The following is a 57,671-nucleotide window of genomic DNA, read 5'->3' on the forward strand; positions in this document are numbered from 1 at the left end:
TGATTCCCCTCCCAGCGCTGCCGCACGACGCGGCCCCAGCCGGCCCGCGCGGCCCCCCCCCGCGCGCGGCCGCCCCCACGCCCGTGCTCGCTCCGCGCGTCCGCGCACTCGCGTGCGCGACGTGCGGGCGGCGACCGCCTACTTCGCGGCGTTGAGGATCTCGCGCGCCAGCTTCGCGGTCTCGGTCGGCGTCTTGCCGACCTTGACGCCCGCGGCTTCGAGGGCTTCCTTCTTGGCCTGTGCGGTGCCGGAAGAACCCGAGACGATGGCGCCGGCGTGGCCCATGGTCTTGCCCTCGGGGGCGGTGAAGCCCGCGACGTAACCGACGACCGGCTTGGTGACGTTCTTCGCGATGAAGTCCGCCGCACGCTCCTCGGCGTCGCCGCCGATCTCACCGATCATGACGATCAGCTCGGTGTCCGGGTCGGCCTCGAAGGCCTCCAGGGCGTCGATGTGCGTGGTGCCGATGACCGGGTCGCCACCGATGCCGACGGCGGAGGTGAAGCCGATGTCGCGCAGCTCGTACATCATCTGGTAGGTCAGCGTGCCCGACTTGGACACGAGACCGATCTTGCCGGGCTTGGTGATGTCGCCCGGGATGATGCCGGCGTTGGACTGGCCGGGGGTGATCAGACCCGGGCAGTTCGGGCCGATGATGCGGGTCTTGTTGCCCTTGGCGGTCGCGTACGCCCAGAAGGCGGCGGAGTCGTGCACCGCGATGCCCTCGGTGATGACGACGGCCAGCGGGATCTCGGCGTCGATGGCCTCGACGACGGCGGCCTTGGCGAAGGCCGGCGGGACGAAGAGGACGGAGACGTTGGCGCCCGTCTTCTCGATCGCCTCGGCGACGGAACCGAAGACCGGGACCTCGGTGCCGTCGAAGTCGACGGTGGTGCCGGCCTTGCGCGGGTTCACGCCGCCGACGATGTTGGTGCCGTCAGCCAGCATCAGCTTGGTGTGCTTCATGCCCGTGGCACCGGTCATGCCCTGGACGATGACCTTGCTGTCCTTGTTGAGGAAGATAGCCATGTGAGTCTTTGACCTCTGCCCTTACTTCGCAGCCGCGAGCTCGGCGGCCTTGTCGGCCGCGCCGTCCATGGTGTCCACGCGCTGAACCAGCGGGTGGTTGGCGTCCGACAGGATCTTGCGACCCAGCTCGGCGTTGTTGCCGTCGAGACGGACGACCAGCGGCTTGGTGACCGCCTCGCCCTTGTCCTCGAGCAGCTGCAGCGCCTGGACGATGCCGTTGGCGACCTCGTCGCACGCGGTGATGCCACCGAAGACGTTGACGAAGACGGACTTGACGTCCGGGTCGCCGAGGATGATCTCCAGGCCGTTCGCCATGACGGCGGCGGAGGCGCCACCACCGATGTCGAGGAAGTTGGCCGGCTTGACGCCGCCACCGTTCACCGACTGGTAGGCCTCGCCGGCGTAGGCGACGACGTCGAGGGTGCTCATGACGAGACCCGCGCCGTTGCCGATGATGCCGACCTCACCGTCGAGCTTGACGTAGTTGAGGTTCTTCGCCTTGGCGGCGGCCTCCAGCGGGTTCGCGGCCGCGTGGTCCACGAACTCCACGTGGCCCGGCTGGCGGAACTCGGCGTTCTCGTCGAGCGAGACCTTGCCGTCGAGCGCGATGATGTCGCCGTTGGCGACCTTCGCGAGCGGGTTGACCTCGACGAGGAGCGCGTCCTCGGCGATGAAGGTCGCCCACAGGGTCACGAGGACCTCGGCGACCTTCTCGGCGACCTCGGCCGGGAACTTCGCCAGCCCGACGATCTCGCGGGCCTTCTCGATCGTGACGCCCTCGTTGGCGTTGACCGGGACCTTCGCGAGGGCCTCGGGGGTCTTCTCCGCGACCTCCTCGATGTCCATGCCGCCCTGCACCGAGGCCATGGCCAGGAAGGTGCGGTTGGTGCGGTCGAGGAGGTACGAGACGTAGTACTCCTCGAGGATCTCGGGAGCGGTCTCGGCGATCATCACCTTGTGGACCGTGTGGCCCTTGATGTCCATGCCCAGGATGTCCGTCGCACGGGCGACGGCCTCGTCCGGGGTGGCGGCCAGCTTGACGCCGCCGGCCTTGCCGCGGCCGCCGACCTTCACCTGCGCCTTGACTACCGACTTGCCGCCCAGCTTCTCGGTGGCCTCGCGAGCCGCCTCAGGCGTGTCGATGACTTCACCGGCCAGCACCGGTACACCGTGCTTGGCGAAGAGGTCCCTCGCCTGGTACTCGAACAGGTCCACGCGCGTCCGTCCCTTGTCTTCAAAGATTCGCAGTGATTCGCGGTTGTCTGCTATCTGCGTGGGCGTGCCGCGGAGGGCAACGTGACGGCGCTGTCACAAGGAAGGCGCACACGGTGACCGTGGACGCGGCATGTCCGTCCCGCAGGTTATCCCCGTGGGCCGTGGGTCCCTAAATCGCAGATCACACCTGAGCGGTGATACCTGTCACAGATCCCCTGACGGTTGAACTGCGTGTTCGTGTGATCTGCCGATTTACGACCGCACGGTGCGCGCCCGCGCACGACCCCCGTCAGGGGACCGGCAGGGGGCGCTTCTCCAGCGCCGCCGCCATCACGTCCGGGAACAGATCGGGGGTGCAGGCGAACGCGGGCGTCCCGAGGGCGGCGAGGGCCGCCGCGTGTTCGCGATCGTAGGCGGGGGCGCCTTCGTCGGAGAGCGCGAGCAGGGTCACGAACTCCACCCCGGCGCCCTTCATCGCGGCGACCCGCTTGAGCATCTCGTCGCGTATGCCGCCCTCGTAGAGGTCACTGATCAGGACGACCACCGTGTCGGCGGGCCGGGTGATCTTCGACTGGCAGTAGGCCAGCGCCCGGTTGATGTCGGTGCCGCCGCCCAACTGCGTACCGAAGAGGACGTCGACGGGGTCGTCGAGCTGGTCGGTCAGGTCGACGACCGCCGTGTCGAAGACGACCAGTCGGGTCGCGATCGAGCGCATGGAGGCGAGGACCGCGCCGAAGACGGAGGCGTGGACGACGGACGCCGCCATCGAGCCCGACTGGTCGATGCAGAGGATGACCTCCTTCTTCACCGACTGCGAGGCCCGGCCGTAACCGATGAGCCGCTCTGGGACGACCGTGCGGTACTCGGGCAGGTAGTTCTTGAGGTTGGCCCGGATCGTCCGGTTCCAGTCGATGTCGTGGTGCCGGGGCCGGTTGATCCGCGCGGACCGGTCCAGGGCGCCCGTGAGCGTGGCCCGGGTACGGGTCGCCAGCCGCTTCTCCAGCTGCTCCACCACCTTGCGGACGACGGCCCGGGCCGTCTCCTTCGTGGTGTCCGGCATGGCCTTGTTGAGCGAGAGCAGGGTGCCGACGAGGTGGACGTCCGGCTCGACGGCCTCCAGCATCTCCGGCTCCAGCAGCAGCGAGGCCAGCCCGAGCCGCTCGATCGCGTCCCGCTGCATGACCTGCACCACCGAGGCCGGGAAGTACGTACGGATGTCCCCGAGCCAGCGCGCCACGTTCGGCGCGCTGCCGCCCAGTCCGGCCGACCGCTCCCCCGAGGCCCGGCGGGAGCCGCCGGCGCGCGCGCCGCCGTACAGCGCGCCCAGTGCGGCGTCCATCGCCGCGTCCCGCCCGGTCAGCGTGCGGCCGGTGCCGTCGGCCTCGCCGCCGCCGAGCACCAGCCGCCACCGCCGCAGCCGCTCCGCGTCGCCGCCGGTGTCCCCGCCCGCGGCGCTCTCCGCCGGGTTCTGCGCTGCCCTCATGTCCCCGTCCCCTCCAGTCGTTTCCCACGCGTTCCGTACTCCGCCTCCACAGGCGTACGGGCCACCCGGTGCTGGGACCGGAAAGGTCCACCGGGTCGCGGCGCCCGGCACGGCACCTCGCCGCGTTGTCGGACCACGGAAGTACGTCCAGTACGAGCCGCGGCCCTCCGCCTCGCGACGCACCGCACCGAACACCGCGACCCGGCAAACCCTTCCGGCCACAGCACTAGGCCGGCGCCGCGGACAGCAGCAGCCGGACCAGCCCTTCCGCCGCGTCCGCCCGGACCGGGTCCGGTTCGGCGGCGAAACCCGCCCGGGCGCCGCCCGGCGCAGCGGCCGCGGCCCGCCCCCCGGGTCCGCGCCGGACCAGTTCGCCCAAGGCCCGCTTCACCCCCGGTTCGTACCCCCCGAACGTCCGCCGCAGCAGCGGCAGTACGTCGATGAAGGCGCCCTCCGGCACCGACACCAACCAGGCGTCGATCAGGCCCAGCAGCCGCTCGTCGTGGACCAGCAGCGTGCCGCCGCCCGCGCTCCCGCCGGCGAACCCCTCGATCCAGCCCGCCGCGTCGGCCGGCGCGGACGCCGGGGACAGGGCGAGGCCCATCAGTCGGGCCGTCTCCTCGGGCGGGAGCCGGCCGTCGTCCAGCAGCAGCCGCGCGGCCCGGCCGCGGATCAACCCGGGCACGCTGTCCCGCTCGGCCAGCGCCCGCAGGACCGCCGACCAGCGCTCGCGCAGCCCGCCGGCCTCCCGGGCGTCCGCCAGCAGGGCCAGCGCCCCGTGCACGCCGTCCACATGGGTGCGCAGTTCGGCCGCCCCGTCGGCGTCCAGTCCGGCCGCGCACGCGGGCGGCAGCGCCACGCAGATCCGCTCGGCGAGCCCGGCGGCGACCGCGCCGAGCGCCGCCGCGTCCGTCCCCCGGACGTCCCCGTACCGAAGCGAACGGGCCAGCGCCGGCAGCGCCTTGGCCAGGCCCGCCACATCGGTGTCGAGCGCCGCCCGGTCGGCGAGCGCCCGCAGCACGGCCGGCAGCGCCTGCGACAGCCCGGCCAGCAGGCACCGTTCGGCGAGCGCCGTGACGGCCCCCAGGTCATCGGCCCCGGCCGCGTCGGCCTCGGCCCTGGCGGTGGCCGCCCCCAGGACGGTGGTGCCCCAGATCCCGGCCTCGGCGACCCGGACCGACAGCTCCGGCTCCCAGCGCAGCCGCCAGGTCTCCCGGAAGGTCCCGGTGCTGCCCCGGGAGGCGACGGGCACGCCCCAGTCGATCCCGAGCAGCCTCAGCCGGTGCAGCAGCAGGGACTTGGCCGTGTCGGTGTCCTTGCGCAGGTCCAGTTCCAGCTCGCGCTCCTGCGCCTCCGCCTTGAGCCGCAGCGAGCGCAGACTGCGGGTGAGGTCCCGCTGGAGCGGTACGACGGGTGCCTCGTCCGGGACCTCGCCGAGGACGTCCCCGACGACGAGCCGGTCCTCGATCAGCGCGAGCGGCACGTCGGAGCCGTCGCACATGACGGCCCGGACCGCCTCCAGGGTCTCGGTGAGCCCCGGCAGCGGCCGGCCGCGCACCGCGGCCAGGGTCGAGGCCAGCCGGACCGCCTCGATGACGTGGGCGGAGGAAACCTGGAAGTCCTCCTCGCGCAGCAGACCGGCGACCTTGGTCAGCCACCGCTCGACGGGTCGGTCGCGGGCCGCGAACAGGTGGGCGTACCAGCCGGGCGAGGTGATGCCCGCCCCGTACCCGCCGGCCCGCGCGAGCCTGCGGTGGGTCCAGGGCACCCAGGTGGTCTCCACCTTGACCTTGGGCAGGCCGGTAAGCAGCGCCTTGTCGGCGCTCGCCGTCGCCTTGGCGGCCAGCGCCGGGACGTGCCAGGCCCCGCAGACCACGGCGTAGTCGTCGCCGAACTCCCGCCGGGCGGCCCGCATCCGCTGCCGCATGTGGGCCTCGCGGACCGGATCACGCGGGTGGCCGCCGTCCCCGTACGCCTCGCGCAGGGCCCCCATGGCCTCCGCGAGGGCCTCGAAGGCGGCGAGCGGATCGCCCGCGGCGCCGCTGCCGCGGTGCTCGACGACGTCCTCCCACCAACGTTCGGGGTCGTCGTACCCGGCGGCCTCGGCCAACACCCCGAGCGGGTCCAGCCGGACGTCGCCGGCCCCCTCCCCGTCGCCGGCGCCCGTCTCCCCCTCGGGCGCCGGCGCGGCGAGGGAGTGCGCGGCCGGCAGGTCGATGAAGCGCACCGGCACGTCCCGCGCCTGCGCCCAGCGGATGGCGACCCACTCCGGGGAGAACCCGGCCAGCGGCCAGAACGCGGCCCGGCCCGGATCGTCGGCGGCGTGCGCGAGCAGGGCGACGGGCGGACGCATCCCGGGCTCGGCCGCCAGCGGCAGCAGAGCGTCCCCCTCGGGCGGGCCCTCGATCAGCACGGCCCGGGGCTGCGCCGCGTCCAGGGCGGCCCGCACCGCCCGCGCGGAGCCCGGCCCGTGGTGGCGCACGCCCAGCAGCAGCGGCCCTTTGGCGGCCGGGCTCATGCCGAGACCTCCCGGCAGGCGCGGTAGAAGTCCTTCCAGCCGTCCCGCTCGCGGACCACGGCCTCCAGGTACTCCTGCCATACGACCCGGTCGGCGGCCGGGTCGCGGATGACGGCGCCCATGATCCCGGCGGCCACGTCGGAGGGGCGCAGGACGCCGTCCCCGAAGTGCGCGGCGAGCGCGAGCCCGCCGGTGACGACGGAGATGGCCTCGGCCGTGGACAGGGTCCCGCTGGGCGACTTCACCTTCGTCCGGCCGTCGCCGGTGACCCCGTCGCGCAGCTCGCGGAAGACGGTGACGACCCGACGGATCTCCTCCAGGCCCTCGGGTGCGGCGGGCAGGTCGAGCGAGCGGCCCATCTGGTCGACGCGGCGGGCGACGATGTCGACCTCGGCGTCGGCGGTGGCGGGCAGCGGCAGGACCACGGTGTTGAAGCGCCGGCGCAGCGCGCTGGACAGCTCGTTGACCCCGCGGTCGCGGTCGTTGGCGGTGGCGATGAGGTTGAACCCGCGAACGGCCTGCACCTCTTGGCCCAGCTCCGGTATCGGGAGCGTCTTCTCGGACAGGACGGTGATGAGCGTGTCCTGGACGTCGGCGGGGATGCGGGTGAGTTCCTCGACGCGGGCGGTCATGCCCTCGGCCATGGCCCGCATGACGGGGCTGGGGACGAGGGCTTCGCGGCTCGGTCCGTGGGCGAGGAGGCGGGCGTAGTTCCAGCCGTAGCGGATGGCTTCCTCGGGGGTGCCGGCGGTGCCTTGGACGAGGAGCGTGGAGTCCCCGCTGACGGCGGCGGCGAGGTGTTCGGAGACCCAGGTCTTGGCGGTGCCCGGGACGCCGAGGAGGAGCAGGGCGCGATCGGTGGCAAGGGTGGTGACGGCCACTTCGACGATGCGGCGCGGGCCGACGTACTTGGGCGTGATGACGGTGCCGTCGTCGAGCGTGCCGCCGAGCAGGTAGGTCGCCACGGCCCACGGGGAGAGCTTCCAACGGGTGGGCCGGGGACGGTCGTCGGCGGCGGCCAGGGCTTTCAGTTCGTGCGCGAAGGCGTCCTCGGCGTGCGGTCGCAGGGCTTCTGCGGGGCTCTCGTTCTCGATCGTGGTCATGGTCCCCCTCCAAGGCTCTCCAGCCGCTTCCGGCTGCTGCACCCAAGGTGCACCATGCCACTGACAACACCCGTCGTTCGAGCCGTTGTTGCAGGTCAGAGCGATTGTCAGTGGGGGTCCCTACGGTGGTTCCCATGACTGAGCAGGGGGTTCGTTGGACGACGGAACAGGTACTGGCCCTGGCTCCTGACGAGGCGTCGCGCAAGGCGGGGGGCAGGCTGGGCGGGGCGGGTCCGTGGTCGCAGACCGGAGGTTCCGCTTCCGGTGCGGTGTGGGGGTGGTGCAAGGGCAGCGGCAGCACGCCGTACCGGACGGTCGTGGACCTGACGGGGCCGGCGTACAAGTGCTCCTGCCCGAGCCGGAAGTTCCCGTGCAAGCACGCGCTGGGACTGCTGCTGCTGTGGGCGGCGGAAGGGGTGGGGGATCCGGTCGACGCACCGGACTGGGCGGGGGAATGGCTGACGGAGCGGGCGGCGAAGACCGCCCGGCCGGTGGCCGGACCGGTGGACGAGGAGGGGGCCAGGCGCCGCGCCCTGCGGCGGGCGGAACGGATCGGCGCGGGGGTCACCGAGCTGGAACAGCGGCTCGTGGACCTGGTGCGCGCGGGCCTGGCCGGCCAGGAGCAGGCGGGGTACGCGCCGTGGGAGGAGACGGCGGCCCGGATGGTCGACGCGCAGGCTCCGGGATTGGCCTCCCGGGTAAGGGAGTTGGGGACAATACCCGGTTGCGGCCCGGGCTGGCCCGCGCGGATGCTTGAGGAGTTCGCGCTGCTGCACCTGCTGGACAGGGCCTGGCTGGGGGCGTCCGGGCTGCCGGAACCGCTGGCCGCGACCGTCCGGAGCCGGGTGGGGCTGCCGTCCTCGGGGGAGGGCGAAACCGTACGGGACCACTGGCTCGTCCTGGCCCAGTACGACTCGGCGTCCCCGGACGGCCGGCTCATCACCCGCCGGATCTGGCTGCACGGGCTGGGGAGCGGGCGCCCGGCCCTGGTGCTGGACTTCGGACCGCCCGGGCGGCCGCCGGGGTCGGCCCTGCCGGTCGGCCTGGTGCTGGAGGCGGAAGCCCGCTTCCGTCCCGGTTCGGCGGGGCTGCGGGCGGACCTGGGAGAACGGTTCGCGGCAGCGGCGGCGGACACCCGGGTTCCGGCCGGGGTGGGCACGCAGGAGGCACTGGCCGCGTACGGCGACGCGCTGCGGGAGGACCCGTGGCTGGAGTCGTGGCCGGTGGTACTGGGCCCGGTGATCCCGATACCGGGGGAATCGGGCGACGGCGGCTGGCAACTCGCGGACGCCCAAGGGGAGTTCGCACTGCCGGTGCACCTCGCCGGAGGCCGTCCACGGTCGGGCCTGTGGCAGCTGGCCGCCCTCTCGGGCGGCGGCCCCGTCACGGTGTTCGGCGAGTGCGGTCACCGCGGGTTCACCCCGCTGACGGCATGGCATCCGCAGGGGGCGGAGCCGGTCGCCCTCGGGTGACGTCGGGCGGGGAGCAGGAAGCGACGGCGCGGGGGCGCCGTCGTGAGGAAACGAGTAAGCCGGGGGGCTTTGATGAACGACAACCACGCGAGCTGAGGCACTGACCGATCCGACACGGACGCTCCGGTCCCGCGGAGGGGGCGGGACCGGAGCACGGAACGACAAGAGGGAGGGGTCCGATGAACGGCACGGCCGAGGCGAACGAGAAGAGCGCGGCACCGCAGGACTGGGAGGAACTGGTCGCCGTCGCGCTGCTGGGAACCGAGCGACGGGGCGGCGCACCGCAGGCCCTGCTCGACGCGGCGGCCGTGCAGACCCTGCGCCGCCGCGCCGGGCTCCGGCCGGCCCCGGCCGGCCCGTTGCCGCCACCCGCACCACGGGATCCGCGTCCGGCGCCGCCGGACGCGGCCCGGCGGCGGCTCGCGCAACTCCTGGCGGGCCGCACGGGCGCGGGCAGCGCCGGCGGCCGGCGCGGAGCCTCACCCGACCTGACGGAACTGCTGCCGCAGTGGCTCGCCACCGCGGCGCGGCACGGCTACCGGGCCCCGTCGGCGCTGGTCCCGGCGCTGCTGGACGCGGCCCGGGCCCGGACCGACCTGCGCCCCCAGGCCCTCGCCCTGGCCGGGGCGCGGGGCCTGTGGCTGGCCCGGTTCAACCCGGACTGGCGGTTCGCGCTGCGCGGCGGGACGGGCGGCGCCGGCGAACTGCCCGACCCCGCCGACCAGGAGGCGGTGAACCGGCTCTGGGAGGAGGGGCTGTTCGCCGAACGGGTCGCCCTGCTGGGCGCCGTCCGGGCACACGAGGCGGCGGCCGCGCCCCGTCTGCTGGCCACCACCTGGTCCACCGAACGGGCCGAGGACCGGCTGATGTTCCTGGACTCCCTCAGGGAAGGCCTGTCCCCCACGGACGAGCCGTTCCTGGAATCCGCGCTCGGGGACCGCAGCCGCAACGTACGGGCGACCGCCGCCGAACTGCTGTCGGCCCTGCCGGGCTCCGCCCTGGCCGGTCGGATGGCGGAGCGGGCCCTGGCCTGCGTCGGCCCGCGATCGGTGACCCCGCCCGCCGAGTGCGACGCGGGCATGCTCCGCGACGGCGTGGTCAAGCGCCCCCCGGCGGGACGCGGCGAACGGGCCTGGTGGCTCGGCCAACTCGTGGAGGCGGCGCCGTTGGCCTGCTGGCGGGACCGGTTCGGCGGGCTCGGCCCGGCGGAGATCGTGGCCCTGACGGTGGCCGAGGGCTGGGCGGAGGAACTGCACGCGGCGTGGTGCCGGGCGGCCGTCCGCCAAGGCGACGCGGAGTGGTCGAAGGCCCTCCTCGGCGCACCCTCGGCACCACCGGCGGCGGGCCCGGGCACCGCGTCCCTGGCCGAACGCGCGAAGCTGTTGGAAACCCTCGCGGAGGACGAACGGGCTTCCTGGGTAGCGGAGTTCATACGGGCCCACGGCCTCTCGGAGGCCTTCCAGCTACTCGGCGTCTGCCTGGTCCCGTGGTCCGGGGCCTTGGGCCGGGCCGTGGTCGAAGCCCTCGACTCCGCCCGAGAGGCGGGTAGCTACCCGTGGAGCTTCAGCGGGGTGATGGGCCTGGCCGAACGCTGCCTCGACCCCACGGAAGCCGCCCACCTGGAGGCCCTCACCGCCGGCGCCCAGGACCCGCCGGACGCCTCCCCGGGCGCGGCCGCCTACTGGTCGGAAGCCTTCCAACGCCTGGTGGCCACCCTCCGCCTCCGCGCAACGATGCTCACCGAGCTCACCCCACCGACCCCTTGAGAACGATGCCCCGCCGCCCCCCCACAGGGCGGGCCCACACAGGTCGGGGCCACCACAACGACCCGGCGCCGACCCGAACCGGCCCCGGCCCCGACGGGGCCGGGGCCGACAGGGCCGGGGCCGACGGCAACTACTGCCGCACGTTCCCGTTGACCCAGTCCACGATCGCCGTGGTGGTCGCCCCCGGCGTGAAGATCTCCGCGACCCCCTTCGCCTTGAGCGGAGCGATGTCGTCCTCGGGGATGATCCCGCCGCCGAACACCTTGATGTCCGCCGCGTCCCGCTCCTTCAGGAGCTCCAGCACGCGCGCGAACAGCGTGTTGTGGGCGCCGGACAGGATCGAGAGACCGATCGCGTCGGCGTCCTCCTGAATGGCGGTGTCCACGATCTGTTCGGGGGTCTGGTGGAGGCCGGTGTAAATGACCTCCATGCCGGCGTCGCGCAGCGCACGTGCGATCACCTTGGCACCCCGGTCGTGGCCGTCGAGACCCGGCTTGGCCACCACCACACGGATCGGACCGGTCACACCCATCGCACTGCCTCCCGAGTGAACGAACGTTAAGTACAGCATCGCGCACCGCACCGTTTCGCGGTCAACCGGGAGGGGGAAATCACACGTGGGACACAGCGGATCCTTCACCGCCGAGTCGCCCCGCCACCGCGCCGACAGCCGCCCGGCACGGTGGCGGGGTCGCTTCGGCGGTGCGGCCGTGTCCCCGAGAGGTCCAGGGGAGGGCCGTCCATGGGGCTGTCGATCACACCGCTGCCGCTGTCGATGACCGGAGCGGCCCTGCGCGCCGCCGTCCTGGAGGCCGTCGTCCTGGCCGGCCACCTCCTCCTCTATCCCACCGGACTCCTCGAAGAGCGCCCGGCGCCGGCAACCACGCACACCGACCCCGACGACGCCGTCGCCGACCCGGACGCCACCGCCGAACCCGCCCACCCCGGACAGCGTCCCCCCGTACTGCTCCTGCACGGGTTCACCGACAACCGTTCGGTCTTCGTCCTGCTGCGGCGCGCCCTCGGCGCGGACGGTCTGCGCCGGGTGGAGACGTACAACTACTCCCCCTTCACCCGCGATCTGCGCGTCACGGCCCGCCATCTCGCCCGGCGGATCGAGGAACTGTGCGAGCGCAGCGGGCAGGACCGGGTGGACCTCGTCGGGCACAGTCTCGGTGGCCTCGTCGCCCGTTACTACGTGCAGCGGCTCGGCGGGGACGCGCGGGTGCGGACGCTCGTCACGCTCGGCACCCCTCACGCCGGCACCCGGGTGGCGCCCTTCATGGACGCGCACCCGCTGGTCCGGCAGATGCGTCCGGAGTCCGAGGTGCTGACGGAACTGCGTGCCCCGTCGCCCGGCTGCCGGACCCGGTGCGTCGCCTTCTGGAGCGAGTTCGACACCCTGATGGCGCCGACGGGGACGGCCAGGATCGAGCACCCGGACCTGGACGCGACGAACGTGCAGGTCACCGGCATCGGTCACCTGGCCCTGCCGGTCCATCCCGCCGTGATCGCCGCCGTTCGCCGCGCCCTGGACGGCCCGGTCACCGACGCGACGGCGCCCGCCAGGACATCGAGCGCGCCGACGGCGCCGACCGCTCCCGCCACCGGCCTCACCGCTTCCACGGGAACCGAGGGCCAAAGCCTGGCCATGTGAGCGCCCCGGAGACACGAACACACCGGAGGCGCGCTCGCGCTCCCTCCCAACCCCAGTCGAACTAATTTCGAACTCAAGGCCAAGGCTCGGTGTTCGGAGGACCGAAAGGGCGCCGAATGCCCCGATCCCGTAAGAACGGAACCCGCCGAAGATTGTCGTCCCCAGTAACCGACGGGTACAGTCACGCCACTGCTCTCCTCCGGTGAACCTTGAGTTCCCCGGCCACCCAGGCCCCCCACTGCCGAGGCGAAAGAGAAGTTGGTGAACGACCGCCCGACGTCGGGCCAGTACCCCGAAACCGGGTACGACGGCCTTTCCACCACCACTTTCGCTGGTGACCAGGCCTACGTTTCCTATGAAACGCAGAGCCAAGGCTACCAATACCCTGCGGATTACACGGCTTCCGGCACCTACGACGCCTACGGCTCGTACCCGTCGACCGGTTCGTACGACACCACCGCGTGGTCCGCGCCGGAGACCTACCTGCCGACCGTGCCCAGCCAGGGCGTGCCCGACGACGGCACCGGGCAGTGGGACGCGAGCGCGTGGAACGGGACCGGAACCGGAATCGGCTGGGACTCGGCGTCCTTCGGCCACGACCCCACCGCCTCGGAGCAGACGGGTCACTGGACCCTCCCGGGATACGGGCAGGAGACCGGCACCTACGACGCCACCGCCTGGAACGGCGGCGGGATCACCGAACCGGTCACCGACACCGGCCCCCGGACCTACGTCGACGTCAACTCCCAGTCGGCCTCCTACGGTTACGAGGCCACGACCGTCGTCCCGGTCGTCCCGGCCGCCGAGAGCGCAGGCCCGTACGGCGACGGCTACGCGGACTCCTACGCCGATCCGTACACCGAGTCCTACGCCGGCACCTCCCCGGAGCCCTACGCCGATCCGTACGTCGAAGGCCGGGCCGAGGCCGACCTGCACACCGCCGAGACCTCCGTCTTCGAGGCGGTGACCGCTCCGTCCGCGAACGAACCGGTCTTCATCGACGGCGTGCACGACCTGCCCACCCAGGCCATGCCGGTCACCCCGAGCGAGCCGCGCCCGTCCCGGCGGGCCGGGGCCAAGGGGTCGGCGAAGACGAAGGCGAAGGCAACGCCCGCGCCCACGCCCACATCCGGGTCCACGTCCACGCCCACGTCCAAGGGCGGCGCCAGGACCACCCCCGTCAAGACCGGTGGCGCCGGCGGCAACACCCGCCGCCGCACCCCGGCCAAGCGTTCCGCCCTGCTGACCGTCGCGGTGCCGTCCGCCTGCGTCATGGGCGTCGCAGGAGTGGCCGCGGCCTCGGTCGGCGGACTCGCCGGGAGCACCGAGAAGCCGTCCGAGGAGACCACCACGATGGCGGCGCCCGATCCCGCCTCGGTGCAGCCGGTCGCCGCGAACAACAAGCTCGACACCCAACTGGCCGCGCTCAGCGCCGACGCCGGTGACTTCGCGGACCGCGCGAGCCGCACACAGGAACGCATCGACCTGCGCCAGCGCCAGGAGGACGAGAAGAAGAAGCGGGCCGAGGAGGCCGCCGCCAAGGAGGCGGCCCGGCCCAAGTTCGCGGTGCCCGTCACCCAGAACGGGCTCTCCGCCAGCTTCGGGCAGGCCGGCGGCATGTGGATGTCCGTGCACACCGGCATCGACTTCCCGGTCTCCTACGGCACCCCGGTCATGGCCGCCACCGACGGCACCGTGCGCACCCAGTGGAACAGCGCCTACGGGAACATGGCCATAGTGACCTCGCCCGACGGCACCGAGACCTGGTACTGCCACCTCGGCAGCACCAAGATCCGCTCCGGCAAGGTCAAGGCCGGCGACGTCATCGCCTACTCCGGCAACTCCGGCAACTCCACGGGCCCGCACCTGCACTTCGAGGTGCGACCGGGCGGCGGCTCCGCGATCGACCCGCTGGCCTGGCTGCGCAGCCACGGCCTGGACCCGCGGTAACGCACCCGCCCGGCCCGAGGTGTGGGACCTCGGGCCGTCGGACCGTGGGGCGACGGGGCGATGACGCCCGGCGGGCCTACAGCTTCTGCACCGGCGCGTAGCGCAGCAACAGCCGCTTCGGCTTGTCGTCACCGAAGTCGATCGTGGCCTGCGCGTCGGCACCGGCTCCCCGGACCTCCATGACGGTGCCCAGGCCGAACTGGTCGTGCGTGACCCGGTCCCCGACGGCCAGCGCGATCACCGGTTTGTCGGAGGCCCGGCGCGTGGCGAACCCCGACGGGCCGGTCTTCGTACGCGACGAGGACAGGAACGCCTCGGGCGAGGTCCCGAAGGTCGCCTTGCCGGAGCTCGAACCGGATCCGTACCCGGAGCCGCGCATCGGGCCGGCCGGCTTCTGGGTGGCTCCCGTCCGCTTCCACTGGAGGTACTCGGTGGGGATCTCCTCCAGGAACCGGGACGGCGGGTTGTACGAGGGGGTGCCCCAGGCGCTCCGCATGCCGGAGCGGGTCAGGTACAGCCGCTCGCGCGCCCGGGTGATGCCGACGTAGGCGAGCCGGCGCTCCTCCTCCAGCTCCTTGGTCTGGCCGAGGGCGCGCATGTGCGGGAAGACGCCGTCCTCCATGCCCGTCAGGAAGACCACGGGGAATTCCAGGCCCTTGGCGGTGTGCAGGGTCATCAGGGTGATGACGCCGCTGCCGTCCTCGTCCTCGTCCGGGATCTGGTCGGAGTCGGCGACGAGCGCGACCTGCTCCAGGAACTCGGAGAGGGTGCCCGGACCGGCCGCGACGACCGCGCCATCGGCCGTACCGTCGGCGGTCGCGCCGTCGGCGGGCTCGCCGTCCGTCGCCGGGGCGTCCGCTCCGGCGCGCGCCTGCTCGAATTCCAGGGCGACGGCCGCCAGCTCCTGGAGGTTCTCGATCCGCGTCTCGTCCTGCGGGTCGGTGGACGCCTGGAGTTCGGCGAGGTAGCCCGTCCGCTCCAGGACCGCTTCCAGCACGACCGCCGGACCGGCGCCGGATTCGACGATGGTGCGGAGCTCCTCCATCAGCACGTTGAACCGCTTGACGGCGTTGGTGGAGCGCGCGGCCATCCCGAAGGCCTCGTCGACGCGCTTCAGCGCCTGCGGGAAGGTGATCTTCTCGCGCATCGCGAGGGCGTCGATCATCGCCTCGGCCCGCTCGCCGATGCCGCGCTTGGGCACGTTCAGGATCCGTCGCAGCGGGACGTTGTCCTCGGGGTTCGCCAGGACGCGCAGGTAGGCCAGGACGTCCCGGACCTCCTTGCGCTCGTAGAAGCGGACCCCGCCGACGACCTTGTAGGGCAGCCCGACGCGGATGAAGATCTCCTCGAACACGCGCGACTGCGCGTTGGTCCGGTAGAAGATCGCGACGTCGCCGGCCTTGGCCTCCTTGGCGTCGGTCAGGCGGTCGATCTCGTCGGCGACGAACTGCGCCTCGTCGTGCTCGGTGTCCGCGACGTAGCCGGTGATGACGGAACCGGTGCCGGCCTGGGTCCACAGGTTCTTGGCGCGGCGGTTCTGGTTGCGCTCGATGACCGCGTTGGCGGCGGACAGGATCGTCTGCGTGGAACGGTAGTTCTGCTCCAGCAGGATCGTGGTCGCGTCCGCGTAGTCCTCCTCGAACTGGAGGATGTTGCGGATGGTCGCGCCGCGGAAGGCGTAGATCGACTGGTCGGCGTCACCCACGACGCACAGCTCGGCGGGCGGCAGGTCCGGGTATCCGGTGCCGACCAGCTCGCGCACGAGCGTGTACTGGGCGTGGTTGGTGTCCTGGTACTCGTCGACCAGGACGTGCCGGAACCGCCGGCGGTAGTGCTCGGCGACGTCCGGGTGGGACTGGAGCAGATGGACCGTCGTCATGATGATGTCGTCGAAGTCGAGGGCGTTGGCCTCGCGCAGCCGGCCCTGGTACATGGCGTACGCCTGGGCCACCGTCTTCTCGAAGCCGTCGACGGCCTGGGCCGCGAAGGCCTCGTCGTCGATCAGCTCGTTCTTCAGGTTGGAGATCTTGGCGTTGAAGGACTTCGGCGGGAACTTCTTCGGGTCCAGGTCCAGGTCGCGGCAGACGAGCGCCATGAGGCGCTTCGAGTCGGCGGCGTCGTAGATCGAGAACGACGAGGTGAAGCCGAGGAGCTTGGACTCGCGGCGCAGGATGCGGACGCAGGCGCTGTGGAAGGTGGACACCCACATGGCGTTCGCGCGCGGGCCGACGAGGTTCTCGACGCGCTCCTTCATCTCGCCGGCGGCCTTGTTGGTGAACGTGATCGCCAGGATCTGGCCGGGGTGGACGTGCCGCGCGGACAACAGGTGGCCGATCCGGTGGGTGAGCACCCGGGTCTTGCCGGAACCGGCGCCGGCCACGATGAGCAGCGGGGAGCCCGCGTGCACCACGGCGGCGGCCTGCTCCTCGTTCAGCCCGTCGAGGAGCGTCGCCGGGTCGATGACGGGCCTGGGGGCGCCGTCCCGGTAGTACGCGTCCCCGCTCAGGGGTGCGTCGAACCGACCGCCGAAGAGGTCGTCCGCGTCCCGCTCCGGGGCAGCGTGTTCCTCGGGGGGCGGCGGGACCTCGTCGGAGGGGGTCAGGTCCGCCAGGAAACTGTCGTCAAAGAGGCTACTCATCGCCTTCCGAGTCTAGGGGGCGGGACCGACAGCCCGTTCCGTCCCCCGGGAATCGGCCGGATCCGCGGGACCCGCACGCCCCCGGGCCCGCGCGTCGGGGGGGTCGGGGGCACCCGTACGCTCGACCGCATGGACGTACTGATCAATGTCTTCGTCGGCCTGCACATCATCGGGATCGCCTCCCTCCTGGGCGGTTTCCTGACCCAGATGAAGGCGATGGGCGCGGGCACCGCCCGCTTCGTGCCCGCGATGCTGCACGGCGCGCTGACCATGCTCGTGACGGGCGTGCTGCTCGTCGGCTTCCGCGAGATGGGTGACGGCGCCCCGCTGAACCACGTCAAGATCGGCCTGAAGCTCGCGATCCTCTTCGTGGTCCTGGCCCTCGTCTACGTCAAGCGCGACGACGAGCACGTGGACAAGGGTCTCTTCGCGACGGTCGGCGCACTGACCACGGCCAACATCTTTATCGCCGTCCTCTGGCACTGACCGATCGGTCCCGATCACGAACGGCCACTTCGGGCCATCTCGTCACCGTCCCGTTACCTTCGGGTCTAGCGTCCTCCCCCGAGACCGACGGAAGGACGTGAGGCCCCCGTGGCCAGTCATCGAAAGCCCAGGCAGCGCCCGTTCAGCGGTGGTGGCGTACGGACCGCCACCACGCTCGTGCTGGCGGGCGCTGCCACCGCCACCGCCTTCGAGGGCACCTCGCACGCGGACCCCCGACCGAGCCCCGCCGAGGTGAAGACGGAGGTCGACCGGCTCTACGAGGAGGCCGAGGCCGCCGGCGAGCGGTACAACGGGGCGAGGGAGCAGGCCGACGGGGCCGAACGGGCGCTGACCGGCCTGCGCGAGGAGTCCGCCCGTCGCACCGACCGGCTGAACACCGCCCGCACCGCGCTCGGGTCGCTGGCCGCCACCCAGTACCGCAGCGGCGGCCTCGGCCCCGCGATCCAGCTGGCCATGGCCGCCGATCCGCAGGACTACCTCGACCGGGCCTCGTTCCTGATCCGGGCCGGCAAGCGCACCGCCGCGGAGGTGTCCTCCGTACGCCGCGGCCTGGACGACGTCGGCAAGCTGCGCGACCAGGCCTCCGGACGGCTCGCCGACCTGCGGGCCAGGCAGGAGGAGTCGGCCGGGCACAAGGCCACCGCCGAGGCGAAGCTCAGCGAGGCCAGGCGCCTGCTGGCCCGGCTCACCGCCGAGGAACGGGCCGCGTACGAGGCCCGGTCGGGCACCGCAACCACCGCGGCCCCCGCCCGAGCGCCCGGCACTCCCCCGCCGCCGGCGCCCGCCGACGGTTCCCGCGCGGCGCGGGCCGTGGCCTTCGCGTACGGGGCGATCGGCAAGCCGTACGTCTGGGGCGCGACGGGCCCGGGTTCCTTCGACTGCTCCGGGCTGACGCAGGCGGCCTGGCGCGCGGCCGGGGTGTCCCTGCCCCGCACGACGTACACCCAGATCAACGCCGGACAGCGCGTCGCGCGCGGCCAACTGGCCCCCGGGGACCTGATCTTCTTCTACTCCGGCGTCACGCACGTCGGCATGTACGTCGGGGGCGGCCAGATGGTCCACGCCCCGCGCCCCGGCTCCACGGTGCGCCTCGCGCCGATCGACTCCATGCCGTGGGCGGGCGCGGTCCGTCCGGCGTGACGGACGCCGGGGCCCGAGCGGCCCACGGTCGCGCGGGGCGGGGCGGGGCGGTTACGGTGCCTTGACCGTCCGGCTCAGCCAGTCGAAGGTCTGCGGGAGCTGCTTCGACCAGGAGTCGAGGTTGTGGCCGCCGGTCACCTTCTCCGCGTGGACGACGGTGGGGGCCTGCGCGATCGCCTTGAGGTCCGTGCCCGACAGGTAGCCGTCCTGTTCGGCGCCCGACATCCACAGGGACACCGGCGGCGGGGTGGGCGCGGACTTCAGCAGGTGCTTCAGGTTGTGGGTGCGGCGCAGTTCGGGGTCCTGGGCGACGAGCGAGGAGGGTTCCTGCCCGGGGTCGTTGTAGCCGGACAGCGAGACGGCCGCGCCGTAGCGGTCGGGGTGGGCGATGGCCAGCTTGGCGGCGCAGTACGCGCCCGCCGAGTAGCCGGCGACGCCCCAGCTGCGGGCCTCGTCCGTGGTCCGGAAGTTGTCGGTGACCATCTTGCGGACGTCGACGCTGAACCAGCTGTCCGCGTTGACCTTGCCGGGGAGGTTGGCGCAGCCGGTGTCGGCGTTGCCGAGCAGCATGGCGCGCGGGGAGACGAGGATGAACGGCTGGACCTTGCCGCTCTTCATGAGGGGTTCCAGCACCTCGTGGGCCTTGAGTCCCTGGAACCAGGACTTGCCGGTGCCGGGGATGCCGGGGATCAGTTCGACGACGGGGAACTTCTTGTCCTTGAACGCGGGGTCGTCGTACTGCGGGGGCAGCCACACCATGACGTCGCCCTTGACCCCGGAGATCTTTCCGTCCAGCTCGGTCTTCTTCACCCGGCCGCCGAGCCCGTCGACCGGGACGAACTCCTGGCGGACCTTGGGCTCTTCCCTCACCTGCTCGGCCTTCTTCCCGCCGAGCCCGTCGGGGCCGAGGTCGGGGGCGGCGGTGACGTAGGTGCCGGTGCCGAGGAGGTCGCCCCAGGACGCGTAGAAGTTCATGTCCCGGTTGACCGCGACGAACACCAGGGCCACGGCCGTGACCTGGGCGAAGACCACCATGAGGCCGCGGGCGGCGAGGCGTGCGACGGCGGGGCCGCGCACCTTGCTCCACACGACCAGCGGCAGGACGACGGCGATCGCCGCCAGGGCCACCACGGTGGCGAAGAAGGGGGTCCCCGTCAGGCTCATCACGCCCCCGAAGAGGGCGGACGCCCGCTGCCCGGTTGCACCGACCGACCGCGATGTGGATCACATCGCCGGGCGGTCGGTACGAGGCCGCGGCCGGGCGGTCAGACCAGGCGGCGGGCCGTCGCCCAGCGGGTCAGTTCGTGGCGGTTGGACAGCTGGAGCTTGCGCAGGACCGCCGAGACGTGCGATTCGACGGTCTTCACCGAGATGAACAGCTGCTTGGCGATCTCCTTGTACGCGTAGCCGCGCGCGATCAGCCGCAGCACCTCGCGTTCGCGCTGGGTGAGCCGGTCGAGGTCCTCGTCGACGGGCGGGGCGTCCGTCGAGGCGAACGCGTCGAGCACGAAGCCGGCCAGTCGCGGCGAGAACACCGCGTCGCCGTCCTGGACCCGGAAGACCGAGTCGACCAGGTCGCTGCCGGTGATGGTCTTCGTGACGTACCCGCGGGCGCCGCCCCGGATGACGCCGATGACGTCCTCGGCGGCGTCCGACACCGACAGCGCCAGGAACCGCACCGGGTTCTCCGCCGCCGCCATCAGCGGGGCGCAGCGGCGCAGCACCTCGACGCCGCCGCCGCCGGGCAGGTGCACGTCGAGGAGCACCACCTCGGGGCGGGTGGCGGTGATGACGGTGACGGCCTGGTCGACGTCGGCCGCCTCGCCGACGACCTCGACGCCGGTGCGCGCGGTCTCCCCGATCTCGGCCTGTACTCCGGTGCGGAACATCCGGTGGTCGTCGACGAGCACCACCCGGACCCGCCTGGCCTCCGTCACCGCGTTGTCCTCGGTCATGCCGCCCTCTCCATCTCCAGCTCGACTTCCGTGCCGCCATCGGGCGCGGACCGCAGTCGCGCGGTCCCGCCGTTGCGCTGCATCCGGCCGATGATCGATTCTCGTACGCCCATCCGGTCGTCCGGTACGGCGTCGATGTCGAAGCCCGGTCCGCGGTCCCGTACGGAGACGAAGACGGTGTTGCCCTCGACCTCCGCGTAGACCTGTACCGGGCCCCCCTCGCCACCGTACTTGGCCGCGTTGACCATTGCCTCGCGCGCGGCCTGGATCTGTGCGGTCAGCTTCTCGTCGAGCGGGCAGTCGCCGACGACGACGACCTCGATGGGGACGCCGTGGTGGTCCTCGACCTCGGCGGCGGTCTTCTTCACGGCCTCGGCGAGGGTGGTGGGCTCCTCGGCCTCGTCCTTGCCGGTGCCCTCGGGCTTGTACAGCCAGTTCCGCAGCTCGCGTTCCTGGGCGCGGGCCAGTCGGCGCACCTCGCCGACGTCCTCGGCGTTGCGCTGGATCAGCGTCAGGGTGTGCAGGACGGAGTCGTGGACGTGGGCGGCGACCTCGGCGCGTTCCTGGGCGCGGATGCGCATCAGGCGTTCCTCGGAGAGGTCCTGGGTCATCCGGATCAGCCAGGGTCCGGCGAGCAGGGCGACGCCGACGAGGACGGCGAGGGTGGCGGTGAGGACGTTGCCCAGCTGGGCGGCGGAGCCCCGTACGACGATGAAGAGGGTCAGGCCGACGCCGACGAGGGCGACGCCCGCGAGGGCCCGCACGACCTGGAAGAGGCGCCCGTGTCGGCCGGCGGCGGCGCTCCAGTGGGCGCGGCGGGCGTTGTCGGCCTGGCGCCAGACGAGGACGACGCCGGCGCCGACGAGCAGGGTCGGCCAGACGTAGCGGCCGTTCTCGCCGCCGACGCGGAGCTGGGAGAAGAAGATGCCCGCGCCGACGGCGAGCGCGATCAGGCCGGAGATCTGCCCCTTGCCGGGCTTGCGCAGCCGGCGGGTGCCGTCGGGGAGGGTCTCGAAGAAGGAGTGGTGTCCGGTGCTACCGCCCACGCCGAGCGGTACGAAGACCCAGAACGCCGCGTAGAGCAGCACCCCGAGCCCGTCCCCGAACATGAACATGCCGAGGAAGGCGAGGCGGACCCAGAGCACCGGCAGCCCGAGGTGCCCGGCCAGGCCGCGGGCGACGCCGCCGAGCATCCGGCCGTCGGCGCTGCGGTAGAGCCGGCGGTGCGGGATCGCGGGATCGGCGGGGTCCGGTGCGTGCGGGGTGCGGGAGGCGGCGGCTGCGGGCATGTCACCGATGGTCACACGCGCGCGGGACCGCGGGCATCAGGGCATCCCCCCAGTTACGGCCGGGGGATATCAGGGTTGCGCCAGGGTCGGGCCGGGTGCCACGCGGCCGTACGGCCCGTCACCATGGACCCATGACCGAAGTACACGACGCCCCGGCCGCCGGGGCTCCCGCCGCGGCCCCGCGGCCGCCACTGCGCCGCAGCAAGCGCGACAAGGTCCTCGCGGGCGTCTGCGGTGGCCTCGGCCGGTACTTCGACCTGGACCCGCTGGTGTTCCGGATCGTCCTCGGGGTGCTCGCCGTCACCGGCGGCGTCGGCCTGATCTTCTACGGGTTCGCCTGGCTGCTGCTGCCCCAGGAGGGCGAGGACGACAGCGAGGGGAAGCGGCTGCTGACCGGCCGCGTCGAGGGCGCCACCCTGGCCGCGGTGTTCAGCGCGCTGGTGGGCTGCGCGCTGTTCCTGTCGATGATGGACAACGGGGTGATGGGGGTCTTCTCGGTCCTGGTCATCCTGGCGCTCGGCGGCGCCTCGTACTGGTCCCAGCGGCACCGGCACACCTACGCCCCCGAGGCCGAGGTCCCGGCGGCGTCCCGGCCCGCGTCCCCGGCACCGCCCGAGACGCAGGCCCCGCCCGTGCCCGGCAGCCCGTCCTGGTGGCGCGATCCGCTGGTGAAGGACGGTACGACGGGACCCGTCGGGGCGAGCGGCTACCTGTGGGGCCCCGACGACACCTCTCCGGCCTCCGACGGTGGGGGACCGGCCGCACGGCCGAGCCCGCCGGTGGCGGTGCGCGGGTTCGGCGGGGGCATCGGCGGCCGGGTCTTCGTGCTGGCCCTCGTCGCGGCGGGCGTCGGCGCGGGCTCGGTGTGGGAGGGCAGCACCCTCGGGCACGCCCTCCAGGTGGGCCTCGCCTGCGCCCTCACCGTCTTCGGACTGGGCCTCGCCCTCAGCTCGGTCAAGGGCCGCACCGGGTTCGGCACGATCCTGCTCGGGCTGCTCACCGCGGGTCTGCTGGCGGCGGCGACCGCGCTGCCGCGCGAGATCGGCACCGACTGGCGGGAGGTCGCCTGGCGTCCGGCGGCGGTGGCCGACGTACGGCCCGTGTACGCGTCGGGCACCGGGCTGGCCACCCTCGACCTGAGCCGGTTGGACGTGCCGAAGGGCTCCACGGTGTCGGTCGGCGCCTCCATCGAGGCGGGCCGGCTGAAGGTGGTCCTGCCCCGGGAGGTCACCGCGAAGGCCGTGGTCACCGTCCGGCTGGGTGACATCCGGATGCCGGGCGAGACCGGTGAGGACGTACGCATCAGACGCGGCGGCGAAACCCGGGAGGCGACGCTGCCGCCCCCCGCCGGCACCGAGGCCGGCGGGACGATCGAGCTGCGGCTGAGCGCGGCCGTGGGACAGGTGGAGGTGGCCCGTGCGGCGTCATGACTTCCAGCCGGGACGGCTGTTGGCCGGGCTGGTCCTGATCGCGGCGGGGGTGCTCTACCTGCTCGACGCGAACGGCGGGACCGACGTGCCGTGGTTCCTGGTGGTGCCGATGGCCCTGGGCGGGCTCTCGCTCGCCGCGCTCGTCGGCATGGTCACCTACGCGGTGCGCCGCGACAGGCGCCACCGGCTCGGGGAGTCCTCGGAGCGCCGGGCCGCGAGCGCGTCGAGCGACAGGTAGGGGGCCCCGGCGAGGACCAGCGGGAGCCAGGCGACCAGGTAGACGAGGTCGTTGCCGTAGTAGTACGGGGTGACCGCCCAGGAGACCGTGAGCCACAGGCTGAGCGCGATCAGCGCCCCGCCGGCGGCGGCGAGCCGGGTCAGGAGTCCCGCCAGGGTGGCCAGGCCCACCAGGAGTTCACCCGCGGCCAGCACCACGGCGAAACCGACGGGCGCCTTCAGGGCCAGGTCGACCAGGGCGGGGATCGCGGAGGTGTCGCGCACCCCGCGCATCATCTCGCCGATGGATCCGACGCCGGTGGCGGACAGGAACGCGGAGTCGGTCAGCTTGTCCAGACCGGCGTACACGAAGGTCACGCCGAGGAAGAGGCGCAGGGGCAGGAGTGCGTACCGGGCGGCTCGGTCCCGCAGGCCGCAGGGAGCACCGGAAAGGACGTCAGTTCGGGTCACGCCCCATGCATACCCCGTCGCCGTTCACTCCGCCACGTCGATGCTGTAGCGGTTCGATTCCACTCCGGCGGCGGTCACCACCTGGACGTCGGTGCGCCCCGGTTCGACCTCCGCGGGGACCGGCACGGTCAGTACCGCGTCCGACGGGTTGGTGAAGCCGCCGGTCACCGGGACCAGCGGCACGTGGACGTGCACCTGCCCGATCCGGACGACCAGCCGGGCCATCATCTCGGGGGTCTGCGCCCCCGGCGGTACGAAGCCCACGCCGCGGATCTCGATGTCGTCCCCGGGGCGGACGGCGGAGTCCAGGTCCCCGGGCTCCCGTCGGCGCACCACCGACAGCACGAGCGGGCGGCTGCCCTCGGCGTACTTCGCGGCCAGGTAGACCACCGCCGACAGGGCGACGAGCAGCGCGAGCGACCAGGGCAGGCGCGGCAACCGGTCGGGGAAGCGGGCCAACGTCACCGCGGCGTACGCCAGCACGATCGTGGAGACGAGGACGTACTGGGCGTCGGGGAAGCTGCCCCGGCCGGCGTCGTCGGTCAGCAGGTCGGCCCCGGCGGGCCGGTCCGCGGGCAGCTTCTGGAGCCGCTGGTTCATGATCCGTACGGTGACCACCCGGCGCACCAGCACCGCGACGCCCGAGGTGAGCCCGAGCACCGCCAGCAGCGGCAGCGCGCGGCCGAGCGCCAGTCCGGCGTAGAGGGTGTCCCGTTCGGGGCCGGGGGCGGAGGCCGCGAGCCGCAGCGCGGGCAGCAGCGCGGCGAACGCGGTGAGCACGAGCCAGGCGGCGGGGACGGCCTTGGAGGTGGACAGCCGGTTGTCCTCGCCGACCAGCGGGGCCAGCAGTCCGCCGCGCAGCGACTGGGCGCGGGCGGCGACGGTGAGCAGCCCGGCCAGCACGAGGGCGGCCAGCAGGGCGGCGGTGCGGGCGGTGGACCAGCCGGTGCCGAGGGCGGTGCCGACCTGCACCACGAGCAGGACGCCGGCGGCGATCCACAGGGTGAGGACGGCCCGTCGGGAGAGCAGGTAGAGCCAGGAGTGCCCGGCCTCGCGGCCGCGGTCGGCGGCGGTGCGGGCGGACAGGGTCAGTTCGTCGGACACCCACTGGCGGGAGGCGCCGAGGGAGTGGGCCACGGCGGCCGGCACCCCCTGGCCGGCGGCGAACCCGTCACGTTTCTCCAGGAAGGCGGCCACCGCCCTGCGGTGTCCCTCCCGTGCGCCGTGCGGGCAGTCGTCGCAGGTGCAGGCGCCGCCGTGGGTGGTTCGGGGGATCTCTTGGACAGCCACGCGCGTGCCGCCTCTCTGAACTCCGGTGCAATGCCAGCGAATTGTGCACCACTGCGGCAGTGCTCCGGATTGCGCACGATGTCAGAGCAGGTGATTAACCGTTCATGATGTTGACGTCATGGGCGCGTCGCCCCCTTGGCGCAGCGTTTGGTAGCTCACCCAGGCCGCCAGATCGGAGCCGAACCGCTCCCGCGTGCGGACGGCGCCGCGGTGGTCGACGGGTACGGGCTTGCCCGCGGCCCGCGCGATCAGCTGGACCCGGGCGGCCCGTTCGGCGGCGACGAACCACCAGACGGCCGCGTCGACCGAGTCCCCGACGGTCAGCAGCCCGCGGTGGCGCAGGATCAGCGCCTTGTAGGGGCCGAGCGCGTGCGCGATCCGGGCGGCGGCGACGGGCCCGTCCTCGGTGAACTCGTCCAGCAGGGCGTGGTCCTCGTAGAAGGCGCAGGCCTCGGGCGTCAGCGGCGCCAGCAGGTCGCCGAGCACGGCGAGCGCCCTGCCGTACGGGGCCTGCGTGCGGACGACGGCCACCGCCCCGGGCCGCGCCCGGTGCACGGCGACGTGCACGGCGAAGGCCAACTCGTTGAGCCGGCGGGCACCGTGGAGGACGCGGCCCTCGCCGTCGGCCAGCAACAGGTCGTCGGCGGTGAGCCCGCCGAAGGCCAGGCCGAAGGGGTTGACCCAGTAGCAGTCCTCGAAACCGGGGTCCCGGACGGTGACCAGGCCGGCCGGGCCGTCCTCGTGGTCGAGCCGGGCCAGCAGCCGCAGCGCCTCGGCGAGGCGTTCCTTGCGGTGGGCGCGCTCCTCCTCGACGGTGTCGTGGACGGGCGGCATGTCGAAGCGCAGCCGCTCCACGGGGACGGGTCCGGGTCGTTCGGCCATGACACCTCCTGCGGGTCGCCGCGCAAGGTACCGGCGGCCGGTCGAAGAGGCCATGGGCGGGCGCGCGCGGAAACGGCGGAGCCGCCGCCCCGGGATGGGGGCGGCGGCTCCGTCGGTGGTGCGGGAGGGGAGTCCTACTCCCACTCGATGGTGCCCGGGGGCTTGCTCGTGCAGTCCAGGACCACGCGGTTCACGTCGGGGACCTCGTTGGTGATCCGGGTGGAGATCCTCGCGAGCACCTCGTACGGCATCCGCGTCCAGTCCGCGGTCATCGCGTCCTCGGAGGAGACGGGGCGCAGCACGATCGGGTGGCCGTAGGTGCGGCCGTCGCCCTGGACGCCGACGCTGCGGACGTCCGCGAGCAGGACGACCGGGCACTGCCAGATCTCCCGGTCGAGGCCGGCGGCGGTGAGCTCGTGGCGGGCGATGGCGTCGGCCTCGCGCAGCAGGTCCAGGCGCTCCTTGGTGACCTCGCCGACGATGCGGATGCCGAGGCCGGGGCCGGGGAACGGCTGGCGCTGGACGATCTCGTCGGGCAGGCCGAGTTCCTGGCCGACCATCCGGACCTCGTCCTTGAACAGCTGGCGCAGCGGCTCGACGAGTTCGAACTCGATGTCGTCGGGGAGGCCGCCGACGTTGTGGTGCGACTTGATGTTCGCGGTGCCGGTGCCGCCGCCGGACTCGACGACGTCCGGGTACAGGGTGCCCTGGACGAGGAAGGCGACCGCGGGGCCGTCCTCCTGCAGGATCTCCAGCTGGGCCTGCTCGAAGACGCGGATGAACTCGCGGCCGATGATCTTCCGCTTGGTCTCCGGGTCGGAGACGCCGGCCAGCGCGGTCAGGAAGCGCTCCTGCGCGTCGACGACCTTCAGCTGGACGCCGGTGGCCGCGACGAAGTCCTTCTCGACCTGCTCGGTCTCGCCCTTGCGCATCAGGCCGTGGTCGACGTAGACGCAGGTCAGCTGCGAACCGATGGCCTTCTGGACGAGGGCCGCGGCGACCGCGGAGTCCACGCCGCCGGAGAGGCCGCAGATGGCGCGCTTGTCGCCGACCTGCTCGCGGATGGCCGCGATCTGCTCCTCGACGATGTTGCCGGTCGTCCAGGTGGGGGCCAGGCCCGCGCCGCGGTAGAGGAAGTGCTCCAGGATCTGCTGGCCGTGCGTGGAGTGCATGACCTCGGGGTGGTACTGGACCCCGTACAGCTTCTTCTCGTCGTTCTCGAAGGCCGCGACCGGGACGACGCCGGTCGACGCGGTGACGGTGAAGCCCTCGGGGGCGGCGGAGCAGGCGTCGCCGTGGGACATCCACACCGCCTGGTTGTCCGGGGTGCCCTCGAAGAGGGTGGAGCCGGACTTGGAGACGGCCAGCGGGGTGCGGCCGTACTCGCGCGCGCCGGTGTTGTCGACGGTCCCGCCGAGGGTGGTCGCCATCAGCTGGAAGCCGTAGCACATGCCGAAGACGGGGACGCCCGCCTCGAAGAGGGCACGGGAGTCGTCCAGGCGCGGGGCACCCTCTTCGTACACGGAGGACGGACCGCCGGAGAGGATGATCGCCTTCGGGTCCTTGGCGAGCATCTCGGCCACGGGCATCGTGCTGGGCACGATCTCGCTGTAGACCCGGGCCTCGCGGACGCGGCGGGCGATGAGCTGGGCGTACTGGGCGCCGAAGTCGACGACGAGAACCGTGTCCGGGGCGCTGTCGTGGGCGGCGGAGGGTGCTTCTGGCACGGGGCGGCCTTCCGGCGGAAGAGGTGGCTTTGTTCTGTCGATTCTAACGGGGGTCCCCAGCCCCTTTTCGTCTCACCATCCGAACCGGCTTGGCCCGGAGCGGGACGGAAGGTAATAATCCGTTCCATGCGCAAGCAGCTGAGCTTCCTCTTTACCTATGGCACCGGCCGGTCCGGTCGCCATGGGTCATCGTGATGCTCGCTTGAGCCACTGACTTCCCAGAGCGCCCCGGTCCGACAGGACCGGGGCGCTCCGGCGTTTCCGCTCCCGTCGGTCCCCACCACCCACAGGAGCACCGACATGACCACGATCACCACCACCCCCGAGCAGCTCATCGCCGACTCCCGGATCCGCATCGACGCGATCGACGACCGGATCATCGGCCTGATCCAGGAGCGGACGGCCGTCTCGACCGTCATCCAGGACGCGCGCATCGGCTCCGGGGGCCGCCGGGTGCACCTGTCGCGCGAGATGGAGGTGCTGGCGCACTGGAGCGACGCCCTCGGCAAGCCCGGTACCGCGCTCGCGATGACCCTGCTGGAGCTGTGCCGGGGCCGCGTCTGAGGCGCGGGCCGCCGTTCGTCACCCGTCCGGGCCGTGACCGGCCCCGCGGCGCTTCGTTGGGGTGGATGTCCGCGCCGGCCAGGCGCGGGTCCGCACCACCACGCGTGGCTCAGCGGGAGCGATGAGACGTACCGCCCGAGGGCGTGCGTCGTGGGACATCGCTCCTTCGCGTGACCGGACGGCAGGGGACAGCAGCCCGGTCACCCCGTGAAGGACGGCCGGCCCGAGGGACGCCCCGGGCCGGCCGTTCTCGTGTCCGCCCCGGTCGTTCTCCGGGGCCCCGGTCCCCTCGGCGGCGTCAGCCGCGCCCCGCGCGGCGGCGTCGGAAGACCGCGTACAGCGCGCCGCCCGCCGCGACCAGCGCGGCCCCGCCGAAACCGAGCAGGCCCGCGATGCCGCCGGTGGGCGCGAGGGGGCCGTCGTCGCCCAGTCCCCCGGCGGCGCTCGTCCGCTCCCTCGCGCCGGGGCCGTCCGTCGGGTCCTGCGCGATCCACGGGTCGGGGATCGCGACCGGGGCGGCGGGGCCCGGACCGATCGCGGTGCCCGTCGCGTTGGCCAGGAAGAGCGCGGCGTCGTTGGCCGGGTACGGATCGAAGGCGGCCCTTCGGGGCTCGCCCCGCGGGCCGGGGCCGCCCACGACGAGGGCGCCCTGGGCGTTCGGCACCACCTGCTCGATCCGCAGCTCGAGGACGAACTCGACGCGCTCGGACTCCCGTACCGACGGCCCCGTCGCGCACAGCAGACGAGCCGGCCCGCGCCCGGGCACGACCCGGCAACCGGCCGGGACCCGGGTCACCCGCACGCCCGGCGGCACCCGTACGTCGACCACGACCGCGGCGGCTCCGGGCCGGGGGTCGAACACCCAGGCCGGCCCGTGGTTGCGCAGCACGACCGCGGCCCTGACCCGGGTCCCGGCGGCGCCCCGGACAGCCAGGGGCTCGATCGCGAGGTCCGCCGCGTTCTCGACGGCGAAGCCGAACTCGCGCCGGTCGGCGCGGACCGCCGGGGCCGCGCCGCGCGAGGCCCGGCCGGGCGGGACGAGCGCCCCCGGGGTCGTCGACCCGGCCCGCCTGACGAGGGTCAGCGTCCGGCCGGTGGCGGGGCCGCCGTGCGCGGGCCGGTCCGCGGACGGGCGCCCGGTGTGGCCCGGGCCGGCCGGGGTGACGCCGTAGCCGAGCAGTTCGGCGCGGGCGAACGGGGTGGCCCTGAGGTCGAGGGGGCTGTCGGCGGCCGTCTCCCAGACCTCGCCGGCGGCGAAGTGTCCGGCGACGGTGCACAGGGCGGTGGTCGAGGTCGGGCCGGTGCGGTAGGCGCAGTTGTCGTAGCGCCGCGCCAGTTCCAGGCCGCGGGTGGTGGTGAGTTCCAGGACCACGCCGCTCGCCGGGCCGGTGCCCCGGTTCGCGAAGGCGAGCGGCAGCGGCTGGCTCTCGCCCGGCTTCGGGTCCCGCTTGAGCCGCAGCTCCTCCACCGCCAGGTCCGGGCCGCCGACCGTGACGCGGGTGACGGCCGCCGCGACGGCCACGCCGGCCGCCCGGGCGGTGACGGTGAGGGTGCCGCTCGCGCCGGCTCCGGCGCCCTGTTCGGCGCTGACGTCCAGGTCGAGCACCACGCTCGCGCCCGGGCGGACCTCCCGCTCGACGCAGATCAGGCGGGCGCCCTCGGCGGCGCACCTCGCCGCCGGCGCGGCCCCGCCCTCCCGGACGACGGCCACGCCCGCGACGCCGCTCAGGTCGACGGTGAAGGTGACGTCACCGCCGCCGAAGCCGTCGGCGCCCGTCGCGCCGGCCGTGTCGGTCGCGGAAGTCGCGGAAGTCGCGGAAGTCGCGGAAGTCGCGGTGTCCCCGTCCGCCCCGGGGCCCTCCCCCGCGGCCGGCAGGTCCAGGCGGAACGCCAACGGCGTCGGCCGCGCGTCACCCGTCGCGGGGCGCGCCGGGAGGGTCAGCGCGGCCGGTCCGACCAGGGCGATCAGCGGCTGCGCGGCGTGTGCGGAGGGGACGGCCGGCCCTGCGGCGAACAGGCCGCAGACGGCCAGCAGGGCGATGCGACGTCTCATGCCCCCCTTGACCGCCGGACCGCCCGCACAGTTGCGCACTACGCCGTGTGACCGACACCACAGCCCCGGGGACGGGATTCCGGTACAACCTTCTCCGGCGACCGACAGTCACTCATGTACTGCGGTGAGTACCGCGCTCGGAGGGGGAGCGCGGTACTCACCGTCGTCATTTCTCAGGATGGTTCGGGCTCCGATTGCCTGCGGGGCACGTCCGGGACCGCCAGGAACGGCAGCCGCAGCGCCCCGAAGGCCTCCTTCGGCACCGCCGGCCGGTTCGGCTCCACCGCCGCCAGCCGTACGTACGCCTCTCCCTGAGCGGGCCGCCGGTCCGCCTCGCCCTTGTTGGGCCAGTACGACATCGCCCGCTCGGCCTGCGCCGTGATCGTCAGCGACGGGTTGACCCCGAGGTTCGCGGAGACCGCCGAACCGTCGACGACCGAGATGCCCGGGTGCCCGTGCAGCCGGTGGTACGGGTCGACGACGCCCTCCCGCGGTGAGGCGCCGATGGGGCAGCCGCCGAGGAAGTGCGCCGTCAGCGGGGTCCCCATCAGTTCGCCGATGTTGCTCCCGGCGAAGCCGTTGATCTCCTCGGCCAGCAGGCTCGCGGCCCGCGTCGCCGCCTCGATCTGCACGGGGTTGGGGGCACCGTGGCCCTGCCGGGCGGTCAGCAGGCCCTTGCCGAGGCCGCCGGGCTTGCGGTACGTCGTCAGGGAGTTGTCCACCGACTGCATGACCAGGCCGATGATCGTCCGTTCCGACCAGCGCCGGTTGGACAGCGCGCGCAGCAGCTGGACGGGGTGCTTGGCGGTGCGGGCGAGCCAGGACCGCACCCGGTGCGCGCCGTAGGGCACCTGGAGGATGGTCATGAACCCCATGGCGTTGGAGCCCTTGCCGTAGCGGACCGGCTCGATGTGGGTGTCGGCGTCCGGGTGGACGGACGAGGTGATGGCGACGCCCCGGGTGAAGTCGACCCGCCCGACACCGCCGTGCCGCCTGCGGTAGCGGCGGTCGTCGGTCTGCGCGCCGACCAGGCCTTCGGAGTTGGTCCGGGTCAACTCGCCGAGCCGGTCCGAGAGGTGGGGCAGTTCGCCCCGGTCCTTCATGGCGTGCAGCAGGGTCTGGGTGCCGTAGGTGCCCGCCGCGACGACCACGTACCGGGCGCGGAGCACCTTGGCCCGGCCCTTGCGGCGGTGGTCGGTGGGGACGGTGCGGACGCGGTGGCCGCCGTCGGGGTGTTCGGAGAGCGCGGTGACGGTGGTCATGGGGTGGATGACGGCGCCGGCGCGTTCGGCGAGGTGCAGGTAGTTCTCGTTCAGGGTGTTCTTCGCGCCGTGCCGGCAGCCGGTCATGCACTCGCCGCACTCGGTGCAGGCCCGGCGGGCCGGGCCGGCGCCGCCGAAGTACGGGTCCGCCGCCTCCTGTCCGGGCAGGACCCGGCGCTCGTCGCCGGTTCCGCCCGCTCCCCCGGCGTCCTCGCCGTCGCCGAAGAAGACGCCGACCGGGGCCATGTGGAAGGAGTCCCCGACGCCCATCTTCTCGGCGGCGGCCTTGAGGTGGACGTCGGAGGGCGTCAGCGTCGGGTTGAGTCGGACGCCGAGCATCCGCTTGGCCTGGTCGTAGTACGGGGCCAGTTCCGCGCGCCAGTCGGTGATGGACGCCCACTGCCGGTCCTCGAAGAAGGCCGCCGGCGGCACGTAGAGGGTGTTGGCGTAGTTGAGCGAGCCGCCGCCCACACCGGCGCCGGCCAGCACCATCACGTTGCCGAGCAGGTGGATGCGCTGGATCCCGAACAGTCCGAGGGCGGGCGCCCACAGGTAGTTGCGCAGGTCCCAGCTGTTGCGGGGCAGGCTCTCGCGGGTGAAGCGGCGCCCCGCCTCCAGGACGCCGACCCGGTAGCCCTTCTCGCTGAGCCGCAGCGCGGAGACGGCCCCGCCGAAGCCCGATCCGATGACGAGGACGTCGTAGTCGTACCCGTCCTCCGGGCCGCCTCCGCGACCGCCGTCGTTCTCGTACGACACTCTCGTGCCTCCCAATCGGTCGCGCCCGGCGACGTCGGAATGGCCTGAACGGCCCGGACGTCCTAGCGGAACCGCAGCGCCTTGAGGACCTTGAGGCTGCGGGTCATGAACCGCGCGTACTGCTCGTCGTCCATGCCCATCGACGGGGCCATGGGCAGCAGCCGCTGGTGGGCCACCGTCTGCGCCTCGGTGTACTTGAGGATGCCCTCGGAGCCGTGCCGGCGGCCGAGTCCGGAGTCCTTCATGCCGCCCATGGGCGCCTGCGCGCTGCCGTAGGCGGGGGCGTAGCCGTCGTTGATGTTGACGGTGCCGGTGCGCAGGCGGGCCGCCACGGAGTGGCCGCGGCGGGCGTCCTTGGTCCAGACGCTGGCGTTGAGGCCGTAGTTGGTGTCGTTGGCCCGGGCGATGACCTCGTCCTCGTCGGTGAAGCGGTAGACGGAGACGACCGGTCCGAACGTCTCCTCGGCGCAGACCGCCATCGGGGCCTCGACCCCGTCGAGGATGGTGGGCTCGTAGAAGAGCGGGCCGAGGTCGGGGCGGGCGACGCCGCCAGCGACGAGGACGGCTCCCTTGGCGACGGCCTCGTCCACGTGCCGGCGTACGGTCTCCAGCTGCCGTTCGCCGACCAGCGAGCCCATGTCCGCGCCGTAGGCGAGGGCGCTGCCCAGGCGCATGGCCTTGGTGCGGGCGGCGAAGCGCTCGACGAACTCGTCGGCGATCGAGGCGTGGACGTAGAGCCGCTCGATGGAGATGCAGAGCTGGCCGGCGGAGGAGAAGCAGGCCCGGACGGCGCCCGCGGCGGCCTTCTCCACGTCCGCGTCGGCGAGGACGAGCATGGCGTTCTTGCCGCCGAGTTCCAGGCTGACGCCGACGAGGCGGGCGGCGGCGCCCTGCGCGACCTCGCGGCCGGTGCGGGTGGAGCCGGTGAAGGAGACGTAGTCGGCGTGCCGGACGACCTCGGGGCCGACGACCGGGCCCTCGCCGAGGACGACCTGGAAGACCTCGGCGGGCAGGCCGGCCTCGACGAGCAGGTCACGGGCCCACAGTGCGGTGAGGGCGGTCTCGGTGTCGGGCTTCATGACGACGGCGTTGCCGGAGACGAAGGCGGGCAGGGCGTCGCCGACGGAGAGTTCGAGGGGGTAGTTCCAGGGGGCGATCTGGCCGACGACCCCGCGCGGCTGGCGCAGCTCGGTCACCTTGGTGAGGGTCGGCATCGCGCCGGTGTGCCCCTTGGGGCGCAGGTAGGAGGGCGCCCTGCGGCCGTAGTGCCGGGCGGCGACCACGACGGCCTGCACCTCCTCGTGGGCGTGCAGACGGGCCTTGCCCGTCTCCAGCTGGATGAGGTCGAGCACCTCCGCCTGCCGCTCCAGGACCAGGTCGTGGAAGCGCAGCAGCACGGCCGCGCGCCGGCGTACGGGGACGGCGGCCCAGGCGCCCTGGGCGGCGCGGGCCCGGGCGAAGGCCTCCGCCACGTCCTCGGGGTCGGCCTCGGGCAGGTCCGCCAGCTTGTCCCCGGTGAAGGGGGTGTGGTTGGCGGTCCGGCCGGAGCCGATGACTCCGCGGGTCAGCCGGGCGACCAGGTCGGGGGTCACCACGTCGGCGGCCGTGCGCACGCCTGCCGGGGCCGGGGCGGCCGGGTTGGTGGGCCGCGGTGCGCTGCGGAGGGGGGCGGCGGGGGCCTGCGAGTCCGTCATGGCCGTGAGCGTATGCCGCCGGGAGGCCTTTGGGTACCCGTGGGTAACCGGATTTTGCCAAGTCTGCCAGTGATCGCTGGCGCATTGGCTGCGGTGTGGCGCGATCAGCCCTTCTTGGGCGCCGCCTGCCACCCGCTGAGCACGACGTCGAACTGTTGCCGCGTCTTCGTCCAGTCGCTCACCGGCCCGGCCATGTAGATCGCGTACTCGACGCCCTCGGGCGTCACGTACATCTGCTCGATGGCCCGGCGCGGTCCGGGGAACTGCACCTTCTCGGTCCAGCTGAAGTCCCACTGGGCGCCCAGGGCCGTGTCCCGGAAGCTGTTCTGGCGCAGGATCTCGCGCTTGTAGTCCATGCGTTCCTTGACCTGTCGTTCCATGTCGAGGACGTGCATGTACGGGTTCGGGTAGTCCGGGGTGGTGTCGATGGCGATCCGCAGGACGTGCCGGCCGTTGTCGGGGGTGTAGTCGATCTGGTTGCCGTTCATCAGGCGCTGCCAGCCCTCCGGGACGAAGAGCGTGAACCCCTCCTCGTCCTGGACCCGCTTCCAGCCCGCCGGCACCGGCTTGGTCGCGGCGTCGTCACCGGACGCGGCGACGTCGGGCGCGCCCGCCGAGGGCTTCGACCGGCTCCTGCCCTCGGTCCCGCCGTCGGGCCCCTCCAGCCAGGTCAGTACGCCGAACACGCCGCCACCGCCGAGCAGCGCCGCCACCACGGCCACGGCGGCGGCCCGCTTGAGCCGGCCGGGGGTCGACCCGGCGGGGGCCGGCGCGGCCACCGGGACGGCGGTGGTCGCGGCCGGGGCGGCGGGGGCCGGCTCCGGCGGCGGCTGGGGGGCCGCCTCCAGGGACTCGCGCTCGTCCGCGGTCACCGCACGGGTGGGCACGTAGGCCTGCGCGGCCTTGGGCTCCCGGCCCTCCATGGCCTGCAACAGCATCTGCTCGGCCTCGGCCGCCGACGGACGCTCGGCGGGATCCTTGCGCAGCAGGGCGGTGATCACCGGTCCCAGCGCGCCGGACTGCCGCAGGGCGGGCGGTTCGTCGTTGACGACGGCCTGGAGGCTGGAGATGGGCGAGGTCCGCCGGAACGGCGACAGGGCCTCGACGGCCGTGTACAGGGTCGCGCCGAGCGACCACAGGTCGGAGGCCGGGTCGGGGGCCCCGCCGGTGACCCGCTCCGGGGCCAGGTAGTCGATGGAGCCGACGAGTTCCCCGGTCCGGGTGATGGAGGAGTCGCCCTCGATCGCCGCGATGCCGAAGTCGGTCAGCAGCACCCGACCGTCCTTGGCGAGCAGCACGTTGCCGGGCTTCACGTCCCGGTGCAGCACGCCGACCGCGTGCGCGGCGCGCAGCGCGCCCAGCACGTGCAGCCCGATCCGGGCGGCCTCCATGGGCTCGATGCGGCCCGCCGCCTTCGCGGCCTCGGCGAGGGAGGGGCCGTCGATGTACTCCATGACGATCCACGGCCGGTCGTCGTGTTCCAGTACGTCGTGCACGGTGACGACCGCCGGATGCTGGATCCGGGCCGCCGCCCGCGCCTCCTTCTGGGTACGGGCGTGCAGGACCTCACGGTCCGCCTGGGCCACGTACAGACCCGCCGTCAGTTCCTTGACGGCCACGGTCCGGTGCAGCAGCTCATCGTGCGCACGCCACACCTTGCCCATGCCGCCACTGCCGATGGGCTCCACGAGCCGGTACCGGCCCGCGAGCACCGCACCCGCGCCTGTCTGCTGTTCCACGAAACCCCGCCGCTCTGTGCACTTCGGGCCAGATTACGGAGCCTGCGGCCAGAGCCGAAACCGCGCGGGGGCGGTAGGGCGGCACTGTGACGCAATTGCCGTATTGACAGGCCGTCAGTCCTTCGTCAACCCCCGGATTTGTAACTCGCCGTGGCCTTCTCGAAGACGTCGGTGACCTTGTCCTGGTTGTCCTCCGGACCCGTCACCATGACGATGTGGTACTTGCCGCCGAGCGCGACGACGAAGTTCCGGGCGAACAGGGACCGGCCCGCCGCGTCGATCCAGGTGTACCGACCGGTAACCCGCAGCTGCTGGCCCACCTTCGTGGACTTCACGTCGCCGCCGGAGGCCCAGGTGGAGTTGCGGTACGGGGCCAGTTCCGGCTCCTTGTCCTTCTGGTAGCCCACCGGATCCGGGCTGCCGCCCTCCACCTGGTCCCGGCCCGGCACCACGATCAGGGTGAACTGTCCCTGGACGTAGCGCACCTGACCGGCCTCGTTGATGGTCTGCCGCTCCCAGCCGTCGGGCACCGCGATCGAGAAGTGCGCCGGGTCCTGCTGGACGGTGAAGCCCTGCGGCGCGGGCGCGTCCGCCTGCGGGGCGGGCTTGGACTCGGGGCTCGCCGAGGGGGTGCGGCTCGGCTCGGGCCGCGCCGGGCCGCTCCCGGTCGGCGCGGAGGCGGAGGGCTTGGGACTCTGCGCCGCCGTCGGCTGCTGCCCCCCGGCCTCCGGGTCCCCGGACCGGGGCATGAACAGCATCGCGTACGCCACCGCCCCGGCGAGGACGGCCAGGACCCCGACGAGCAGGGTCCGGCCCAGGGCCCGCGGCTTGCGCGGGGCGGCCGGGTTGCGGTGTCGCCCGTGCAGTTCGCCGCGCCGGCGCGGCAGGGGCAGCCGGGTCGGGTCGGGTTCCGCCGTCGGGAGCGCGCCGAACGCGCCGTCGGGCTCCGGAGCGGAGCGCACGAGGGAGCGCAGCCAGCCGCGCAGCTCCTCGAAGTCGGGCCGCTCGGTGGGGTCCTGGCGCAGCAGCGATTCCACGACCGGGCGCAGCGGGCCGCACTCCTCGGCGAACGCGGGGGACTCCGCGCACACCATCTCGACGAGTTCGGCCACGCTGTCCTCGGGGTACGGGGCGTGGCCCTGTACGGCCCGGTACAGCAGGGCGCCGAGCGCCCACAGGTCGGTGGCCGGGCCGACGGGCGCGGCGAGCTGCCAGTGGCCGTGCACGGGCCCGGCCTGTTCGGGCGCCCACCGCTCGGTCACGGCCCCGACGACGGCCATCCGCGTCTGCCGGGCCCGCTCGGCGTCCAAGCCGGTACGCGGACCCCCACCACGCCCGCCGGGCGCGTCCCAGCCGCCCCGGGCCGGGGCGACGGGCAGCGGGGCGGACGTCGGGGCCGGGCGTCGCGAGCCGGTGGTGTCCCGGCCGCCGGCGGGCGGGGTCGCGGGGGACGGCACCGGGAGGGCGGGGGGCGCGGCGGCGCCGGGCCGGTGACCGCCGGACGTGTCCCAGCCGCTGCGACGGGGCGGCGGGGTCGGGGCCGGGGTCGGGGTCGGGGGTCCGCCGGGGGCCTCCGCCTGCTGGTAGCCCTGGGGCAGGGCGAGTCGGGCGGGGAGGGCGGGCCGGCCCGCGTCGGCGGCCGGGGCCTCCGGCTCCGGCTCCGGCGCGAAGAACTCCTCGTGGGGCGGCTCGGACGGTTCCTCCCGCGACGGCGCCGGGAGCTCCCGGCGCGGCGGCTCCGTCGGCTGCGGCTCCGCCGGCCGGGTGCGCCGGCCGGCGCCGTGCCAGGGCGGGGCGGCGGCGCCGTCCGGACCGCCGTACGGGTACGCGTAGCCCTGCGGCAGGTTGGCACCCGTCGGCCGCACCGGCGGCAGGAGGCCCGGCGGCGGTTCGGCCCCGGTCGCGGCCCCGCGCTCCCCGGCCACCTTTGCGGCGGCGGCCCGCGCCCCGGCCCGGTAGGCGGCGATGGTGCCGGCGCGGGCGGTCGCCCGGAGGTCGGCCGCGTCGTCCTGCGGGGGCAGCGCCCGCTGCGGGGTGATGTGGTCGGAGTACCGCGGCCCGGTGTCGTAGCCGGGAGCGACGAGCGGCGCGTACGCCGGCCCGGGCGCCGGCGGCTCCGGCGCGTACGCGGCCCCCTCGGCGGGCGGCTCCGACGGCGCCCACTCCCGCGCCCCGAAACCGGCACCGGGCGGCTCCGGCGAGAGCACCCCGGCGCCGGGGCCGTCGTACCCGGGGCCGTCGTACCCGGGGCCGTCGTACCCGGGGCCGTCGTACCCGGGGCCGTCGTACCCGGGGCCGTCGTACCCGGGGCCGGGGCCCGTCGGCGGGTCCCATCCCGAGCTCGTGTCCGCGGGGTCCTCGAAGTCGGGGCGCGGCACCGGGTCGTACCCGCACAGGGCCTCCTCGGCGGCGCCCGCCGCCAGCCCGGTCAGGACGACACGGCCGTCATCGCATATCAACACCGTCCGGACGGTGATGTTCCGGTGCGTCCAGCCGTGCGCGTGCAGCACCCGCAGCGCGGTCAGCACGTCGGAGGCCACTTCCGCCGCCCGGTACGGACTCAGCGGTTCCTCGGCGATCAACGCCGCCAGCGGCCTCGCCGGGACGAGTTCGCTGACGATCCACAGCGAACCGCCCTCCGCGAACACGTCGAAGACCTGGTCCAGGCGCGCGTGGTCGGGTACGGACGCGGCCGCCTGCGCGGCGGCGATCGCCCGCCGCACCGCCGGCAGTTCGCCCGTGCGTTGCCGCTGCGCGGCCTGCGGTCCGTACGACCCGTCGAGCAGCTCGGCGTCCACGACCTCCGGCAACGGCACCTGCCGGACCAGGACTTCCTGCCCGCTACGGGTGTCGAAGGCCCTGGTCTCCGTCAGCTCGTACTCGTCGGACGGCGGCAGCGGCAGACGGTAGCGGTCGGCCAGGATCCGGCCCGCGTAGTCCTCCACATCGACTCCCCCGAGTGCGTCGGGCCCCCCATGGCCCCCCTCGACACGATACGACGCTCATGGCGCCCGCGTCCTGGGCCTGGCGAGGCTCGTCAGCCGAGCACCTGGAAGGTCTCGAACGCCGTGTTGCGCATCTGGGTGCATTCGGCACCGTCCCACTGGTCCGCGGCGCAGCTGATCATGATGGCGTAACCGTGCTGCGCGTCCACCTTGAAGCCGCGGTTGAGGACCCTGACCTTGACGCCCTGCTGCTCGCGCTCGAACTCCCAGTCGGCGACGGTCGGGTAGCCGCGGTAGTCCACCTTGTCCAGGCGCAGGAGGCGGTAGTCCGTGCTGCTGCCGGCCACGGCGGGCGCGAGCTGGGCCCACGCGAGGCGGGCGTCGTCGGTCGGCTTGTCGCCGAAGTCGACCTGGATCCGCGGGAAGCCGCCGTCGCGGCTGTATATGCCGCCGGAGTTCTTGCCGGCGGTGGCCGTCTGGTGGAAGCCCTCGGGCATCGCCATCGAGAAGCGGAACCGGGGTTCCGACACCATGGCGTACCCGGCGGGCAGTCCGCCGGGGCCACCCGGACCGGTGCCCTGACCCTGGCCCTGACCCTGGCCTTGATTCTGACCTTGGCCCTGACCCTGGTTCTGTCCCTGGCCCTGGCCGGGATCCGCGCTCGCGCCGCCGCCGGGGGTGGTGCTGGGCCGGCCGTCCTGTCCGGGCGTGCTCGGGGACGGGCTCGGGGCGGTGCCGCCCGCGCCGGCGCCGGGGGACGTGCCGGGCGTCGGGGTGCCGGAGGAGACCGGACCCGGGCCGCCCTTGCCCTTGCCCTGGTCCTTGGCGTCGTCACCGCTCATCGCGTACGCGATGAGCGAGCCGATCACGGCGAGGACCACGACGACGCCGGCTATCGCGAGCACGATCGTGCGGCGCGACATCACGTCGGTGAGCGACGCCGGCACGGGAGCGGGCCGGTTCGGCGCCTTGGCGGCGGAAGCCGCCGCGGCGGTCGCCGCGGCCTCGGCGGCCGCCGCCTTGCGGGTCGACTTCAGCGCGGCGCGCGTCCGTTCGCGCTGTTCGCGCTCGCGCCGGTCGCGTTCCTTCTTGGCGGCCTTCTCCGCGGCCTTCTCAGCCGCCCTCTCCGCCGCCTTGTCCGCCGCCTTGTCGGATGCCGCGTCCGCCGGGGAGAGGGACATCTGTCGCGTCTCCTCAACGGCCGGCACCGGCAGCGGCGCCGGTTCGGGATCGGGAGCGTTGAGCACCGAGGTCAGCATCGTGCGGGCCTGCTCGTCGCCGAGCCGCAGGGCCGGGTCCTTGACCAGCAGGCCGTAGATGACCTCGGTCAGCGGGCCGGCGTTCTGCGGAGGGTCGACCGCCTCGGTCATCACCGCGGTGAGGGTGGCGAGCGCGGAGCCCTTGTCGTACGGGGGCACGCCCTCGACCGCCGCGTACAGCAGGCCGCCGAGCGACCACATGTCGGCGGGCGGGCCCGGCTTCTGGCCGCGGGCGCGCTCGGGCGAGATGTACGAGGGGGCGCCGACGAGCATGCCGGTGGAGGTGATCGAGGGGTCGCCCTCGACCTGCGCGATGCCGAAGTCCGTCAGGACGACCCGGCCGGTGCCGGCGATGAGCACGTTGGACGGCTTGACGTCTCGGTGCAGGATCCCCTGCTGGTGCGCGGCACGCAGGACGTCGAGCACCGCGAGGCCGACCTCGGCGGCGCGGCGCGGGGTGAGGGGGCCGTTCTCCCGGACGAACTCGGCGAGCGAGGAGCCCTCCACGAGTTCCATGACGATCCAGGGGCGGGCGTCCTCGTCGACCACGTCGAAGACGGTGACGGCGCCGGCGCTACGGATGCGGGCGATCGCCTTGGCCTCGCGCAGGGTGCGGGTGATGAGGCGGCGCTTCTCGTCCTCGTCGACGCCGCTGCCGAAGCGGAGTTCCTTGACGGCGACGGTCCGGCCGAGGACCTCGTCCTCGGCACGCCACACGGTGCCCATGCCGCCCTTGCCGAGCACGGAGCCCAGTCGGTACCGGCCGGCGAGCAGACGCCCCTGGTCCTTCCCGTTGCCCTGCCCGGGCGCCGGCGGGAACGCGGCGGTCCGCACCGCCCCGGTCGGCCGCCGCACCCCGTCGTCCGCGAGGGGCTTGGCGGCAGCCTCGGCCTTCGCGGCAGCGGGCCGGTCCGAGGTCGGCGCGTCAGCGGGCTCGGCGACGGGCTCGGCGGGGCCCGACTTCGCAGCGGCGGGCTCTGCCACGTCCTTGGCAAGCTCCGGCTTCGCCGCCTCGGTGGGCTTCGCGTCCGCGGGCGGGGCCGCGGCCGACGGGGCGTCAGCGGGTACGGCCTTGGGCGGGCTCGCCGGCGCGGCCTCCGCACCGGCCTCGGACGACGGGGCGTCAGCGGGCTGGGCGGCGGGCTTGGCGAAGTTCAACTTCGAGGCCTTGGCCCCGGCACCGGCGGCCGGCCGCGCACCCGCCGGCTCCGCCGCAACCTCGGCAAGGGTCGACTTGGCGCCACCGACGTCAGCCGGCCGCGCATCCGCAGGCTCCGCCGCACCCTCGGTGACGGTCGGCGTCGCCGCGTCGGCATCGGCCGACGTCGCGTCAGCAGGCTCGGCCGGCGCACCGGCAACCGGGGTGGCGTCCGCCGAAGTCGGCTTCTTCGTCAGGGGTATGGACCCACCGGATCCGGCCACGGGCGCCTCGCCCGTACCCGCCCCGGCCGCACACGGCTTCGCCGCCGCAGAGCCCACCTCGGCAACACCCGGCTTCGCCGCAGCGGCACCCGGTTCCACGTCCTCGGCGCCGACCTCGACACCCACCACTGACGGCTCGACCGGCTTCGGCTTCGGCTTCCGCTTCGCCGCCGACGGCGTGGCCGGTTTCCGACTCCCGGCACCCGATCCGGATCGGGACCTCGGCGCGGGCACGGTCCTCGCCGCCTCGGGCTTCGTGTCCCGCGCGGCGGGCGCGCTCGCGGACGGCACCGCCGAAGACGCAGCCTCGTCCCCGCCATCCCGCTTCGCCGCAGGCGCCCCGGCAGGCGACTCGGTGTGCTCCGGCTTCGACATGCGTCCCCTCTGCGTTCGTGCAGCCTGCCCCGGCTGCCCCGGCAGCCGCCGGGGGGCACGATAACCCGCCCCGGCAGAAACCTCATTGTTGCTCACTCCGCAACGGACGGACGCCCCGGGTCCGCGGTTCCGCCTTCCGCATCGCGGAGTTACAACGGAACGATGTCGGGCGCTCCCAGCCGCGCCGCGTCCGCCGTCTGGTCGTCGGGCTGGCGCTGCGACTCCCGTTCCGCCTGTACCCGCTTCTCGTAGTGCTCCACTTCCTTCTCGATCTGCTGCTCGTCCCACCCCAGTACCGGAGCCATCAGTTCCGCGCACTCCCGGGCGGACCGCGTCCCCCGGTCGAAGGTCTCGATGGAGATCCGGGTCCGCCGCGTCAGCACGTCGTCCAGGTGCCGCGCCCCCTCGTGCGAGGCCGCGTAGACGACCTCGGCCCGCAGGTAGTCGTCCGCCCCGGACACCGGCTCGCCGAGTCCGGGATCCTTCGCGATGAGGTCGAGCAGTTCCTCCGTCAGCGAACCGTACCGGTTCAACAGGTGCTCCACCCGCACCACGTGGAGCCCCGTCCGGGCGGCCGTGCGGGCGCGGGCGTTCCACAGGGCCCGGTAGCCCTCGGCCCCCACGAGCGGCACGTCCTCCGTGACGCAGTCCGCGACGCGTTGGTCCAGCCCGTGCACCGCCTCGTCGACCGCGTCCTTCGCCATGACCCGGTACGTCGTGTACTTGCCGCCCGCCACCACCACGAGCCCCGGCACCGGATGCGCCACCGTGTGCTCCCGCGAGAGCTTGCTCGTCGCGTCCGACTCCCCGGCCAGCAGCGGCCGCAGGCCCGCGTAGACGCCCTGGACGTCGGCGCGCGTCAGGGGCACGGCCAGCACCGAGTTGACGTGCTCCAGCACGTAGTCGATGTCGGCGCTGGAGGCGGCCGGATGCGCCTTGTCGAGGTCCCAGTCCGTGTCCGTGGTGCCCACGATCCAGTGGCGGCCCCACGGGATCACGAACAGCACCGACTTCTCGGTCCGCAGGATCAGCCCGGTGCTCGAATGGATCCGGTCCTTCGGTACGACCAGGTGGATGCCCTTCGAGGCGCGGACGTGGAACTGCCCGCGCTCGCCGATCAGCGCCTGGGTGTCGTCCGTCCACACCCCGGTGGCGTTGACGACCTGCTTGGCGCGGATCTCGTACTCGGCGCCGCCCTCCACGTCCCGCACCCGCGCGCCGACGACCCGTTCGCCCTCGCGCAGGAAGCCGACCACCCGCGCCCGGTTGGCACAGTGCGCCCCGTACGCGGAGGCCGTGCGCACCAGCGTGGCGACGTAGCGCGCGTCGTCCATCTGGGCGTCGTAGTACTGCAGGGCTCCGACCAGGGCGTCCTTGCGCAGGGCCGGGGCGATGCGCAGCGCGCGCGTGCGCGAGAGGTGCCGGTGCGTGGGCAAGCCGCGGCCGTGTCCGCTGGAGATCGACATGGCGTCGTAGAGGGCGACGCCCGAGCCGGCGTAGAAGCGTTCCCAGCCCTTGTGCTGGAGCGGATAGAGGAACGGCACCGGCTTGACCAGGTGCGGGGCCAACCGTTCCAGCAGCAGGCCGCGTTCCTTCAGGGCCTCCCGGACGAGCGCGAAGTCGAGCATCTCCAGGTAGCGGAGCCCGCCGTGGATGAGCTTGCTCGACCTGCTCGACGTGCCGGAGGCCCAGTCCCTCGCCTCCACCAGGCCGGTCGACAGGCCCCTGGTCACGGCGTCGAGCGCGGTGCCGGCGCCGACCACGCCCGCGCCCACGACCAGGACGTCCAGTTCCCGTTCGGCCATCCGGGCGAGCGCTTCGGCCCGCTGTGCCGGTCCCAGTGTCGCTGTCCTCACGGCTGCCTCCCGTTGCTGCGGGCCCTACCCGCTCGGGGCGGGCGGTCCGCCCACGTCCCCCGTTCCCGATTGTGACCGTCCGTCCCCACATCGGCCACCGCCTGTGGACAACACAACGGCGACCACCACCCCAGAATGCGACATTTCTGTCATATATACGCCTAGTCTGACATAGCGCCAGCTCCTGTCGGGCTCCGGACCTCCGTTGTCGACCGGACGAGCAAGCACCGCCCCCTCACGTCAGGGAAAGGGAAGGGACGGCCCCCCATGCCCGCAGATCTCGCCGTCATCGGACTCGGCCACCTTGGCCTCCCCCTCGCCCAGGCGGCCGTCGCCGCCGGAATCGAGACCGTCGGCTACGACAGCGGTCCGGCCACGGACAGCACCCTCACCGCCGCCGAGATCCGCCGCATGTCGGCGGCCGGCTTCCGCATCACCACCAATCCGGCCGAGCTCGGCCGGGTCCGTACGGCCGTCATCTGTGCCCCTACCCAGCTCGGCGCCGATCGTGCGCTCGATCTCTCCGCGGTCGGCGAGGCGGGCCGTACGCTCGCCGCCCGACTCCGCCCGCACACCACCGTGATCCTGGAGTCCGCCGCCCACCCCGGCGTCACGGACGAGTACCTGCGGCCGATCCTCGAAGAGGGCTCCGGGCTGCGCGCCGGGCGCGATTTCCACCTGGCCTACTCCCCCAGTCGGCTGGACCCGGGCAACCGCACGCACGGCGTCGCCAACACCCCCAAGGTCATCGGCGGCCTCACCCCCGCCTGCACCGAGTCCGCGCACGCCTTCTACGCCCGCCTCACCGATAAGGTCGTCCGCGCCCGCGGTCTGCGCGAGGCCGAGACCGTGCAGCTGCTGGAGACCAATTACCGGCACGTCAACATCGCCCTCATGAACGAGATGGCGGTCCTGTGCCACGACCTCGGCGTCGACCTGTGGGACGTCATCCGCTGCGCCGAGACGAAGCCCTACGGGTTCCAGGCCTTCCGGCCCGGCCCGGGCGTCGGCGGCCACGGGGTCCCGCTCGACCCGAACTACCTCCCTCACACCACCCGCACCCCCGGTCACCCGCTGCGCATGGTCGGCCTGGCGCAGGAGATCAACAACCGGATGCCGCAGTACGTCATCCAGCGCTCGGCCACCCTGCTGAACGAGCACGGCAAGTCCGCCCGCGGCGCCCGGGTGCTGCTCCTCGGGGTCACCTACAAGCAGGACCTCGCCGACCAGGAGGGCTCACCGGCGAGCGAGATCGCCAGCCGGCTCATCGACCTCGGGGCCCTGATCAGCTACCACGACCCGTACATCACCGGCTGGCGGGTCCGGGACCGGCCCGTGCCCCGCGCCGAGTCGCTCTACGAGGCGGCCGCCGACGCCGACCTGACGATCCTGCTCCAGCACCACCGCACGTACGACCTCCAGGGCCTGGCCGTGAAGGCGCAACTGCTCCTGGACACTCGCGGCGCCAGCCCGGCGGGGGCGGCCCACCGGCTCTGAACGGGGTGTTCCACCGATCCGTTCAGATCACGACCCGATCCCCATCCGGTCACGTCCCGTCCCGACTCGGTCAGGTGAGCGAAATACCCCCGTGCGATGTCAGTGCTCACTGTTAGCCTGCGGCGTCGCTTATCACGCGCTTATGACCGAAGGCCCCATGCGCGTACGAATCCCTGGGGGGGGATTTTCGAAATGACCCAGAGCCACCAGACGACCATGTCCGCGTCCCGCGCCACCGCGCCGACCGCCTCGACCGCCGCCACGCCGTTCCCGGCGGTCGTCGTCCCGCGCGGCCCCGGCCTCGGCCTCGCCGCCGCCTTCGCCGCGGCCCTTTTCGGGGCCGGCGCCTACAGCGCCGTCGGCTGGTCCATCGACCGCCAGGCGAGCTGGGCGGCCGTCGCCGTCGGCCTGCTCGTCGGCCTCGCCGCGGGCAAGGCCGGGGGACGCGGCCCGCTGCCGCCCGCCGCCGCGGCGGCCCTGACGCTCGGCGCCCTGTACCTCGGCCAGCTGCTCTTCATCGCCCTCGTCATCGCCGACGTCAACGCGACCGGGCTGATCGAGGTCGTCGTCGACCAGGGCCTCGGCGGGCTGGCCGGCATCCGGCAGAAGTCGGCGGAGGTGACGGACCACGCCTTCCTGGTGATCGGCGCCGCCGTGGCCTTCGGAGCGGCCAAAAAGGCCGCCGGCTGACCCGCACGACCGGCCCGGCCGGGCAGGGCGTCTGCCTGCGCCGCCGCCACCACGGCCTGGGCTGACCCCGCGCACGCCGGAGGGCCGGCACCCCGCTCGGGGTGCCGGCCCTCCGGTACGCGTACGACCCGTGGGTCAGCGGCGGTGCTGCGAGTCCGCGACGGTGACCTCGACCCGCTGGAACTCCTTGAGCTCGCTGTAGCCGGTGGTGGCCATCGAACGGCGCAGCGCGCCGAAGATGTTCATCGAGCCGTCCGGGCTGTGCGACGGGCCGGTGAGGATCTCCTCGGTGGTGCCGACCGTACCGAGGTCGACCTTCTTGCCGCGCGGCACGTCCTCGTGGACGGCCTCCATGCCCCAGTGGTGGCCCTTGCCGGGCGCGTCGGTGGCACGGGCCAGCGGGGAGCCAATCATCACGGCGTCGGCGCCGCAGGCGACGGCCTTCGGGATGTCGCCGGACCAGCCCACGCCGCCGTCGGCGATGACGTGCACGTAGCGGCCGCCGGACTCGTCCATGTAGTCGCGACGGGCCGCGGCCACGTCCGCGACGGCGGTCGCCATCGGGACCTGGATGCCGAGCACGTTGCGCGTGGTGTGCGCGGCGCCGCCGCCGAAGCCGACCAGGACGCCCGCCGCGCCGGTGCGCATCAGGTGCAGGGCCGCGGTGTAGGTGGCGCAGCCGCCCACGATGACCGGGACGTCGAGCTCGTAGATGAACTGCTTCAGGTTCAGCGGCTCGGCGGCGCCCGACACGTGCTCGGCGGAGACCGTGGTGCCGCGGATCACGAAGATGTCCACGCCCGCGTCGACGACGGCCTTGGAGAACTCGACGGTCCGCTGCGGGGACAGCGCGGCGGCGGTGACGACGCCCGAGTCGCGCACCTCCTTGATGCGCTGCCGGATCAGGTCGGCCTGGATCGGAGCGGAGTAGATCTCCTGGAGGCGGCGGGTGGCCGTCTCCTCGTCCAGCCCGGCGATCTCGTCGAGCAGCGGCTGCGGGTCCTCGTGGCGGGTCCACAGTCCTTCGAGGTTCAGCACGCCGAGGCCGCCGAGCTCGCCGATGCGGATCGCGGTCTGCGGGGAGACGACCGAGTCCATGGGGGCGGCCAGGAACGGGAGCTCGAAGCGGTACGCATCGATCTGCCAGGCGATCGAGACCTCCTTCGGGTCCCGGGTACGCCGGCTCGGGACGATGGCGATGTCGTCGAACGCGTACGCCCTGCGGCCGCGCTTGCCGCGCCCGATCTCGATCTCAGTCACGTGTGGTGGCCTTTCCTGTGGGTCTGCCCGTCCAGTATCCCCGACGGGCGCGGGACTGCGTTTCGGTGACCGCTGTACGGACGCACCCGGCCGTGGCCGGGCACGGCGAAGGGGCGGGCCCGGCGCTCCGCCGGGCCCGCCCCTCACCTCACGCGATTCAGCCCTTGCGGCTGTAGTTCGGCGCTTCGACCGTCATCTGGATGTCGTGCGGGTGGCTCTCCTTGAGGCCCGCCGAGGTGATCCGGACGAACCGGCCCCGGTCCTGGAGCTCGGGAACGGTGCGACCGCCGACGTAGAACATCGACTGGCGCAGACCGCCGACGAGCTGGTGCACGACCGCGGACAGCGGGCCACGGTAGGGGACCTGACCCTCGATGCCCTCGGGGATGAGCTTGTCGTCGCCGCCCACGCCCTCCTGGAAGTAGCGGTCCTTGGAGAAGGACTTGCGGTCGCCGCGGGTCTGCATCGCGCCGAGCGAGCCCATGCCGCGGTAGGACTTGAACTGCTTGCCGTTGATGAACAGCAGCTCGCCCGGGGACTCCTCGCAGCCGGCGAGGAGCGAGCCGAGCATCACCGTGTCGGCGCCCGCGACGAGCGCCTTGGCGATGTCGCCGGAGTACTGGAGGCCGCCGTCACCGATGACGGGGACACCCGCGGCCTTGGCGGCCAGCGAGGCCTCGTAGATCGCGGTGACCTGCGGGACGCCGATGCCGGCGACGACGCGGGTGGTGCAGATGGAGCCGGGGCCGACACCGACCTTGATGCCGTCGCAGCCGGCGTCGATCAGGGCCTGGGCACCGTCGCGGGTGGCGACGTTGCCGCCGATGACGTCCACCGAGGAGTTCGACTTGATCTTGGCGACCATGTCGCCGACCAGGCGCGAGTGACCGTGCGCGGTGTCGACGACGATGAAGTCGGCGCCCGCCTCGATGAGCGCCTGGGCGCGCTCGTACGCGTCCCCGGCGACGCCGACGGCCGCGCCGACCAGCAGTCGGCCGTCCTTGTCCTTGGCGGCGTTCGGGTACTTCTCGGCCTTGACGAAGTCCTTGACGGTGATGAGGCCCTTGAGGGTGCCCGTTTCGTCGACCAGCGGAAGCTTCTCGATCTTGTGCCGGCGCAGCAGCTCCATCGCGTCGACGCCGGAGATGCCGACCTTGCCGGTGACCAGCGGCATCGGGGTCATGACCTCGCGCACCTGGCGGCTGCGGTCCGACTCGAAGGCCATGTCGCGGTTGGTCACGATGCCCAACAGCTTGCCCGCCGGGTCGGTGACCGGGACGCCGGAGATCCGGAACTTCGCGCAGAGCTCGTCGGCCTCGCGCAGCGTGGCGTCCGGGTGCACGGTGATCGGGTCGGTGACCATGCCGGACTCGGACCGCTTGACCAGGTCGACCTGGTTCGCCTGGTCGGCGATCGACAGGTTGCGGTGCAGCACGCCGACGCCGCCCTGACGGGCCATCGCGATGGCCATGCGGGCCTCGGTGACCTTGTCCATGGCGGCGGACAGCAGCGGGACGTTCACCCGGACGTTCCGCGAGATGAGGGAGGAGGTGTCGATCGCGTCAGGCGACATGTCCGACGCGCCCGGCAGCAGCAGCACGTCGTCGTAGGTCAGTCCGAGCGTGGCGAATTTGTCGGGCACTCCAGTCGAACCGCTGTCAGTCATGACACCTTCCCAAATGGTCTTGCTCAGCGCGGATGTCCATGCTAACGGGATCCCGCAGCGTCTCATTCCACGACCAGGACCAGGCAGAAGTTTCGTCGTTTCCTACGATGGAATCGACGAGTTCACGCCACTTGGAGCCGACGGACCGGGCCCGCTCGTTCCGCCGGACGGGCTCACTGCTCGGCGAGCGCCCGGAGCCTGCTGAGCGCGCGGTGCTGCGCGACGCGCACCGCTCCGGGGGACATCCCGAGCATCTGCCCGGTCTCCTCGGCGGTCAGCCCGACGGCCACCCGCAGGACGAGCAGCTCGCGCTGGTTCTCGGGCAGGTTGGCGAGCAGCTTCTTGGCCCAGGCGGCGTCGCTGCTGAGCAGGGCACGTTCCTCCGGCCCGAGCGAGTCGTCCGGCCGCTCCGGCATCTCGTCGGAGGGGACGGCCGTACTGCCGGGGTGTCGCATCGCGGCCCGCTGGAGGTCGGCGACCTTGTGCGCGGCGATGGCGAAGACGAACGCCTCGAAGGGGCGGCCGGTGTCCCGGTAGCGCGGAAGAGCCATCAGCACCGCGACGCAGACCTCCTGCGCCAGGTCCTCCACGAAGTGACGAGCGTCACCGGGGAGCCGCGACAGGCGGGTGCGGCAGTAGCGGATCGCGAGGGGGTGCACGAAGGCGAGCAGATCGTGCGTGGCTTGTTCGTCACCGTCGACGGCCCGCCGTACGAGCGCGCTGACAGCCCCGGTACCACCGCTCTTGGCGGCGCCGTTCGGGCCGGTGGCCGCGGGTGACCCCAGGGCCTCGTCGTCGCGCATCAATCCATGGTGCCTTGGCGTCGGAGGATTCGCGGCACCGCGGTCCGTGTTGTGCGTCGAAGCGTTATGCGGAGCGTTGGGAGCGGGTGCGCCGGAAGTCATCTCCTGCACCCTCCCCTCCGCTCGGCCCGGATCTTCCCCGAGGACTGCACGTCTCCAAGAATGCGGCACACCTCAAGCATGCGGCATCGCGCCCGAAGCGACACGTCCCCTTGATTGTGCCCCGCCAATCCCCGGGCGTGCACCGGGTTCGGCGGGACACGGGCGGACCGCACCGCCGCCGCCCGAAGGGCCACCCCGCGGTGGCGCCCCGTCCGCCGGTGGCGGACGGGACCGCTCGCGGTGGCCGGCCCCGGGCCCCGCGGTCAGCGGACGAGGCCCCAGCGGAAACCGAGCGCCACGGCGTGCGCCCGGTCCGAGGCGCCGAGCTTCTTGAACAGCCGGCGGGCGTGGGTCTTGACCGTGTCCTCGGAGAGGAAGAGCTCGCGCCCGATCTCCGCGTTGGACCGGCCGTGGCTCATGCCCTCCAGCACCTGGATCTCGCGCGCGGTGAGGGTGGGCGCGGCGCCCATCTCCGCCGAGCGCAGCCGGCGCGGGGCCAGCCTCCAGGTCGGGTCGGCGAGGGCCTGGGTGACCGTGGCCCGCAGTTCGGCGCGCGAGGCGTCCTTGTGCAGGTAGCCGCGGGCACCGGCTGCGACGGCGAGCGCCACGCCGTCCAGGTCCTCCGCGACCGTCAGCATGATGATGCGGGCGCCGGGGTCGGCCGAGAGGAGCCGGCGGACCGTCTCGACACCACCGAGCCCGGGCATCCGGACATCCATCAGGATGAGGTCGGACCGGTCGGCACCCCAGCGGCGGAGGACTTCCTCACCGTTGGCCGCCGTCGTCACACGCTCGACGCCGGGCACGGTGGCAACCGCGCGACGGAGCGCCTCTCGGGCAAGCGGGGAATCGTCGCAGACGAGGACGGATGTCATGACCGCCCTCCGCAGCTGCTGATGCGCGTCACCTTGAGCCTCCAGGCTGGTACGTATCGTCACCTGTGCGGTCGATGCCCCCGGACACATGTCCGAGAACTTCTTGGTTCAACCGCCTTCGCACTCTCAACGATGGTCACTCGAAAGAGTTACGGGTCGGACGGACACCTTCAGCACCCTACGTGAGGAAGCGATCACGGCGGTGGAGGCGCGTACCGCGTGTCCTCCATCTGGAGCTATGCCCTATTTGGCGGCTTTCCTTCCGTTTGGCACATGTCTGAGGCTAGATTCCCAATGAGTCATATTTACATCTACTCCGACAGTAGGTGTGGAGACATGGACCGTATCCGCCTCAGTACCGGCCCCAAGAGGACTACCAATGGCAGATTTCTCCCGCCTCCCCGGACCGAACGCCGACCTGTGGGACTGGCAGCTGCTCGCCGCCTGCCGCGGGGTCGACAGCTCCCTGTTCTTCCATCCGGAAGGCGAGCGGGGCGCGGCCAGGAGCGCGCGCGAGGCCTCGGCTAAAGAGGTCTGCATGAGATGCCCGGTGCGTGCGGAATGCGCCGCGCACGCACTCGCCGTCCGCGAGCCCTACGGGGTGTGGGGCGGCCTGACCGAGGACGAACGCGAGGAGCTGATGGGCCGCGCACGGCACCGCCTGATCCCGGCATCGAGTGCGATCGGACCGACCGCGCCGCACTGACCGCACGAACCCGCCCGCCACAGCACCCGAAGGAACGTTTCCTCGGATCCGTCGGGCCCGACCACGGGCCCGACGGGGGACGAGGGCCGGGACGTCACGCGTTCGGCCGTACCGCCGTACGGTCAGCGCGCGGCGGCCCGCGCCAGTTCGCCCAGGGTCGCCGCGACGGCCGGCACCCGCGCGAGGTCCGGCAGCGTCAGGGCCACGACCTCGCGTTCGACGGCCGGTTCCACGGCCAGGGTGCTGACGCCCTTGGCCCGTACGGACTCCACCGCGAGCTCCGGCAGCACCGCGACGCCGAGCCCCGCGCCGACCAGGCCGACCACGGCCGGGTAGTCGTCGGTGGCGAAGTCGATCCGCGGCGTGAAGCCGACGCCCTCGCACACCTCCACGAGGTGGCGGCGGCAGCGCGGGCAGCCCGCGATCCAGGGCTCGTCCGCCAGCTCCGCCATGCCCACCCGCTCGGCCCCCGCCAGCCGGTGCCCCTCCGGGACCAGCCCGACGAGGCGGTCGGTGAGCAGCGGCGTGACCACGAGGTCCTCCCACTCGGACGCCGGGCCGGCCGCCGCGCCGTAGCGGAAGGCCAGCGCCAGGTCGCAGTCCCCCTCGCGCAACATCTCGACGGAACGCGGGGGTTCGGCCTCGACCAGCGAGATCCGGGTGCCCGGGTGCGCGGCGCGCATGGCCGCGAGCGCGGTCGGCACCAACGTGGAGCTGCCGCTGGGGAAGGACACCAGCCGGACCCGGCCGGCGCGCAGGCCGGCGATGGCCGCGACCTCCTCCTCGGCGGCGGTCAGTCCGGCCAGGATCCCGGCCGCGTGCCGCACCAGGGCCTCGCCTGCCTGCGTCAGGCGCATCTCGCGGCCCGTACGGATCAGCAGCGGGGTGCCCGCCGACTGTTCGAGGGCCTTCATCTGTTGGGAGACGGCGGGCTGGGTGCAGCCGAGTTCGCGCGCGGCGGCGGAGAAGGAGCCGGTCCCGGCGACGGCGCGCAGGACCCGGAGATGACGTGCCTCTATCACCCCTTGAGCATAAGCCCGACTTTGACCACGGCGTCCGTACCGAGGTGTCGCTTTGAGCACGCCCGGTCGGTCGTGGCGGCATCCGCCCCGTGCGGGCACGGTCGGTAGCCGTTCGCGGGACGGCCCGAACACCGGCCCCGCCCCGCGGGACACCCCCTGACCCGGGCGGCTAGGTTGCGCCTATGACGACTGCGTTGATTACGGGATCCACCGCGGGCATCGGCGCCGCCTTCGCCCGCCGGCTCGCCTCCCAGGGACACAACCTGGTGCTGGTGGCGCGCGACACCGAGCGACTGGCCGAGCAGGCCACCGAGTTGCACGACCGGCACGGCATCGAGGCCGAGGTGCTGGCCGCGGACCTGTCCACCGAGGAGGGCATCGCGGCCGTCGAGACCCGCCTGGATGACCGTACGCACCCGGTGGACCTGCTGGTCAACAACGCCGGCTTCGGCAACAAGGGGCGCTACCTCGAAGTGTCCATGGCGGACGAGCTGACCATGATCAAGGTGCACATCGAGGCGGTGCTGCGGCTGACCTCGGCGGCCACCGCGTCGATGCGCTCGCGCGGTCGCGGCGGGGTCATCAACGTGGCCTCGGTGGCGGCCTTCGTGCCGCGCGGCACCTACGGCGCCAGCAAGGCCTGGGTCGTGCAGTTCACCCAGGGGGCGGCAAAGGACCTGGCGGGTTCCGGGGTGCGCCTGATGGCCCTGTGCCCCGGCTTCGTACGGACCGAGTTCCACGAGCGGGCCGGCATGGGCACGGACAACATCCCGGGCTGGCTGTGGTTGGACGCCGACAAGCTGGTGGCCGCGGCGCTGGCCGACCTGGCGCGCGGCCGGACCGTGTCGATCCCGGACCCGCGGTACAAGGCGCTGATGGGCGTGGTGAAGCTGACCCCGCGCGGGCTGCTCGGCGGGGTGTCGTCGCGTACGGGACGCAAGTACGGGCCGCAGTAGCCCCTGGAACCCGTTCGGCCGGTTCATAAACCAGCCAAACGGGTGAAATCTCCCTAAACTGGACGTGTCCTGATCCGGCCCGGGAGGCGACGCGATGACATTCGTACAAGTGATCGACTACGAGACCAGACGGTTCGCCGAGATGAACGCGCTGATCGACCGTTGGGCGGAGCAGAGCAGCGGTCGGCGCACCGCCACGCGCGCGCTGCTCGGCCAGGACCGGGAGGCGCGGAACCACTACGTGGACATGGTGGAGTTCTCCTCGTACGAGGAGGCCATGACGAACTCCCACCTCCCCGAGACCGAGCGGATGTTCCAGGAGATGGTGTCCCTCTGCGAGGGCATGCCGAAGTTCATGAACCTCGACGTGGTCCGCGACCAGCACCTCAACAAGCAGCTCGTGGAGCGGGTGTTCCAGGACGCCGTCATGGGCGGGGACATGAGCGTCCTCGACGAGTGCTTCGCGGCGAACTACATCGACCACGACATCAGCAAGGAGGAGTCCACCGTCATCGGACGGGAGGGCATGCGGTCGGACATCGAAACCTGGCGCGGAGCCTTCGACATGGTCTTCGAGCCGACGGCCCGGCTGGCCGAGGGCGATCTGGTCACCACGCTGTGGAACTGGCGCGGCACCCACGACAAGGGCCCGTTCATGGGCGTCGAACCGACCGGGAAGACGTACACGATGTCCGGGAGCACCACGTTCCGGTGTGTCGGCGGGGAGATCGTCGAGGGTTGGTGGCACTACAACCCCGGAGCCCTGCAACGGCAGATGGGCGGATCGGGTACCCCGTACGGGTCCTGAGTCCGCACACGGGGAAGGCCCCGTCCCGCGGCTGCGGGACGGGGCCTTCTCGGCGTGGTGCGTGCGATCAGTGGCTGTGGCCGTGACCGTGGCCGTGACCGGCGTCGCCCTCTTCCTCGGCCGGCTTCTCGACGACCAGGGTCTCGGTCGTGAGCAGCAGCGAGGCGATCGAAGCGGCGTTCTCCAGCGCGGAACGGGTGACCTTGACCGGGTCGATGACGCCGGCCTTGACCAGGTCGCCGTACTCGCCGGTGGCGGCGTTGAAGCCCTGGCCCTTGTCGAGCTCGGCGACCTTCGAGGTGATGACGTAACCCTCGAGACCGGCGTTCTCGGCGATCCAGCGCAGCGGCTCGACGGCGGCGCGGCGCACGACGGAGACGCCGGTGCCCTCGTCGCCGCTCAGGCCGAGGTTGCCCTCGAGGACCTTGACGGCGTGGACGAGCGCGGAGCCACCGCCGGAGACGATGCCCTCCTCGACCGCGGCGCGGGTCGCCGAGATGGCGTCCTCAAGGCGGTGCTTCTTCTCCTTGAGCTCCACCTCGGTGGCGGCGCCGACCTTGATGACGCAGACGCCACCGGCGAGCTTCGCCAGGCGCTCCTGCAGCTTCTCGCGGTCCCAGTCCGAGTCCGTGGACTCGATCTCGGCCTTGATCTGGTTGACGCGGCCCGCGACGTCGGCGGAGTTGCCACCACCGTCGACGATGGTCGTGTCGTCCTTGGAGACGGTCACGCGGCGCGCGGAGCCCAGGATGTCCAGACCGGCCTGGTCGAGCTTGAGGCCGACCTCCTCGGCGATGACGGTCGCACCGGTGAGGGTGGCGATGTCCTGGAGCATGGCCTTGCGGCGGTCACCGAAGCCGGGGGCCTTGACGGCGACCGCGTTGAAGGTGCCGCGGATCTTGTTGACGACGAGGGTGGAGAGCGCCTCGCCCTCGACGTCCTCGGCGATGATCAGCAGCGGCTTGGAGGCGCCGGCCTGGATGACCTTCTCCAGCAGCGGCAGCAGGTCCTGGATCGAGGAGATCTTGCCCTGGTGGATCAGGATGTACGGGTCATCGAGGATGGCCTCCATGCGCTCCTGGTCGGACACCATGTACGGCGAGAGGTAGCCCTTGTCGAAGGCCATGCCCTCGGTGAACTCGAGCTCCAGGCCGAAGGCGTTGGACTCCTCGACGGTGATGACACCGTCCTTGCCGACCTTGTCCATCGCCTCGGCGATGAGCTCGCCGACCTGCGAGTCCTGCGCGGAGAGCGCGGCCACGGCGGCGATGTCGGACTTGTCCTCGATCGGGCGGGCGGTCGCGAGGAGCTCCTCGGACACGGCCTTGACCGCGGCGTCGATGCCCTTCTTCAGGGCGGCCGGGGAAGCACCCGCGGCGACGTTGCGCAGACCCTCGCGGACCAGTGCCTGGGCCAGCACGGTGGCGGTGGTGGTGCCGTCACCCGCGATGTCGTTGGTCTTGGTCGCCACCTCCTTCACGAGCTGGGCGCCCAGGTTCTCGTACGGGTCGTCCAGCTCGACCTCGCGAGCGATGGTGACACCGTCGTTCGTGATGGTGGGCGCGCCGAACTTCTTGTCGATGACGACGTTGCGGCCCTTGGGGCCGATCGTCACCTTGACCGTGTCGGCAAGCTTGTTGACGCCGCGCTCGAGGGCGCGACGGGCGTCCTCGTCAAACTTCAGAATCTTCGGCATGGGAGCGGTTCCGCCCTCTCGTTGCGATCCTCGGCCGCTCACCGCGACCGCATGGAAACGAACTACGCCCCTCGCCGCCCGGCATCAGCAGGGTGACCAGGGGCGTAGCTCACAGCAAAACTGGAGAAGTGATTACTTCTCGACGATCGCGAGAACGTCGCGAGCCGAGAGGACGAGGTACTCCTCGCCGTTGTACTTCACTTCGGTGCCGCCGTACTTGGAGTACAGGACGACGTCGCCGACGGTGACGTCGAGCGGAAGACGGTTGCCGTCCTCGAAGCGACCGGGACCGACGGCAAGGACGACGCCCTCCTGGGGCTTCTCCTTCGCGGTGTCCGGAATGACCAGGCCAGAGGCCGTGGTCTGCTCGGCGTCGAGCGGCTGGACCACAATGCGGTCCTCGAGCGGCTTGATGGCAACCTTGGAGCTGGTGGTCGTCACGATCCGACCTCCCCCTTCGGGAATCCGGGGTTAACTGTCTGAGGTGGCGACCAGGTCGATCCGTCGTCGCGGGTGCCGGACCTGCCTGTCGCTGTGTTGGCACTCACCAGTGGCGAGTGCCAGGTGTGACACTATTCCGGCGATTAGCACTCGGTCAAGCGGAGTGCCAACACGCGCCGGCCGAGCCGGGCGGATTCGGCCGCCCGGAAGGCGTGTTGAGGCCTGGTCACAGGCCTTCCCCCGGGTCGCACGGCCAGATATTTTTCCGTGTCCCCGCAGGTCCGCGGTGCACCCCGACCGCCGGGGACGGCTCCTCCCCCCTCACCCGGGTCTCCGTGGACACCACCTTCGACGCCCCGCCGACCGCCCCGGCCGCGACCGTCGTCAGCGGGCCCGACGCCACCGATGCGGTCTGTGCCGACCTCGGGGCCCGGGCCCTACCGGGCGCCACGGGGGCTGCTCGGCCTCGCCGTCGCGGTGCGGGACGTCCGCTCCGTCGCCCGCGCCGTCCGGGCCTCCCGGGCGGGGCGGGGACAAGTGTCGCGGCCGGGCCGCCCACCGCCTGACGGGTGTTCCCGTCCGGTATGTGACGCTTGAGCGGTGCGCATCCTGGTCGTCGAAGACGAAGAGAACCTGGCCGAATCCCTACGACAGGGCCTCTCCGCCGACGGCCACCGCGTCGAGGTGGCCCACGACGGGCACCGCGGCCTCGACCTGGCCCGCACCGGCGGACCGTACGACGTCGTGGTCCTGGACCTGATGCTGCCGGGCCTCGACGGCCACGAGATCTGCACCCGGATGCGCGCCCACGGCGACCCGACCCCCGTCCTGATGCTGACGGCCCGCGACGGGGAACGCGACGAGGCCGACGGGCTCGACGCGGGCGCCGACGACTACCTCACCAAACCGTTCTCCTTCGTGGTGCTCGGCGCCCGGCTGCGGGCCCTCACCCGGCGGGCCGCCGCCCCCGAACCCACCGTCCTGCGGGTCGGGGACCTCGTCCTCGACCCGCAGGACCGGCGCTGCCGGCGCGGCACCCGGGACATCGAACTCACCGCCCGCGAACGGGGCGTCCTCGCCTGCCTGATGGAACGGCCCGGCCGGGCCGTCGCCAAGCAGGACATCCTCGACGAGGTCTGGGACACCCCGCACGCCATCGATCCGAACATCGTGGAGGTGTACGTCTCCTCCCTGCGCAAGAAGATCGACGCGCCCTTCGGCCGCCGCTCCATCCTCACCGTCCACGGCACCGGCTACCGGATGGCGCCCGACGGTGGCGAGTAGCCTGCGGGCCCGTACCGCCCTGGCCGCCGCCCTCGCGATGGCGGCGGTCCTGGCCGTCGGCGGGCTGTGGCTGCACGCCGTGCTGCGCGCCAACCTCCTCGACAACACGACCGGCCGCACCGAGCTCGCCGCCCGCAAGGCCGCCGCCCAGTTCGACGCCCGGGCCCTGTCCCCCGGCGGGCGGCTGCCCGCGCCCGAGGGC

At 72.9% G+C, this 57,671-nt stretch carries 44 protein-coding genes (1 of these 44 running past the window's edge); 16 read left to right on the top strand and 28 right to left on the bottom strand.

What is annotated here, in order from left to right; genetic code table 11:
- Positions 1 to 138 precede the first annotated feature (138 nt).
- The 5 genes from sucD to AB0D46_RS29165 all read right to left on the bottom strand — a co-directional run bounded on the left by sucD (position 139) and on the right by AB0D46_RS29165 (position 7,348).
- On the bottom strand, positions 139 to 1,029 hold the full coding sequence (sucD, locus tag AB0D46_RS29145) for a succinate--CoA ligase subunit alpha (RefSeq protein WP_362881815.1): 891 nt from the start codon (positions 1,027 to 1,029) through the stop codon (positions 139 to 141).
- A 21-nt stretch (positions 1,030 to 1,050) separates the two neighbouring features.
- Entirely contained in the window at positions 1,051 to 2,244 is a 1,194-nt protein-coding gene (gene sucC / locus AB0D46_RS29150; RefSeq protein ID WP_362881817.1) for an ADP-forming succinate--CoA ligase subunit beta, read from the bottom strand.
- A gap of 289 nt (positions 2,245 to 2,533) precedes the next feature.
- Positions 2,534 to 3,727, bottom strand: a complete 1,194-nt coding sequence (locus tag AB0D46_RS29155) for a VWA domain-containing protein (RefSeq protein ID WP_362881819.1) — start codon at positions 3,725 to 3,727, stop codon at positions 2,534 to 2,536.
- A gap of 226 nt (positions 3,728 to 3,953) precedes the next feature.
- Complete coding sequence (locus AB0D46_RS29160) at positions 3,954 to 6,245, bottom strand: DUF5682 family protein (protein WP_362881820.1); 2,292 nt, start codon at positions 6,243 to 6,245, stop codon at positions 3,954 to 3,956.
- Positions 6,242 to 7,348, bottom strand: coding sequence for an AAA family ATPase (locus AB0D46_RS29165; protein WP_362881822.1), 1,107 nt, complete (start codon positions 7,346 to 7,348; stop codon positions 6,242 to 6,244). Before AB0D46_RS29165 ends, AB0D46_RS29160 begins: the two co-directional genes overlap by 4 nt.
- Before the next feature lie 134 nt (positions 7,349 to 7,482).
- Here AB0D46_RS29165 and AB0D46_RS29170 point away from each other — a divergent pair, with 134 nt between their 5' ends.
- Together AB0D46_RS29170 and AB0D46_RS29175 are read left to right on the top strand one after the other, a co-directional pair.
- Positions 7,483 to 8,820: an SWIM zinc finger family protein gene (locus AB0D46_RS29170; protein WP_362881824.1), complete on the top strand. Its 1,338-nt coding sequence runs from the start codon at positions 7,483 to 7,485 to the stop codon at positions 8,818 to 8,820.
- 179 nt (positions 8,821 to 8,999) lie between these two features.
- Positions 9,000 to 10,586 (top strand): DUF5691 domain-containing protein, encoded by a 1,587-nt coding sequence (locus AB0D46_RS29175; protein WP_362881826.1) that lies wholly within the window; start codon positions 9,000 to 9,002, stop codon positions 10,584 to 10,586.
- Between the two features lie 130 nt (positions 10,587 to 10,716).
- Here AB0D46_RS29175 and AB0D46_RS29180 read toward each other — a convergent pair whose 3' ends face one another.
- Positions 10,717 to 11,118: a cobalamin B12-binding domain-containing protein gene (locus AB0D46_RS29180; RefSeq protein WP_362881828.1), complete on the bottom strand. Its 402-nt coding sequence runs from the start codon at positions 11,116 to 11,118 to the stop codon at positions 10,717 to 10,719.
- A gap of 210 nt (positions 11,119 to 11,328) precedes the next feature.
- Here AB0D46_RS29180 and AB0D46_RS29185 point away from each other — a divergent pair, with 210 nt between their 5' ends.
- Positions 11,329 to 12,243 carry an alpha/beta fold hydrolase gene (locus tag AB0D46_RS29185; RefSeq protein ID WP_362881830.1) on the top strand — a complete coding sequence of 305 codons (915 nt, stop codon included), beginning with the start codon at positions 11,329 to 11,331 and terminating at the stop codon, positions 12,241 to 12,243.
- Positions 12,244 to 12,504: 261 nt separating this feature from the next.
- Positions 12,505 to 14,193 carry a peptidoglycan DD-metalloendopeptidase family protein gene (locus tag AB0D46_RS29190; protein WP_362881832.1) on the top strand — a complete coding sequence of 563 codons (1,689 nt, stop codon included), beginning with the start codon at positions 12,505 to 12,507 and terminating at the stop codon, positions 14,191 to 14,193.
- A gap of 76 nt (positions 14,194 to 14,269) precedes the next feature.
- Here AB0D46_RS29190 and pcrA read toward each other — a convergent pair whose 3' ends face one another.
- The gene (gene pcrA, locus AB0D46_RS29195) at positions 14,270 to 16,831 is read right to left on the bottom strand and encodes a DNA helicase PcrA (protein WP_362881833.1); all 2,562 of its coding nucleotides are present in this window, start codon (positions 16,829 to 16,831) and stop codon (positions 14,270 to 14,272) included.
- A 129-nt stretch (positions 16,832 to 16,960) separates the two neighbouring features.
- On the opposite strand from pcrA, the gene AB0D46_RS29200 reads away from it, so the two are divergent.
- Positions 16,961 to 17,317, top strand: coding sequence for a hypothetical protein (locus AB0D46_RS29200; RefSeq protein WP_362881835.1), 357 nt, complete (start codon positions 16,961 to 16,963; stop codon positions 17,315 to 17,317).
- 108 nt (positions 17,318 to 17,425) lie between these two features.
- Positions 17,426 to 18,478 (top strand): NlpC/P60 family protein, encoded by a 1,053-nt coding sequence (locus AB0D46_RS29205; protein ID WP_362881837.1) that lies wholly within the window; start codon positions 17,426 to 17,428, stop codon positions 18,476 to 18,478.
- 51 nt (positions 18,479 to 18,529) lie between these two features.
- Here the strand turns inward: AB0D46_RS29205 and AB0D46_RS29210 are convergent, their stop codons facing one another.
- The 3 genes from AB0D46_RS29210 to AB0D46_RS29220 all read right to left on the bottom strand — a co-directional run bounded on the left by AB0D46_RS29210 (position 18,530) and on the right by AB0D46_RS29220 (position 21,722).
- Complete coding sequence (locus tag AB0D46_RS29210) at positions 18,530 to 19,642, bottom strand: alpha/beta hydrolase-fold protein (RefSeq protein ID WP_362881839.1); 1,113 nt, start codon at positions 19,640 to 19,642, stop codon at positions 18,530 to 18,532.
- A gap of 101 nt (positions 19,643 to 19,743) precedes the next feature.
- Positions 19,744 to 20,433 (bottom strand): response regulator transcription factor, encoded by a 690-nt coding sequence (locus tag AB0D46_RS29215; RefSeq protein ID WP_281209609.1) that lies wholly within the window; start codon positions 20,431 to 20,433, stop codon positions 19,744 to 19,746.
- Complete coding sequence (locus AB0D46_RS29220) at positions 20,430 to 21,722, bottom strand: PspC domain-containing protein (protein WP_362881840.1); 1,293 nt, start codon at positions 21,720 to 21,722, stop codon at positions 20,430 to 20,432. The genes AB0D46_RS29215 and AB0D46_RS29220 overlap by 4 nt, the downstream gene beginning before the upstream one ends.
- Positions 21,723 to 21,853: 131 nt before the next feature.
- Between AB0D46_RS29220 and AB0D46_RS29225 the strand changes: the two genes are divergently transcribed.
- Positions 21,854 to 23,152 carry a PspC domain-containing protein gene (locus AB0D46_RS29225; protein ID WP_362881842.1) on the top strand — a complete coding sequence of 433 codons (1,299 nt, stop codon included), beginning with the start codon at positions 21,854 to 21,856 and terminating at the stop codon, positions 23,150 to 23,152.
- Positions 23,139 to 23,390: a hypothetical protein gene (locus tag AB0D46_RS29230; protein ID WP_362881843.1), complete on the top strand. Its 252-nt coding sequence runs from the start codon at positions 23,139 to 23,141 to the stop codon at positions 23,388 to 23,390. Before AB0D46_RS29225 ends, AB0D46_RS29230 begins: the two co-directional genes overlap by 14 nt.
- Here AB0D46_RS29230 and AB0D46_RS29235 read toward each other — a convergent pair.
- From AB0D46_RS29235 to guaA, 4 genes are all read right to left on the bottom strand, one after another.
- Complete coding sequence (locus tag AB0D46_RS29235; RefSeq protein ID WP_362881845.1) at positions 23,309 to 23,839, bottom strand: TQO small subunit DoxD; 531 nt, start codon at positions 23,837 to 23,839, stop codon at positions 23,309 to 23,311. The two genes, AB0D46_RS29230 and AB0D46_RS29235, sit on opposite strands and share 82 nt — an antisense overlap.
- A gap of 24 nt (positions 23,840 to 23,863) precedes the next feature.
- The gene (locus AB0D46_RS29240; protein WP_362881847.1) at positions 23,864 to 25,129 is read right to left on the bottom strand and encodes a hypothetical protein; all 1,266 of its coding nucleotides are present in this window, start codon (positions 25,127 to 25,129) and stop codon (positions 23,864 to 23,866) included.
- A gap of 102 nt (positions 25,130 to 25,231) precedes the next feature.
- On the bottom strand, positions 25,232 to 26,011 hold the full coding sequence (locus AB0D46_RS29245) for a class II aldolase/adducin family protein (protein WP_362881849.1): 780 nt from the start codon (positions 26,009 to 26,011) through the stop codon (positions 25,232 to 25,234).
- A 134-nt stretch (positions 26,012 to 26,145) separates the two neighbouring features.
- Entirely contained in the window at positions 26,146 to 27,738 is a 1,593-nt protein-coding gene (gene guaA, locus AB0D46_RS29250) for a glutamine-hydrolyzing GMP synthase (protein WP_362881851.1), read from the bottom strand.
- Between the two features lie 300 nt (positions 27,739 to 28,038).
- Between guaA and AB0D46_RS29255 the strand changes: the two genes are divergently transcribed.
- A complete protein-coding gene (locus AB0D46_RS29255) occupies positions 28,039 to 28,302 on the top strand; it encodes a chorismate mutase (RefSeq protein WP_362881853.1) in 264 nt (87 codons plus the stop codon).
- Positions 28,303 to 28,600: 298 nt separating this feature from the next.
- Here the strand turns inward: AB0D46_RS29255 and AB0D46_RS29260 are convergent, their stop codons facing one another.
- The 7 genes from AB0D46_RS29260 to AB0D46_RS29290 all read right to left on the bottom strand — a co-directional run bounded on the left by AB0D46_RS29260 (position 28,601) and on the right by AB0D46_RS29290 (position 43,663).
- On the bottom strand, positions 28,601 to 30,355 hold the full coding sequence (locus AB0D46_RS29260; protein ID WP_362881854.1) for a hypothetical protein: 1,755 nt from the start codon (positions 30,353 to 30,355) through the stop codon (positions 28,601 to 28,603).
- Between the two features lie 173 nt (positions 30,356 to 30,528).
- Positions 30,529 to 32,373, bottom strand: coding sequence for a GMC family oxidoreductase (locus AB0D46_RS29265; protein WP_362881856.1), 1,845 nt, complete (start codon positions 32,371 to 32,373; stop codon positions 30,529 to 30,531).
- Between the two features lie 62 nt (positions 32,374 to 32,435).
- On the bottom strand, positions 32,436 to 34,067 hold the full coding sequence (locus tag AB0D46_RS29270; RefSeq protein ID WP_362881858.1) for a succinic semialdehyde dehydrogenase: 1,632 nt from the start codon (positions 34,065 to 34,067) through the stop codon (positions 32,436 to 32,438).
- Positions 34,068 to 34,171: 104 nt separating this feature from the next.
- A complete protein-coding gene (locus AB0D46_RS29275; RefSeq protein WP_362881859.1) occupies positions 34,172 to 35,806 on the bottom strand; it encodes a serine/threonine-protein kinase in 1,635 nt (544 codons plus the stop codon).
- Positions 35,807 to 35,931: 125 nt separating this feature from the next.
- Complete coding sequence (locus tag AB0D46_RS29280) at positions 35,932 to 38,751, bottom strand: serine/threonine protein kinase (RefSeq protein WP_362881861.1); 2,820 nt, start codon at positions 38,749 to 38,751, stop codon at positions 35,932 to 35,934.
- A gap of 92 nt (positions 38,752 to 38,843) precedes the next feature.
- Positions 38,844 to 41,558: a protein kinase gene (locus tag AB0D46_RS29285; RefSeq protein WP_362881863.1), complete on the bottom strand. Its 2,715-nt coding sequence runs from the start codon at positions 41,556 to 41,558 to the stop codon at positions 38,844 to 38,846.
- A 398-nt stretch (positions 41,559 to 41,956) separates the two neighbouring features.
- The gene (locus tag AB0D46_RS29290; RefSeq protein ID WP_362881865.1) at positions 41,957 to 43,663 is read right to left on the bottom strand and encodes a glycerol-3-phosphate dehydrogenase/oxidase; all 1,707 of its coding nucleotides are present in this window, start codon (positions 43,661 to 43,663) and stop codon (positions 41,957 to 41,959) included.
- 267 nt (positions 43,664 to 43,930) lie between these two features.
- Between AB0D46_RS29290 and AB0D46_RS29295 the strand changes: the two genes are divergently transcribed.
- Positions 43,931 to 45,160, top strand: a complete 1,230-nt coding sequence (locus tag AB0D46_RS29295; RefSeq protein WP_362881867.1) for a nucleotide sugar dehydrogenase — start codon at positions 43,931 to 43,933, stop codon at positions 45,158 to 45,160.
- Between the two features lie 192 nt (positions 45,161 to 45,352).
- Positions 45,353 to 45,850 (top strand): hypothetical protein, encoded by a 498-nt coding sequence (locus AB0D46_RS29300; RefSeq protein WP_362881868.1) that lies wholly within the window; start codon positions 45,353 to 45,355, stop codon positions 45,848 to 45,850.
- A gap of 135 nt (positions 45,851 to 45,985) precedes the next feature.
- Here the strand turns inward: AB0D46_RS29300 and AB0D46_RS29305 are convergent, their stop codons facing one another.
- The 4 genes from AB0D46_RS29305 to AB0D46_RS29320 form a co-directional block, all read right to left on the bottom strand.
- Complete coding sequence (locus AB0D46_RS29305; protein WP_362881870.1) at positions 45,986 to 47,110, bottom strand: GuaB3 family IMP dehydrogenase-related protein; 1,125 nt, start codon at positions 47,108 to 47,110, stop codon at positions 45,986 to 45,988.
- A gap of 157 nt (positions 47,111 to 47,267) precedes the next feature.
- On the bottom strand, positions 47,268 to 48,776 hold the full coding sequence (gene guaB, locus AB0D46_RS29310) for an IMP dehydrogenase (protein ID WP_362881871.1): 1,509 nt from the start codon (positions 48,774 to 48,776) through the stop codon (positions 47,268 to 47,270).
- A 173-nt stretch (positions 48,777 to 48,949) separates the two neighbouring features.
- Complete coding sequence (locus AB0D46_RS29315) at positions 48,950 to 49,579, bottom strand: sigma-70 family RNA polymerase sigma factor (RefSeq protein WP_362881873.1); 630 nt, start codon at positions 49,577 to 49,579, stop codon at positions 48,950 to 48,952.
- A 365-nt stretch (positions 49,580 to 49,944) separates the two neighbouring features.
- A complete protein-coding gene (locus AB0D46_RS29320; RefSeq protein ID WP_003948568.1) occupies positions 49,945 to 50,556 on the bottom strand; it encodes a response regulator transcription factor in 612 nt (203 codons plus the stop codon).
- Positions 50,557 to 50,935: 379 nt separating this feature from the next.
- Here AB0D46_RS29320 and AB0D46_RS29325 point away from each other — a divergent pair, with 379 nt between their 5' ends.
- Positions 50,936 to 51,262 (top strand): WhiB family transcriptional regulator, encoded by a 327-nt coding sequence (locus AB0D46_RS29325; RefSeq protein WP_362881875.1) that lies wholly within the window; start codon positions 50,936 to 50,938, stop codon positions 51,260 to 51,262.
- A gap of 122 nt (positions 51,263 to 51,384) precedes the next feature.
- Here the strand turns inward: AB0D46_RS29325 and AB0D46_RS29330 are convergent, their stop codons facing one another.
- Positions 51,385 to 52,284 (bottom strand): LysR family transcriptional regulator, encoded by a 900-nt coding sequence (locus AB0D46_RS29330; protein WP_362881877.1) that lies wholly within the window; start codon positions 52,282 to 52,284, stop codon positions 51,385 to 51,387.
- Between the two features lie 182 nt (positions 52,285 to 52,466).
- Here AB0D46_RS29330 and AB0D46_RS29335 point away from each other — a divergent pair, with 182 nt between their 5' ends.
- Together AB0D46_RS29335 and AB0D46_RS29340 are read left to right on the top strand one after the other, a co-directional pair.
- Positions 52,467 to 53,240 carry an SDR family oxidoreductase gene (locus tag AB0D46_RS29335; RefSeq protein WP_362881878.1) on the top strand — a complete coding sequence of 258 codons (774 nt, stop codon included), beginning with the start codon at positions 52,467 to 52,469 and terminating at the stop codon, positions 53,238 to 53,240.
- Positions 53,241 to 53,334: 94 nt separating this feature from the next.
- On the top strand, positions 53,335 to 54,048 hold the full coding sequence (locus AB0D46_RS29340) for an ester cyclase (protein ID WP_362881880.1): 714 nt from the start codon (positions 53,335 to 53,337) through the stop codon (positions 54,046 to 54,048).
- Between the two features lie 67 nt (positions 54,049 to 54,115).
- Here the strand turns inward: AB0D46_RS29340 and groL are convergent, their stop codons facing one another.
- A complete protein-coding gene (gene groL / locus AB0D46_RS29345; RefSeq protein WP_362881882.1) occupies positions 54,116 to 55,744 on the bottom strand; it encodes a chaperonin GroEL in 1,629 nt (542 codons plus the stop codon).
- 132 nt (positions 55,745 to 55,876) lie between these two features.
- Positions 55,877 to 56,185 carry a co-chaperone GroES gene (groES, locus tag AB0D46_RS29350; protein ID WP_055418319.1) on the bottom strand — a complete coding sequence of 103 codons (309 nt, stop codon included), beginning with the start codon at positions 56,183 to 56,185 and terminating at the stop codon, positions 55,877 to 55,879.
- A gap of 600 nt (positions 56,186 to 56,785) precedes the next feature.
- Between groES and AB0D46_RS29355 the strand changes: the two genes are divergently transcribed.
- Together AB0D46_RS29355 and AB0D46_RS29360 are read left to right on the top strand one after the other, a co-directional pair.
- A complete protein-coding gene (locus AB0D46_RS29355) occupies positions 56,786 to 57,469 on the top strand; it encodes a response regulator transcription factor (protein WP_362881884.1) in 684 nt (227 codons plus the stop codon).
- Positions 57,459 to 57,671 carry the start of a HAMP domain-containing sensor histidine kinase gene (locus AB0D46_RS29360; RefSeq protein WP_362881886.1) on the top strand. The gene runs 1,200 nt beyond the window's last position, so only the first 213 of its 1,413 coding nucleotides appear in the window; the start codon lies at positions 57,459 to 57,461; the stop codon falls past the right edge of the window. Before AB0D46_RS29355 ends, AB0D46_RS29360 begins: the two co-directional genes overlap by 11 nt.

Source organism: Streptomyces sp. NPDC048383 (genome assembly GCF_040651775.1).
Classification (GTDB): Bacteria; Actinomycetota; Actinomycetes; order Streptomycetales; family Streptomycetaceae; genus Streptomyces.

Bases quoted from the DNA above. Each gene is read 5' to 3' on its own strand.
- sucD (WP_362881815.1), bottom strand. From the start codon at position 1,029: ATGGCTATCTTCCTCAACAAGGACAGCAAGGTCATCGTCCAGGGCATG.
- AB0D46_RS29155 (WP_362881819.1), bottom strand. From the start codon at position 3,727: ATGAGGGCAGCGCAGAACCCGGCGGAGAGCGCCGCGGGCGGGGACACC.
- AB0D46_RS29160 (WP_362881820.1), bottom strand. From the start codon at position 6,245: ATGAGCCCGGCCGCCAAAGGGCCGCTGCTGCTGGGCGTGCGCCACCAC.
- AB0D46_RS29165 (WP_362881822.1), bottom strand. From the start codon at position 7,348: ATGACCACGATCGAGAACGAGAGCCCCGCAGAAGCCCTGCGACCGCAC.
- AB0D46_RS29170 (WP_362881824.1), top strand. From the start codon at position 7,483: ATGACTGAGCAGGGGGTTCGTTGGACGACGGAACAGGTACTGGCCCTG.
- AB0D46_RS29175 (WP_362881826.1), top strand. From the start codon at position 9,000: ATGAACGGCACGGCCGAGGCGAACGAGAAGAGCGCGGCACCGCAGGAC.
- AB0D46_RS29180 (WP_362881828.1), bottom strand. From the start codon at position 11,118: ATGGGTGTGACCGGTCCGATCCGTGTGGTGGTGGCCAAGCCGGGTCTC.
- AB0D46_RS29185 (WP_362881830.1), top strand. From the start codon at position 11,329: ATGGGGCTGTCGATCACACCGCTGCCGCTGTCGATGACCGGAGCGGCC.
- pcrA (WP_362881833.1), bottom strand. From the start codon at position 16,831: ATGAGTAGCCTCTTTGACGACAGTTTCCTGGCGGACCTGACCCCCTCC.
- AB0D46_RS29200 (WP_362881835.1), top strand. From the start codon at position 16,961: ATGGACGTACTGATCAATGTCTTCGTCGGCCTGCACATCATCGGGATC.
- AB0D46_RS29210 (WP_362881839.1), bottom strand. From the start codon at position 19,642: ATGAGCCTGACGGGGACCCCCTTCTTCGCCACCGTGGTGGCCCTGGCG.
- AB0D46_RS29215 (WP_281209609.1), bottom strand. From the start codon at position 20,433: ATGACCGAGGACAACGCGGTGACGGAGGCCAGGCGGGTCCGGGTGGTG.
- AB0D46_RS29220 (WP_362881840.1), bottom strand. From the start codon at position 21,722: ATGCCCGCAGCCGCCGCCTCCCGCACCCCGCACGCACCGGACCCCGCC.
- AB0D46_RS29225 (WP_362881842.1), top strand. From the start codon at position 21,854: ATGACCGAAGTACACGACGCCCCGGCCGCCGGGGCTCCCGCCGCGGCC.
- AB0D46_RS29245 (WP_362881849.1), bottom strand. From the start codon at position 26,011: ATGGCCGAACGACCCGGACCCGTCCCCGTGGAGCGGCTGCGCTTCGAC.
- AB0D46_RS29255 (WP_362881853.1), top strand. From the start codon at position 28,039: ATGACCACGATCACCACCACCCCCGAGCAGCTCATCGCCGACTCCCGG.
- AB0D46_RS29260 (WP_362881854.1), bottom strand. From the start codon at position 30,355: ATGAGACGTCGCATCGCCCTGCTGGCCGTCTGCGGCCTGTTCGCCGCA.
- AB0D46_RS29270 (WP_362881858.1), bottom strand. From the start codon at position 34,067: ATGACGGACTCGCAGGCCCCCGCCGCCCCCCTCCGCAGCGCACCGCGG.
- AB0D46_RS29295 (WP_362881867.1), top strand. From the start codon at position 43,931: ATGCCCGCAGATCTCGCCGTCATCGGACTCGGCCACCTTGGCCTCCCC.
- AB0D46_RS29300 (WP_362881868.1), top strand. From the start codon at position 45,353: ATGACCCAGAGCCACCAGACGACCATGTCCGCGTCCCGCGCCACCGCG.
- guaB (WP_362881871.1), bottom strand. From the start codon at position 48,776: ATGACTGACAGCGGTTCGACTGGAGTGCCCGACAAATTCGCCACGCTC.
- AB0D46_RS29315 (WP_362881873.1), bottom strand. From the start codon at position 49,579: ATGCGCGACGACGAGGCCCTGGGGTCACCCGCGGCCACCGGCCCGAAC.
- AB0D46_RS29320 (WP_003948568.1), bottom strand. From the start codon at position 50,556: ATGACATCCGTCCTCGTCTGCGACGATTCCCCGCTTGCCCGAGAGGCG.
- AB0D46_RS29325 (WP_362881875.1), top strand. From the start codon at position 50,936: ATGGCAGATTTCTCCCGCCTCCCCGGACCGAACGCCGACCTGTGGGAC.
- AB0D46_RS29335 (WP_362881878.1), top strand. From the start codon at position 52,467: ATGACGACTGCGTTGATTACGGGATCCACCGCGGGCATCGGCGCCGCC.
- AB0D46_RS29340 (WP_362881880.1), top strand. From the start codon at position 53,335: ATGACATTCGTACAAGTGATCGACTACGAGACCAGACGGTTCGCCGAG.
- groL (WP_362881882.1), bottom strand. From the start codon at position 55,744: ATGCCGAAGATTCTGAAGTTTGACGAGGACGCCCGTCGCGCCCTCGAG.